The sequence below is a fragment of the Actinobacillus equuli genome (assembly GCF_900636745.1).
Classification (GTDB): Bacteria; Pseudomonadota; Gammaproteobacteria; order Enterobacterales; family Pasteurellaceae; genus Actinobacillus; species Actinobacillus equuli.
In genome coordinates this window covers 1,809,216-1,866,886 of sequence record NZ_LR134310.1, presented here as the reverse complement: position 1 = coordinate 1,866,886, position 57,671 = coordinate 1,809,216, and the positions used below count along the sequence as shown (strand labels likewise).

At 39.3% G+C, this 57,671-nt stretch carries 49 protein-coding genes (2 of these 49 cut by a window edge); 15 read left to right on the top strand and 34 right to left on the bottom strand.

The features are described 5' to 3' along the window. The 5 genes from argB to EL121_RS08760 all read right to left on the bottom strand — a co-directional run. Positions 1-226, bottom strand: partial view of an acetylglutamate kinase gene (argB, locus tag EL121_RS08780; RefSeq protein WP_039196210.1) — the start only. The gene continues 629 nt to the left of window position 1, outside the view; the window shows 226 of its 855 coding nt (coding positions 1-226); its start codon is at positions 224-226; its stop codon lies off the left edge, out of view. Between the two features lie 29 nt (positions 227-255). Further along, entirely contained in the window at positions 256-1,200 is a 945-nt protein-coding gene (gene argC, locus EL121_RS08775; RefSeq protein WP_039196208.1) for an N-acetyl-gamma-glutamyl-phosphate reductase, read from the bottom strand. A gap of 194 nt (positions 1,201-1,394) precedes the next feature. Continuing rightward, positions 1,395-2,114 (bottom strand): purine-nucleoside phosphorylase, encoded by a 720-nt coding sequence (gene deoD, locus EL121_RS08770; protein WP_039196206.1) that lies wholly within the window; start codon positions 2,112-2,114, stop codon positions 1,395-1,397. Between the two features lie 63 nt (positions 2,115-2,177). Beyond that, entirely contained in the window at positions 2,178-2,954 is a 777-nt protein-coding gene (gene deoC / locus EL121_RS08765; RefSeq protein WP_039196204.1) for a deoxyribose-phosphate aldolase, read from the bottom strand. 138 nt (positions 2,955-3,092) lie between these two features. Next, the gene (locus EL121_RS08760) at positions 3,093-4,361 is read right to left on the bottom strand and encodes a NupC/NupG family nucleoside CNT transporter (protein WP_039196202.1); all 1,269 of its coding nucleotides are present in this window, start codon (positions 4,359-4,361) and stop codon (positions 3,093-3,095) included. A 331-nt stretch (positions 4,362-4,692) separates the two neighbouring features. Between EL121_RS08760 and msrA the strand changes: the two genes are divergently transcribed. Further along, complete coding sequence (gene msrA, locus EL121_RS08755) at positions 4,693-5,199, top strand: peptide-methionine (S)-S-oxide reductase MsrA (RefSeq protein ID WP_039196200.1); 507 nt, start codon at positions 4,693-4,695, stop codon at positions 5,197-5,199. A gap of 34 nt (positions 5,200-5,233) precedes the next feature. Here the strand turns inward: msrA and EL121_RS08750 are convergent, their stop codons facing one another. Genes EL121_RS08750 through EL121_RS08705 form a run of 10 tightly spaced genes read right to left on the bottom strand, consistent with a single transcriptional unit; the run spans position 5,234 to position 15,241 of the window. Further along, a complete protein-coding gene (locus tag EL121_RS08750) occupies positions 5,234-6,034 on the bottom strand; it encodes a glycosyltransferase family 2 protein (protein WP_039196198.1) in 801 nt (266 codons plus the stop codon). Continuing rightward, positions 6,034-6,915 (bottom strand): glycosyltransferase family 2 protein, encoded by an 882-nt coding sequence (locus EL121_RS08745; protein ID WP_039198938.1) that lies wholly within the window; start codon positions 6,913-6,915, stop codon positions 6,034-6,036. The genes EL121_RS08750 and EL121_RS08745 overlap by 1 nt, the downstream gene beginning before the upstream one ends. Then, a complete protein-coding gene (locus EL121_RS08740) occupies positions 6,908-8,098 on the bottom strand; it encodes a hypothetical protein (protein ID WP_039196197.1) in 1,191 nt (396 codons plus the stop codon). Before EL121_RS08740 ends, EL121_RS08745 begins: the two co-directional genes overlap by 8 nt. 7 nt (positions 8,099-8,105) lie before the next feature. Then, complete coding sequence (locus EL121_RS08735) at positions 8,106-8,876, bottom strand: glycosyltransferase family 25 protein (RefSeq protein ID WP_039196195.1); 771 nt, start codon at positions 8,874-8,876, stop codon at positions 8,106-8,108. A gap of 3 nt (positions 8,877-8,879) precedes the next feature. Further along, positions 8,880-9,809, bottom strand: coding sequence for a glycosyltransferase family 52 (locus EL121_RS08730; protein ID WP_039196193.1), 930 nt, complete (start codon positions 9,807-9,809; stop codon positions 8,880-8,882). Continuing rightward, entirely contained in the window at positions 9,809-11,017 is a 1,209-nt protein-coding gene (locus tag EL121_RS08725) for an oligosaccharide flippase family protein (protein ID WP_039196191.1), read from the bottom strand. Before EL121_RS08725 ends, EL121_RS08730 begins: the two co-directional genes overlap by 1 nt. 58 nt (positions 11,018-11,075) lie before the next feature. After that, a complete protein-coding gene (neuC, locus tag EL121_RS08720; RefSeq protein WP_039196190.1) occupies positions 11,076-12,233 on the bottom strand; it encodes a UDP-N-acetylglucosamine 2-epimerase in 1,158 nt (385 codons plus the stop codon). Continuing rightward, positions 12,233-13,495, bottom strand: coding sequence for a cytidylyltransferase domain-containing protein (locus tag EL121_RS08715; protein WP_039196187.1), 1,263 nt, complete (start codon positions 13,493-13,495; stop codon positions 12,233-12,235). The genes neuC and EL121_RS08715 overlap by 1 nt, the downstream gene beginning before the upstream one ends. 48 nt (positions 13,496-13,543) lie before the next feature. After that, the gene (gene neuB / locus EL121_RS08710) at positions 13,544-14,581 is read right to left on the bottom strand and encodes an N-acetylneuraminate synthase (RefSeq protein ID WP_015674393.1); all 1,038 of its coding nucleotides are present in this window, start codon (positions 14,579-14,581) and stop codon (positions 13,544-13,546) included. A 27-nt stretch (positions 14,582-14,608) separates the two neighbouring features. Then, on the bottom strand, positions 14,609-15,241 hold the full coding sequence (locus EL121_RS08705) for an acetyltransferase (protein ID WP_039196184.1): 633 nt from the start codon (positions 15,239-15,241) through the stop codon (positions 14,609-14,611). An 88-nt stretch (positions 15,242-15,329) separates the two neighbouring features. On the opposite strand from EL121_RS08705, the gene EL121_RS08700 reads away from it, so the two are divergent. Next, a complete protein-coding gene (locus tag EL121_RS08700) occupies positions 15,330-16,073 on the top strand; it encodes a YdcF family protein (RefSeq protein WP_039196182.1) in 744 nt (247 codons plus the stop codon). Between the two features lie 82 nt (positions 16,074-16,155). On the opposite strand, the gene priA is transcribed toward EL121_RS08700, so the two are convergent. The 4 genes from priA to EL121_RS08680 form a co-directional block, all read right to left on the bottom strand. Beyond that, on the bottom strand, positions 16,156-18,372 hold the full coding sequence (gene priA, locus EL121_RS08695; protein ID WP_414843481.1) for a primosomal protein N': 2,217 nt from the start codon (positions 18,370-18,372) through the stop codon (positions 16,156-16,158). Between the two features lie 101 nt (positions 18,373-18,473). Continuing rightward, positions 18,474-19,340 carry an EamA family transporter RarD gene (rarD, locus tag EL121_RS08690; protein ID WP_081978348.1) on the bottom strand — a complete coding sequence of 289 codons (867 nt, stop codon included), beginning with the start codon at positions 19,338-19,340 and terminating at the stop codon, positions 18,474-18,476. Next, positions 19,341-20,234, bottom strand: coding sequence for an EamA family transporter RarD (gene rarD, locus EL121_RS08685; RefSeq protein WP_039196178.1), 894 nt, complete (start codon positions 20,232-20,234; stop codon positions 19,341-19,343). A 47-nt stretch (positions 20,235-20,281) separates the two neighbouring features. Continuing rightward, positions 20,282-21,499 carry a pyridoxal phosphate-dependent aminotransferase gene (locus EL121_RS08680; protein ID WP_039196177.1) on the bottom strand — a complete coding sequence of 406 codons (1,218 nt, stop codon included), beginning with the start codon at positions 21,497-21,499 and terminating at the stop codon, positions 20,282-20,284. A 163-nt stretch (positions 21,500-21,662) separates the two neighbouring features. On the opposite strand from EL121_RS08680, the gene EL121_RS08675 reads away from it, so the two are divergent. After that, positions 21,663-22,943, top strand: a complete 1,281-nt coding sequence (locus EL121_RS08675) for an isochorismate synthase (protein ID WP_039196176.1) — start codon at positions 21,663-21,665, stop codon at positions 22,941-22,943. Between the two features lie 40 nt (positions 22,944-22,983). Here the strand turns inward: EL121_RS08675 and EL121_RS08670 are convergent, their stop codons facing one another. After that, positions 22,984-23,892 (bottom strand): lysine exporter LysO family protein, encoded by a 909-nt coding sequence (locus EL121_RS08670; RefSeq protein ID WP_039196175.1) that lies wholly within the window; start codon positions 23,890-23,892, stop codon positions 22,984-22,986. 106 nt (positions 23,893-23,998) lie between these two features. Between EL121_RS08670 and dinB the strand changes: the two genes are divergently transcribed. Then, positions 23,999-25,069: a DNA polymerase IV gene (dinB, locus tag EL121_RS08665; RefSeq protein ID WP_039196174.1), complete on the top strand. Its 1,071-nt coding sequence runs from the start codon at positions 23,999-24,001 to the stop codon at positions 25,067-25,069. An 85-nt stretch (positions 25,070-25,154) separates the two neighbouring features. Further along, positions 25,155-26,024 (top strand): protease HtpX, encoded by an 870-nt coding sequence (gene htpX / locus EL121_RS08660; RefSeq protein WP_039196171.1) that lies wholly within the window; start codon positions 25,155-25,157, stop codon positions 26,022-26,024. Between the two features lie 59 nt (positions 26,025-26,083). Here htpX and EL121_RS08655 read toward each other — a convergent pair whose 3' ends face one another. Further along, on the bottom strand, positions 26,084-26,569 hold the full coding sequence (locus EL121_RS08655) for a YqaA family protein (protein ID WP_039196170.1): 486 nt from the start codon (positions 26,567-26,569) through the stop codon (positions 26,084-26,086). Positions 26,570-26,770: 201 nt separating this feature from the next. On the opposite strand from EL121_RS08655, the gene focA reads away from it, so the two are divergent. The 3 genes from focA to pflA all read left to right on the top strand — a co-directional run bounded on the left by focA (position 26,771) and on the right by pflA (position 30,866). After that, the gene (focA, locus tag EL121_RS08650; protein ID WP_039196168.1) at positions 26,771-27,595 is read left to right on the top strand and encodes a formate transporter FocA; all 825 of its coding nucleotides are present in this window, start codon (positions 26,771-26,773) and stop codon (positions 27,593-27,595) included. A 92-nt stretch (positions 27,596-27,687) separates the two neighbouring features. Then, positions 27,688-30,000: a formate C-acetyltransferase gene (gene pflB, locus EL121_RS08645; protein WP_039196166.1), complete on the top strand. Its 2,313-nt coding sequence runs from the start codon at positions 27,688-27,690 to the stop codon at positions 29,998-30,000. Positions 30,001-30,128: 128 nt separating this feature from the next. Continuing rightward, positions 30,129-30,866, top strand: coding sequence for a pyruvate formate lyase 1-activating protein (pflA, locus tag EL121_RS08640; protein ID WP_039196164.1), 738 nt, complete (start codon positions 30,129-30,131; stop codon positions 30,864-30,866). 76 nt (positions 30,867-30,942) lie between these two features. On the opposite strand, the gene EL121_RS08635 is transcribed toward pflA, so the two are convergent. Next, the gene (locus tag EL121_RS08635) at positions 30,943-33,162 is read right to left on the bottom strand and encodes a TonB-dependent receptor (RefSeq protein ID WP_231554682.1); all 2,220 of its coding nucleotides are present in this window, start codon (positions 33,160-33,162) and stop codon (positions 30,943-30,945) included. Positions 33,163-33,479: 317 nt separating this feature from the next. Between EL121_RS08635 and prlC the strand changes: the two genes are divergently transcribed. Together prlC and EL121_RS08625 are read left to right on the top strand one after the other, a co-directional pair. Then, positions 33,480-35,513: an oligopeptidase A gene (gene prlC, locus EL121_RS08630; protein WP_039196160.1), complete on the top strand. Its 2,034-nt coding sequence runs from the start codon at positions 33,480-33,482 to the stop codon at positions 35,511-35,513. A 122-nt stretch (positions 35,514-35,635) separates the two neighbouring features. Further along, complete coding sequence (locus tag EL121_RS08625) at positions 35,636-36,793, top strand: chorismate mutase (RefSeq protein WP_039196158.1); 1,158 nt, start codon at positions 35,636-35,638, stop codon at positions 36,791-36,793. Positions 36,794-36,863: 70 nt separating this feature from the next. Here the strand turns inward: EL121_RS08625 and EL121_RS08620 are convergent, their stop codons facing one another. After that, complete coding sequence (locus tag EL121_RS08620; RefSeq protein WP_039196156.1) at positions 36,864-39,707, bottom strand: TonB-dependent hemoglobin/transferrin/lactoferrin family receptor; 2,844 nt, start codon at positions 39,705-39,707, stop codon at positions 36,864-36,866. 68 nt (positions 39,708-39,775) lie between these two features. Further along, on the bottom strand, positions 39,776-40,297 hold the full coding sequence (gene hutZ, locus EL121_RS08615; protein WP_039196155.1) for a heme utilization protein HutZ: 522 nt from the start codon (positions 40,295-40,297) through the stop codon (positions 39,776-39,778). A gap of 340 nt (positions 40,298-40,637) precedes the next feature. Between hutZ and EL121_RS08610 the strand changes: the two genes are divergently transcribed. After that, on the top strand, positions 40,638-41,099 hold the full coding sequence (locus EL121_RS08610; protein WP_039196152.1) for a pyridoxamine 5'-phosphate oxidase family protein: 462 nt from the start codon (positions 40,638-40,640) through the stop codon (positions 41,097-41,099). A 74-nt stretch (positions 41,100-41,173) separates the two neighbouring features. Here EL121_RS08610 and EL121_RS08605 read toward each other — a convergent pair whose 3' ends face one another. The 6 genes from EL121_RS08605 to EL121_RS08580 form a co-directional block, all read right to left on the bottom strand. Next, entirely contained in the window at positions 41,174-41,914 is a 741-nt protein-coding gene (locus tag EL121_RS08605; RefSeq protein WP_039196150.1) for a TPR domain-containing protein, read from the bottom strand. Positions 41,915-41,952: 38 nt separating this feature from the next. Next, a complete protein-coding gene (nrfF, locus tag EL121_RS08600; RefSeq protein WP_039196149.1) occupies positions 41,953-42,345 on the bottom strand; it encodes a heme lyase NrfEFG subunit NrfF in 393 nt (130 codons plus the stop codon). After that, complete coding sequence (locus tag EL121_RS08595) at positions 42,345-42,878, bottom strand: redoxin family protein (protein ID WP_039196147.1); 534 nt, start codon at positions 42,876-42,878, stop codon at positions 42,345-42,347. The genes nrfF and EL121_RS08595 overlap by 1 nt, the downstream gene beginning before the upstream one ends. A 21-nt stretch (positions 42,879-42,899) precedes the next feature. Continuing rightward, positions 42,900-44,795 carry a heme lyase NrfEFG subunit NrfE gene (gene nrfE, locus EL121_RS08590; protein WP_039196145.1) on the bottom strand — a complete coding sequence of 632 codons (1,896 nt, stop codon included), beginning with the start codon at positions 44,793-44,795 and terminating at the stop codon, positions 42,900-42,902. A gap of 178 nt (positions 44,796-44,973) precedes the next feature. Beyond that, positions 44,974-46,836 carry a monovalent cation:proton antiporter-2 (CPA2) family protein gene (locus tag EL121_RS08585; RefSeq protein ID WP_039196143.1) on the bottom strand — a complete coding sequence of 621 codons (1,863 nt, stop codon included), beginning with the start codon at positions 46,834-46,836 and terminating at the stop codon, positions 44,974-44,976. A 49-nt stretch (positions 46,837-46,885) separates the two neighbouring features. Further along, complete coding sequence (locus EL121_RS08580; RefSeq protein ID WP_039196141.1) at positions 46,886-49,399, bottom strand: class I adenylate cyclase; 2,514 nt, start codon at positions 49,397-49,399, stop codon at positions 46,886-46,888. Positions 49,400-49,654: 255 nt separating this feature from the next. Between EL121_RS08580 and fabB the strand changes: the two genes are divergently transcribed. Then, the gene (fabB, locus tag EL121_RS08575) at positions 49,655-50,872 is read left to right on the top strand and encodes a beta-ketoacyl-ACP synthase I (protein WP_039196139.1); all 1,218 of its coding nucleotides are present in this window, start codon (positions 49,655-49,657) and stop codon (positions 50,870-50,872) included. Between the two features lie 67 nt (positions 50,873-50,939). On the opposite strand, the gene EL121_RS08570 is transcribed toward fabB, so the two are convergent. After that, the gene (locus EL121_RS08570) at positions 50,940-52,277 is read right to left on the bottom strand and encodes a GmrSD restriction endonuclease domain-containing protein (RefSeq protein WP_039196137.1); all 1,338 of its coding nucleotides are present in this window, start codon (positions 52,275-52,277) and stop codon (positions 50,940-50,942) included. A gap of 230 nt (positions 52,278-52,507) precedes the next feature. Further along, entirely contained in the window at positions 52,508-53,833 is a 1,326-nt protein-coding gene (locus tag EL121_RS08565) for an MFS transporter (RefSeq protein WP_039196135.1), read from the bottom strand. Between the two features lie 318 nt (positions 53,834-54,151). On the opposite strand from EL121_RS08565, the gene EL121_RS08560 reads away from it, so the two are divergent. Then, complete coding sequence (locus EL121_RS08560) at positions 54,152-55,429, top strand: NRAMP family divalent metal transporter (protein ID WP_039196133.1); 1,278 nt, start codon at positions 54,152-54,154, stop codon at positions 55,427-55,429. Positions 55,430-55,517: 88 nt separating this feature from the next. On the opposite strand, the gene rnt is transcribed toward EL121_RS08560, so the two are convergent. Both rnt and gloA read right to left on the bottom strand, forming a co-directional pair. After that, complete coding sequence (rnt, locus tag EL121_RS08555; RefSeq protein WP_039196131.1) at positions 55,518-56,174, bottom strand: ribonuclease T; 657 nt, start codon at positions 56,172-56,174, stop codon at positions 55,518-55,520. Positions 56,175-56,308: 134 nt separating this feature from the next. Then, a complete protein-coding gene (gene gloA, locus EL121_RS08550) occupies positions 56,309-56,716 on the bottom strand; it encodes a lactoylglutathione lyase (RefSeq protein WP_039196129.1) in 408 nt (135 codons plus the stop codon). Between the two features lie 97 nt (positions 56,717-56,813). On the opposite strand from gloA, the gene EL121_RS08545 reads away from it, so the two are divergent. Together EL121_RS08545 and EL121_RS08540 are read left to right on the top strand one after the other, a co-directional pair. Beyond that, a complete protein-coding gene (locus EL121_RS08545) occupies positions 56,814-57,638 on the top strand; it encodes a hypothetical protein (RefSeq protein ID WP_014991016.1) in 825 nt (274 codons plus the stop codon). Then, positions 57,638-57,671: the beginning of a YdbH family protein gene (locus EL121_RS08540; RefSeq protein WP_039196126.1), read on the top strand. 2,696 nt of this gene lie beyond the right edge of the window; only the first 34 of its 2,730 coding nucleotides appear in the window; its start codon is at positions 57,638-57,640; its stop codon lies beyond the right edge, outside the window. The genes EL121_RS08545 and EL121_RS08540 overlap by 1 nt, the downstream gene beginning before the upstream one ends.

The window sequence follows — 57,671 nt, the reverse complement described above, 5'->3', positions numbered from 1 at the left end:
ATTTAACCCCTTGTGAAATTTCCGGCCCACCACCATGCACCAATACCACTTTCACACCTAATTGGTTCAGCAATAAAATGTCCTGCATCACCAATTTTTTAAGATCTTCATTGATCATCGCATTACCGCCGTATTTCACCACAATAATTTTTTCTTGAAACGGAGCAAGATAAGCGGTCGCTTTTTCTAAAAGATTTGCAAAATTTTCAACTTCGTTTTGTAACATATTAAACCCCAAATAATTTCTCACGATGGCTAAACTTCTAATCCGGCAGTTTCTTCACGACCTAACATAATATTCATACATTGCACTGCAGCGCCGGATGCGCCTTTACCTAAATTATCAAAACGTGCGCACAATAACAGCTGTGTTTCATTGCCGTAAATAAAAATTTCAAGGCTATCTTTACCGCTAAATTCATTCGCCGCTAACATTCCGTCTTCGGGTAAAGTGCAGGCAGGATGAACCTTAATTAAGGTAGAGTTCCGGTAATAGTCACTGAATAAATTTGCAATTTTTTCGGCAGAATTGACCGCTTGTGAAAGGGCTGAAACAGGGAGCGGCACAGTCACCAACATTCCGCTGTAATAGTCGGCAACCACCGGTGTGAAAATAGGAGGATGGTTTGAACCGGTAAGCGCTTGCATTTCCGGTAAATGTTTATGTTTGAGAGCGAGTCCATAAACACGAGGGGCATTAAATTTTTGTTCACGATCTTGGTTTTGATATTCAGCTATCATCGATTTACCGCCGCCGGAATAGCCAGTGAGAGAATGGCAAGAAAGTGGATAATCGGCACTTAAAGCACCTTTTTCAATAAGAGGGCGAATTAACGCAATGTAACCTGTAGCATGGCAACCTGGTACGGCAACGCGATTCGCATTTTGAATTTTTTCAAACTGTCCAGAAAGCTCAGCAAAGCCATAAGTCCAATCTGGATTCACACGATGAGCGGTTGAAGTATCACAAATTCTTGCATTTGCCGGGGCGAGTGCCACTAATTCTTTAGAAGCTTCGTCTGGTAAACAAAGAAAAGTCAGATCCGCTTCCGCTACCTTTGCTACCCTTGCATTAAGATCTTTACGTAATTCTTCCGGCAGGCTTAATAGCTCGATATCTTCCGCACTAGCAAGACGATCAAAAATACGTAAACCGGTTGTACCGACTGCTCCGTCCACAAAAATTTTATATTTACTCATCATAAATCCTTATTACTGTCAAAACGTTGAGCATCTTACTCTTATTCAAGTAGAATTTCAAATACAAAACAGAATAAAAATTCATTAAAAATGAATAAACATTCAATTAATTTTAACATTGCCTATCACATATAAAAAATCCTCCGAGATTTTCACCTCGAAGGATTTGCAAAATAATTCGGAAAATTGACCGCTTATTCCGCTTGGTCACCGATTAATACAGATTCTAATGCAATCGTGATCATGTCATTAAAAGTTAATTGACGTTCTTCTGATGAAGTTTGTTCGCCGGTACGGATATGGTCTGAAACCGTACAAATTGCTAACGCTTTCGCACCGTATTCTGCCGCAACAGCATAAATACCAGCTGCTTCCATTTCTACACCTAAAATGCCGTATTTTTCCATAACGTCAAACATTTCCACATCCGGTGTATAGAATAAATCTGCTGAGAATAAGTTACCAACACGTACTGCAACACCTTTTTCTTTTGCTGCTTGTACTGCTGCTAGTGTCATATCAAAGTCAGAAATTGCCGCAAAATCGTTATCACGGAAACGAATACGATTTACTTTTGAGTCTGTACAAGCACCTGTACCGATAATTACATCACGAACTTTTACATCTTGACGTACTGCACCACATGAACCTACACGGATGATTTTTTTCACACCGTATTCTGTAATCAGTTCTTTTGCATAAATTGAGCAAGAAGGAATACCCATACCGTGACCCATCACCGAAATACGACGACCTTTATAAGTACCGGTATAACCGAACATATTACGAACGTCCGTTACTTGTTCCGCATTCTCTAAGAATGTTTCTGCGATGTATTTAGCACGAAGTGGATCGCCCGGCATAATTACTACATCTGCAAATGCACCTGCTGGCGCGTTAATATGTGGAGTCATTGTTAATTTCCTCTATTGTTGCTATTTTGTGTGTAAAAAATTAATAAATTTAAAGCGCTTATCTTAGTAGCCGCTTACTTCTTGATTTGCTTGTCCATTTAAAGCCGCTAACAAGTTTGTTAATAAACTTGAAGCACCGAAACGGAAGTGATCCGCATTCACCCAATCTTTTCCAAGAATGTCTTGTGCAAGCGCTAAATATTGCTCCGCTTCTTCCGCTGTTTTCACGCCGCCCGCCGCTTTAAAGCCGACTTTATCCGCTACGTTTAAATCACGAATGGTTTCTAACATAATGCGTGCTGATTCTAAAGTTGCGTTTACCGGTACTTTACCTGTTGAGGTTTTAATAAAATCCGCACCTGCTTTAATTGAAATCTCACTTGCTTTACGAATTAATTCAGTGGTTTTTAGTTCGCCGGTTTCAATGATCACTTTCAATAATACGTTTGATGCTTGGCAAACCGCCTTACATTGTTGAACCAGCTCAAAACCAATTTGCTCATTACCTGCCATTAATGCTTTGTAAGGGAACACCACATCCACTTCATCGGCACCATAAGCCACAGCAGCTTTGGTCTCCGCAACTGCGATTTCAATATCATCATTACCATGCGGGAAATTAGTTACCGTGGCAATTTTAACTTGCTCCGTACCTTGTGCTTTTAGCGCTTTACGAGCAACCGGCACAAAACGCGGATAAACACATACTGCTGCCGGTGTACCGAATTCCGTCTTACCTTGCTGACAAAGAGAAATTACTTTCTCATCCGTGTCATTGTCATTCAATGTAGTTAAATCCATTAAGGATAAAGCGATTTTTGCCGAATCTTTTAAACTCATACGAGCCTCCGTTTTACTTTTGTAAAAATATAGAAAAATTAGACCGCTTAGTCTTACAGACCATACGCAAACGTTTACCTAACCTTAAAACAACAACACCACTGTTTCCAGTGGTGTCATTTACTTAAGTGATAACGCTTACATTACCGCTCCGCCGATACCGATAAATAAACCGGCAATCGCTGCACTCATTAAGTTAGAGAGTGTACCTGCAATGACTGCTTTAACCCCCATACGAGCAACATCACCACGACGGCTTGGTGCCATACCACCTAAACCACCGATTAAGATTGCGATTGAGCTTAAGTTTGCAAAACCGCATAGTGAGAAGGTGATAATTGCAATCGTTTTCGGACTTAATGCAACAGCTGCTTCCGGTTTTAAGTAATTCACGAAATCAGCATAAGCTACGAATTCATTTAAAATTAATTTCTGACCGATTAATGAACCTGCAACTTGAGATTCTGCACCCCAAGGTACACCGATTAACCATGCTAAAGGTTGGAACACATAACCGAACAGTGATTGTAATGTCACGTTTTCATAACCGATAAGTGAAGAAACTCCACCGATAAAGCCGTTAAGCATTGCAATTAATGCGATAAATGCTAACAACATTGCACCTACGTTCATTGCTAATTGCATACCTGAGAATGCACCGACCGCAGCCGCTTCAATTACATTAGAAGGTTTTTCTTCAATATCATCATCACTTAATTCATCTTTAAATTGTTCTGATTGCGGATGAAGAATTTTAGCGAATAATAACCCGCCCGGAGCCGCCATAAATGATGCCGCAATTAAATACGGAAGTGGCACGCCCATACCTGCATAACCAATCATTACCGCACCGGCAACCGAAGCTAAACCACCACACATTACGGCAAATAACTCAGAGTTAGTCATTGATTTAATGTAAGGTTTTACTAAAAGAGGTGCTTCTGTTTGACCAACAAAGATATTTGCCGCCGCAGACATTGATTCTGATTTTGATGTACCTAATACTTTTTGTAACGCACCACCAAGGATACGAATAACAATCTGCATAATACCTAAATAGTAAAGTACAGAAATGAGAGATGAGAAGAAAATAATTGGAGGAAGAACTTTTAATGCGAAAACGAAACCGCCGCCGCCAAATACTTCAAACATTTTATCGCTTACTAAGCCACCAAATAAGAAGCTGATACCATCGTTACCATAACTAATAACTTTACTTACACCTTCCGCTGCCGCTAATAAGCCTTTACGACCCGTTTCCCAATAAAGGATTACCGCACCAATCCCAACTTGTAGAATTAATGCACCTAATACTGTACGAAAACTAATTGCCTTACGGTTATTTGATAATGCAAACGCAATAAGCAGGAGTACAACAATACCTAAGATACTATTTAACGCACCCATTTGAAAAAAACCTCAAAAAGTAAAAGGAATGAAAACATCATTTTAAAAGAAAATGACATGTAAAAAAGTTCCGCCACTATACCTTTTTTTACACAAAAAATCTCTAAAATTTTATTGTTAAACACACGAGATTTTAAATTTGAGAAGTAAATCACGTTACGTTTCCTGACTAAGAAGTATTTAGGTTCTTTATAAATACGTTTTTTCTCATTGAAAAGACCTTTGACTCAATAGAAATTCACACCTTGTACTCCCCAATAAATCACTATATGCTATGAATACTTAATACAAGCGGTTAAATTCCGTGAAAATTTTACAAGCAGGAGAAAATATGGCGAACATTCGAGAAATTTATTTGGCGGGCGGGTGCTTTTGGGGCACGGAAGCATTTATGCAACGCATTAATGGCGTGATTGATGCACAATCAGGTTATGCAAACGGCAATACTGAAAATCCGACTTATCAAGAAGTTTGTGCCGGTAGCGGTCACGCTGAAGTGGTTAAAGTGACTTACGATGCGGATAAAATCAGCTTGGCAAAATTACTAGATTACTATTTTAAAGTAATTGATCCGGTAAGTGTGAATCAACAAGGTGAAGATAAAGGGATTCAATATCGTACCGGGATTTATTATGTTGATCCGCAAGATATTCCGGTTATCAATCAAGCACTTGCCGATTTACAAGCACAATATGCAGAGCCACTTGCGGTAGAAAATACCAAACTTGAACATTATTTCCCAGCGGAAGAATATCATCAAGATTATTTAGATAAGAACCCGAACGGTTATTGCCATATTGATTTACAATTAATGAATGAGATTCTACGTAATCAATAAAAAATTAAGGCGTATCATTCGATACGCCTTTTACTTATTTACGAGTTAAGCTGTAAATTGCTTTTAATGCGCCAAGCGGTAAAATTCTCGGTAGACCTCGCATTAAGAAGATTGCGAATCCGGTTAACGGATCGTGAATTTTACATTCATTTTTTAGCTTCATTAAACGCCATTCACTTTTAAAATAATTCCAACCGTGTCGGCGGCTTACCATGCCGTTGCCTACTCGAGCATATACTAATAAATCGGCTAAGTTCGCCACGTTATTGCCGTTTGCCACCATTTTTACCCAAAGATTATAGTCTTCTTGTAAATCTTGATAGCCACCGCAGGCTTGTACTGCCGACTTTTTATAAGCAACTGTCATATGATTAAACGGGCAACGCAAGCGGGTAAATTTGACGATTTCTTCCGCTTTGGTCGGTACATTTCGATAAGCAACAATATCCTGAATATTCTCACCAAATTCGGCAATTTGCCCGCCAAAGATAATCGTACCCGGATTTTGTTTGATAAAAGCCACTTGTTTTTCAAAACGTTCCGGTAAGCAAATATCATCGGTATCCATACGGAAAACCCATTCGTGCGAACAATAATTCAAACCGTCATTAAGCGTTTTACCTAAGCCACGATTTTGCTCAAAACGCACCGCTTTGATCGGCAATTGTTGCTCATACTCCACCACAATTGCATCCAGTTCCGGTGTAACTTTACCGTCAAATAACACCACGATTTCATCTGCCGGTCGAGTTTGCGCTTTTAAGCTTTCAAAACATTCTCTTAAAAACTGCGGACTTTCTTTGAAATACAAAGACATTAAAACAGAGAACTTCATTAAATAAACCTTTTCATATTAATTGCCAATTTTGGCGAGATAAACGTAACTATTGCGATAATTAAATGTTTCAAGCTGTAACTACGTGTGAACATTTGCCAATAATAACTTGCCGCTTGGCGGGAAAGATTCATCGCACAAGGGTAAGATAAAATATACAGCGAATTCATATCAAAATTTGCTGCTTGCGCATCCGTTTTCACATATTTTTGGCGAATTGCAACTAATGCCAATTCGGTATTCGTCGTATTAGTCGAAACACTGGAACGCTTAGTGTGGAAACCACAAATACTGAGAGGTTGCTCCACAAAGACCGGCGCAAAGTTTGAGCTAGAGACTAATTTCAGCACAAACTCATAATCTTCCAACGACTTTAAATCCGTTGCTAAACCGCCCAATTCAAAAAAGAACGATTTTTTGATACCAAACATCGGCATTCCACCAATTTTATTGGCAAGCAACATTGCATCTAAATTCAACTTTTCCGGAGGAAACGGTTTGGTTACATAACTGAATCCCTCATTTACCATCACACACTCGGCCGGATGATAGACAAAATTCGCTTGAGGGTGTTGTGCCAGAACTTGAGCAAGTACTTCACATTTTTGCGAAGCAAAACGATCATCATCGTCAAGGAATAGCAACCATTCATAATTGGCTTGTTCCGCCCCAACATTACGGCTACCGGCCGCCCCTTTATTCGTCTCATTACGAATTACTGTGACCGGAAATGCAAAATTTTGCTCAATAACGACCGCTTGTGTAGAGCAATCGTCCACGATAATCACTTCAAAATTCTTTTTCGTCTGCTGCTCAAGACTAGCTAGCAATGCCGGAATTTCATTCGCACGATTATAAGACGGCACAATAATACTAAACATTTTTTCCATCTTTTCTTTTTAACAATACAATCTGTTTACCTTTATCGCCAAAGAGCGATAAAAACATAAGTAGCACTAACATAATGCCCGGATAAGCATAAGTGTCAGCTTTAATATTTAAAACACTCAGAATAAACAGTGTAGAAAGCGTAAATTTCCAGCTTCCATCAAACCAGTTATCCGCAATACGTTTTACAAAATAAGCGGTAAAGGCAAAACAAACCAATACATAGCCGAGTCCACCATATAATGTTTGGCGAATAAAACCTGAATCCGAGCCGCCATAATAATGTAACTCTGGCGTATAGTAATAGCCGTCCCCCATTAAAATCTGCTTAATTTCCGGTAAAAATAAATGTTTATTCATCAAAGTATCGGTCGAAGAACTTACTCGATCCGCGCCTGATAAAATATTAATCACCGGTTCTAAGGCGTGTGCAACATAAGGATGTTCAGGCAAATAAATCGCTAATCCCAATACAATTGCAACAAAGAGCAACAGGTAAGGGACGTAACGCCATTTAAAATAGAGCAATATACTTAGCACGGAAAATGTAAAAAATGTCCGTCCGGAGATCACCCCGATAAATAAGATCAATAACACGAAAACACCGTGCATATTATTGTGTTTCGCATTGTATGCCAACATAAAATTAAGCAGCATCAAATAAAAAGCGCTTAATTGGAAAAAGGCAGCGGAAGTAATGTTATACAGACGATATTCTTGCTCTGAGCCTCTAAATTTAGGTAAAAATAAACTCATATTTGTACCCAAGGCAATGTCCGAAAAAATAGCGATTCCGGTTAAGCCCAAAATACCAATAAGCGCTTGTGTACCAATCCCCCATTTTAGATCGTTAACCAGTTGATTCTGCTTATCGGCACGGCTATAAAACAGATTATAAATCACAATCCCGAAACCAAATAAAATCAAGGTTTTCGAATACATAATCAATACGGAAAAATCTTTCGTGCCGTTAATCAGAAGAGGCACTGCCGATAATGCTATTAATGCAAAAATCACCGCAACACTATCAACCGGTACTCGAATACCGTCAATTCGTTTTTGGTACCAACGATAAGCAAGTAATACACAAGAAAATGCCCCAGCCACGAATGCCATTCGAATAAAGTGCATTACCCATGGGTCATAGATATAAAACAAATTAATTAATGCGCTCATATTTTCTCTAGTTAAAAGCGTTACGTTTAATTGCTAATAATTTTTTCAGCGGATATTTTAAAATTTTCTTAAAAGTAGCTTGCTGTTGCGAAGCTCTTGCGCCTTCCAAATTACTGGTTAAGACCGGATTTTCAATTGCCATTAAAGGGCGAACCACTAAGATATCCAATCCCCATTGCTGCTCAAATAAAATAAAATCATCCGCTAACCAAAACGGTAATGCTCCCGTTGTTAAAAATTTTCTAGCACTGGATTTTTTGATTAAATAAGCAACCGTACCCGCATAATAATTTCTATAAGGATACGCCACACGATAAGCCGTATTATCAATTGGCTTCATTTGTTGCTTAAAGGTAGTTGGAAATTCAATTTCCAACAATGGATCTTCAAAACTTAAAATTTTAGATTGCCCAATTAATACGATATCCGCCGTTAAATCCTGTCGAACCAAATTATCTAGCGTGGATTGGAAATCTTGATTAAAAAGTGCATCATCTTCACATACCAAACAATATTCTTGTTCGGCAATGCTTTCATCATTAATGATTTGTTGGTACACGCCCAAGTGACTAAATGTACAGCCCACTTCACCCTTTGTTGCTTTACGCTGATAGCGTTGCTCAAATTTGGTTAAATCATATTTTTGTGCAAGTTCTTGCCATTCGACCGACATCGTATTGATAGCATCAAATACTTGAAAATCCACCGTATCCGGTTGAGAGAAAAACAGTTCACGGCGTGCGCTATCTTTTGCTAAAGAAATTAAATATTTTTTCATTTTTTAAATATCAACAATATTAATGCCAACTTGTTCAAACAAATTATAACAAGCCAAATACACCGGATTATTTAATTGAGGTCGAATTGAAACCACTTCAATATTCGGATGATTCATTACGTTCAATACCGCACCGCTAAAATAAGTATATATAATATATTTTTGTTCGTTCGCTGCTTGGTAAATATAATCTTCAAAAATTAAATCCGTATTAATATATTCAACCTCAGTCAAACGATAGCGTTCTCGAGGATGGGGTAAATACGCCGTAATTCCAAATTGTTGAATAACTCGCTCTGCCAACGCAATATTTTCCTTGGCATCATCAAAAAGCGGCTGGCCAAGTAATAACTTAATTGGTTCGTGCTGACAAGCGGTCTGATTTGGCGTTAATTTTGCAAAAGAAACCGCTTCAACATTCTCAATAATGTTCGGTAAATTCGGATATATCGTATAATGTTTACTCGATAATGCTCTTAAGGTTTGAGTGCTATAGCGATTTCCTAATAAACAATTCACCATTTTACGCTTTAATGTTTTCGGCGAATCTTGATAATAAATACTATTCGGTACGATATTTGCCGTACCGTCATCAAATGTATGTAGCTGCTTAAAACTCACCGTACTGCAAATCAATTGAACGAATTGATCATCAATACTTGCTACAAATAATTTTTCAACATTGAAATGTTTTACTTTTCGCTTGGCACGTAATAACGCCATTAATAAGCTCAATTTGCCGGACTTTGGATAGCTAAATAAGAAGGCTTCTTTGCAAAGCTTGCTAAATCGCTCCCAATAATTCTGAAACTTATGATTATTATAAGATTCAAATGTAAACATGATGCCGAAAAATTCCTGTTCCGGGTATTTCTGCATAATTTTTTCCGCCACAAGCACTTGTAAAGGTGTATGGCAAATAATTAAATTCATTAAGTTTCCGTTCTCACTCTTTTAGTCATGCTATATAAAATTGGCAGTAAACTTGCTCCGCCAATAATACTCGCATAAGGCACATACTCAATTTTGGTCTTCGCTAACAATAATAAACTGATGACATACACTACGGTAGATAATACCGAAGAAAATGAAATAATCTTATTTTTTCCGTAATAAAACAAATAATTTACCAAAATAAAATAGGGAATAGTTAACGAAGTTGATAATAAAAATAAGATAATAAAATACTTCGTGCCAATAAATTGATTCCCTAACAGCCAAACTACCACTGATTCAGGGATCATCCACATAACTAATGAAGGAATCGGCACAAATAATAACGAATAAGCCGCCCATTTATGCACTTTATTCAGCGTAATTGTTTTTTGTTTTAATCCCTCATAAAAATAAGGAAGAGTCGCTTTATTTAATGCCTGCAATAAAATCATTAAAATTGCGGCAATTTGCGCCCCCATTGCATAAAGCCCTAAATCAATTTGGCTAAATTGATGGAAAATAAAAATTCTGTCCAACTGCCCTTTTAAATAAAAGCTTGCTTGATGTAACAACAGCGGCACACCAAACCCTAATAAATACATTAACCCAAGCTTATGCTGATGCAAACTGAAGCGTCTGTTGCGGGTAATTTTTCTGGAATACAGAAAGTACGCTAAACAGAATACAATCAAATTACCAAACAAAATCGCTAAAATGCGTTTTTCCACCAGGTCCGTTTGATAAAACTCCAACATCGCCACTGTCAGAATTACAGAAACAAAACTCGTCAGTGATTGAATAACCATATACGGAATCGCTTGTTTTTGGCATTGGCGGACACTCAACTGCACCGCTAAAAACGATTGAAACACCGCAGAGATCGCCAAATAAGCAATGATTTCGGCCTTAAAGTACCAACAAACTGCCAAAATAATCGAGCCGACCAATATAGTATAGGCGTATCCGGTTGAGACAACCAAATTCAGCGAACGTTTTCCATAAAAATAAAAATAACGCGCTACCGCACCTTCTTGGCTTAACCCAACTAAAATCAGGAAAAGAACAAGGTAGGTCTGATAATACGACAATTCGCCATAACCCTGAACCCCTAGCTTACGAGATAAATAAGGCAATAGCAAAAAAGGAACGGCTTTTGAAATCAACTCACCGCCAAGGTAAATAACACTATCTTTTACAGCTTTCATAGTTTGCAAAAAAATAAAGAAAATTAACCGCTTGTAAGGCAAACAAGCGGTTCAATTTTTAAGGAAGATCGTAAAAAGCTTTCGGTCGATCTTTTTCAACGTCATTCAAAAAGTGTTTAATCACTTTATAAGCTTTTTCCATCGCATTTTCTTGATAATACGGATTTGTCATCTGCGGTAAACGCTGCTGAAAATCCGCTGAGATTAATTGCTCAATACCTGCTTTAATCGCTTCGGTGGTCGTTTCCACGTCAATCACCGTTTCGCCACGTACACGTCCTTGCTGACGGTTGCCGATATTCACCGTGCCAACACCACAACTTGGTGCTTCCAATAAACCAGACGAGCTATTACCAATTAAGCCTTTCGAATATTTAATCAATGCTAAATATTCTTCCGGTTTCACCGAAGTGAAGAAACAATAACCGTTCTGAGCAGTATAAGCTTGGAAACGGTTAAAGATTTGATCCGCACTGGTGTCCGAATTTGAGCCGATAAACACAAATTGATAACGGTCTTTAAACTGATCTAACGCAGCTAACAATTGATCCACTTGTTCTAACACCGGTTGCTCGGTGAGCGTTTCCGGATGAAATACAACCATAAAATAATCACTGTCTGGAATCTGGCGGGTTTCAATTAATTGCGCTCGGCTTGGTAAGCTGAGCAATAAGCTGTTTTCTGCGCCTAATGAACCTACGTTATGTACATATTTCGGATCTTCACCCAGCTGAATCACACGCTTTTTATATTCTTCGGTCGCAGTTAAATGCAGCTTTGACATTTTGGTAATGCAATGACGAATAAATTCATCATAATTACCAAGTGTCTGTTCACCGCCGTGTAAATGAATCAACGGAATATTGTGCATTGCCGCCGCCGTTGCCACCGCAAGCATTTCATAACGATCACCTAATACCATCACTGCATCATATTTGTGTTGCTGAAAATGCGCCCCGAAATGATCTAAACATTCCGCCATCGAATGAATGATGGTTTGGTTATTTTCTGCATTCAGTGTAAGTGGAATACGTGCGGCGATTTCAAAGCCATCTTGTTCAATAACCGTCACCGTATTGCCGTACTGGGCATCTAGGTGCATTGCAGTCACCACCAATGAAAAATCCAATGCCGGATCTTCATTTAATTTTTTTAGTAGGCGTTTTACGATGCCGTACTCGGCTCTCGAACCTGTTATATACGCAATTCGTTTCATTACTTAATCTCTTGTTCCAAAATAGCGGTCAATTTTTCATAGCCTTTTGCGTTTAAGTGTAGACCGTCTGTGGTAAATGCCATCGCAAGTTTGCCGTATTGGTCACAAAATGCTTGGTATAAATCTACCCAAATCACATCGGTTAATGACGCTTTTAGTAATTGATTCAGTGCGATAATTTTCTCGTTATTACGTTCCGCTCTAAAAGCAACCGGAGTAATTTCTAAAAAGTAAAGATTGATATCCGAACGAATCGCTTTGAGTTTAGCAATCAAATCTTGAATGGCACGACAAATAGACTCATTCGTCTCACCATGGCGAGTCAAATCATTTGTGCCTAACATCACGATAACATCGTTACCTAATGTTTTAATTAAGCCTTTATCAATAATTTCAGCCAAATATTCTTTCGCAGAGATACCGGAAAACCCGAGGTTACACACGCTTTTGCTATTTAGCGATTGAAGCTGCCACTGATCTAAAATCGAATGTCCGACTAAAGTAATGTCTGTATTTTGTGTAAAGAGTTCTTTTTTACTTAGAATACGAATACGGATGCGCTCCAACTGCAATTTTTCTTGCTGGCGTTGTTGCATAATGAAGTAGAAATATTCGAAGTCTTTACGATCGTCAATATCAATAGAAACATCCTTATCCATAAAATAAGCCAATGATTTCGCACCATAGAAATGTTTCTGCTCAAGATAAGCGGTCGGTTTTGCAATAAAAATTGCACCGTTCGGCGAATATTCCGGATGATATTGCTGACGAGCGTAATTGGAATAATCCAATTGGAAATGTTTCAGACTTTCGTCTTCTTCAATCGGGCGAGTTAATGTGGTCGGCTTGTGCGCATCAGAGACCGACACACAAAAATCGAAATGTTCAAACTGCGCTTCAAACTTGGCACACGCTTCTTGAATATGCTGTGCGGTACGAAGCGGCGAGGTCGGTTGCAATAACACGAAATAATCAAACACGGTCGATTGATATTGTTGTAGCACGTCTTCGATAACCACAAATGAGCTGGCTTTATCGCCGGCTAAATGCGGCGCACGTTTGATAAATTCAATCGGATAATGTGCAAGCAAATCAATATATTCTTGCGAGTCTGTACTCACAATAATTTTTTCAAATTCGCCAGACTCAATCGCCGCTTCAATCGAATACGCCATTAACGGTTTACCTTCGACCAATAACACATTTTTATTCGGCAACCCTTTTGAACCGGAACGTGCTGTGATAATTGCAATTTTTTTCATAAATTTGACCGCTTATAAGCTAAAAATGCCCCCAAATGGGGGCGAGAATTACATTTGGTTTTCAAAACGACTGTCGGCAATCAGCTGATCTTCTTCAAAATCCTGTTCCGCTTCTTTACCTAATACCTCATACCAGAACATTGGGCTAATACCGTTGCCCGGGCGTTTGGTGGTAATGTTATCGGTGGTAAAAATTTCACCTTTTTTGATTGGGCGAGCGGCAATAATTGATTTACGCGCCACGATTTTGTTTTTCGCTTCCGAATTGGTCACGATTTTTTCTGAAGAGCCGAGCGATTTTTCTACCGCACGAATGCCTTCACATAATAATTTTAATTCTTCCGGCGTGACCGAAGCTTTATGGTCCGGGCCTTCAAAGTTTTTATCTAACGTAAAATGTTTCTCAATGAAAGTAATACCGTAAGGCACTGCCGCAAGACCGGCAAAGTAGCCTGCAGAATGGTCTGAGAAACCTAAACTGTATTCGCCGAATTCCTGTTTTAATTGATGGAATGCATTTAAGTTCACATCTTCGTAAGGGGTCGGATATTCGGTATTGCAGTGTAAAATGGTGATGTCTTTTTTCGCCATCCCATTATCTTCCAAGACTTTAAGCGATTGTTTAGTCTCTTCAATCGTTGCCATACCGGTTGAAATCACAATAGTTTTACCTTCAATCGGTAAACGTGCAATTTTTTCTAAATACGGCAAGTTGGTTAATTCACCTGATGGAATTTTCCACACTTTTTGCTGCTGGCCGGCTAAGAAATCAATCGATTCAAAATCGAACGGTGTTGAAAACACTTCTAAACCTAATGAACGTGCGTAAGCTTCTAATTTCACAAATTCATCATAAGGTAATTCCAGTTTACGGGTCATCTCTAATTGAGAATCCGCTGTACCGGTCGTGACTTTTTGATATTCCGCTTTTGGCGCATATTTTGAAATTAATTTATCCGCTTTGAAGGTTTGGAATTTTACCGCATCCACGCCACATTCTTTCGCCACATCCACCATTTTTTTCGCTAACGCTGGGTCACCATTATGGTTACAACCGATTTCCGCCACGATAAATACTTTACTCATTTAATTTGCTTCCTATAGAGACTTTTCTTAATGATTATGTTCTTTAATAAATTTAGCTGGTACGCCCGCCACCACAGTACGAGGTTCGACATTACGAATCACCACCGCACCGGAAGCTACCATCGCTTTTTCACCGATACGTAGCTGACCATTCACCACGGACGAGCTGCCGACAAAAGCGAAATCTTCGACAATCACATCACCGTTTAGTGTCGTATTGGTGGAAATATTGCAGTGATTGCCGATAAAACAACCATGTTCAACTAAAGCTTTGGTGTTGATCACCACGTTATCACCGACCGTTACCCCCGCATTCACGATTGCCATCTTACCGACAAATACACCTTTCCCCAGTTGAGAACGGTTGGACACAATTGCGGTTTTATCAATCACATTGACAATTTCACAACCTAACTGAGTTAACGCTAAAAATTTTTCAAATCGATGCTCGTTATTGCCAATACTAACGAAATAGCAATATTGATCTCGCTGTTCAAACTCTTGAATCGTGTGCGCCAGAATCGGATAGCCCAAGTGCGAACAACCGGTCGGTTTGAAATTATCAATAAACCCACAGAATTCGAGCTGTTGCTCATCTAACGAGTCCAAAACAGACTTGGCATAACCGCCGGCACCTATTAGTACAATTTTTTTTCTCATCGTATCTTTCACTTAAAGAGAAATAGAATGTGCATTTTAGCAATAAATCGTAGAAAATACGCAAAATATTTATCTATCGGGAGCAACAATGTTTTTTCTAACCAAACTGCTGACATCAATTATCTTACCGCCGTTTAGCATTGCGCTACTTTGGATCCTTTCTCTGATACTCGCACGTTTTCACTACAAAAAATTAAGCCGTTTCCTAGCCGCATTCGGCATTATCGTCTTGTATCTGATCAGCACTCCTCTTGTTGCAACCAAGCTCAGTGATTCATTAGTGACAAATGATAATTTAACCCTTGATGATTACCGAACTGCGCAAGCAATCGTGGTATTAAGCGGCGGTATGCGAGACAGCCAAGAATTATTCGGCAACATTGCTACCGGCGATTCCACCCTTGATCGTATGCGTTATGGGGCTTTTTTAACTAAAGAAACATCACTACCGATTTTAGTGACCGGAAGCAGTCCGAACGGCAATTCCGAAGCAGCAATGATGGCAAAAGAATTTGAACAATTCTTCCAAGTAAAAGCAAAATGGTTGGAAGAAAAAGCGAAAACCACCAAAGAAAATGCGCAATTTTCTCGTGAAATGTTAGCTAAAGAAGGCATCAATAAAATTGTCTTGGTCACCAATCAATGGCATATGAAACGCGCCAAAATGTTGTTTGAAAAACAAGGTTTTGAAGTGCTGCCGGCGAGTACCGGCGCAGGAGTCACACCGGAAGATTACTACAATTATTTCTATTATCTTCCGCAAGCCGGAGCATTGAGCAGTGTGATGATTTCACTAAAAGAATGGATGGGCTATCTAAAAGAATCCCTTTAGCCTTACATCACAAGCGGTCTGATTTTCGTTATTTTTTGCAAAAAACGAGGAAAATCAGACCGCTTATCGTATGAATCCGCTGTTAGCCGATTTCTTGCGGATCGATATCTAAGGTTAAACGAATATTATTTTGTAAGCCTAAATTGGCTTTATCCAAATCAAATTGATCGATCAACTGTTGTAATACGCCTCTTGAGCGATGCTGAATTAATAACAGCCAGCGATAATGCCCTGCTTTTTTTGCCATCGGTGCGGAAAAAGGCGGTAGAAGCTGGATATCCTGCAAACCGAGTTCCGTACATTTTTGCTGAAAATAAGCGGTCAAATTTTGCAAAAGATTTACCACTTGTTGATTGTCTTTACCGGTTGCCCGTAACAACACTTGCGCAGCAAACGGCGGCAAGCCCATCACTTTACGCATTTTTAACGCTTCTTGTGCAAACGCCAAATACCCTTGTTCTAACAAAGTCTTGAGCAACGGATGTTCCGGATAATGCGTTTGTAACACCACTTCGCCCTGCTTTTCCGCCCGTCCGGCACGTCCTGCTACTTGCACATAAAGCTGTGCCAAACGTTCTTCCGCACGGAAGTCGGTCGAAAACAGTGCCGAATCTACATTCACAATCGCTACCAATGTAACATTTGGAAAATGATGTCCTTTCGCTAACATTTGCGTACCAATCAAAATTTGGCTTTTGCCTTCTCGGATATCGTTTAAGTGATTTTCCAACGCCCCTTTACGAGCAGTGGAATCTCGGTCGATACGGCTAATTTGGTAAGTTGGGAACTGCTCACTTAGTACTTGCTCCAACTGCTCCGTCCCCACTCCGGTCGTAATCAGATTGGTTGAGCCACAATGTCCACACTGGCGAGGAATCACTCGCTGCGAAGAACAATGATGACAACGCAAGATTTTTTGTTTCTGATGATAAGTGTAAGGCTTTTCACAAGCGTTACATTCACACATCCAGCCACACTCATGGCAGAGCAAAACCGGCGCAAAGCCACGACGATTTAAAAACAACATTACCTGATTGCCTTGCTCCAAATGCTGTTTCATCATCGCTAATAAGCGGTCGGAAAGTCCGGCGGTAATACGCTGTGTTTTTAAATCAATCAGTTGCTGTTTCGCCTGTTGAGCATTACCAGCACGGGCAGTTAAAGATAGTTCGATAAACTTGCCGTTTTGAGCATTCTGCACGCTTTCTAAGCTTGGGGTTGCAGATCCTAAAATGATCGGAATATGTAAATTTTTTGCCCGTAAAATTGCCAAATCTCTTGCGTGATAACGCCAGCCGTCTTGTTGTTTGAAAGAACTATCGTGTTCTTCATCAATAATGATTAAACCCAATTTCTCAAACTGGCTGAACAATGCCGAACGCGTGCCAATCACAATCGCACTTTCACCGTTTTTTGCTCGCAACCAAGCATTCAAGCGTTCGGTTTCATTCATATTCGAATGTAGTACATCAATTTCAACATTAAAACGCGCTTTAAATCGTTGTACCGTTTGCGGGGTCAGTCCGATTTCCGGCACTAACACCAACACTTGTTCGCCTCGCTTTAACACCTCTTCAATCACTTGCAGATACACTTCAGTTTTACCCGAGCCGGTCACACCGTTTAATAAAAAGGTTTCAAAGCCGTTTTGTACCGTTAAACGGCTAACGACCAAGGTTTGCTGTTTATTTAATACCAGTCGATTCTGCAAGTTTACAAGCGGTCGATTTTGCAATTTTTTTTGCCAATGTTGCGGCTCAAACGGCACATTAACCGGTTCGATATAGTTTTTTTCCAATAGCCCTTTCCAAGCCGATTGGCTACAAGCGGTCGGTTTTTCAAAAAAATTTGCAGTTTCTGCCAGTTCCGCCAGTAAATCTTGTTGTTTTTTTGCCCGTTTATTCTCACCCGAGAGCAATGCCGCACGTCCGGCTTCGGTAACCGCAAAGTAATCTGGCTGCGATCTCTCGGTGCTATCACCATTGCGCAATTTCACCGGCAAAGCATTGATCGCCACTTCACCGATAGGGGCGTGATAATAACGAGCCGCCCAACGGATCAATGCCCAAATTTCCTCGTCAAAAATCGGTTCTAAATCTAATACCGCTTTAATCGGTTTGATCTTATCTTCGGAAACATCGCTTGTTTTAGGGAAATCCACCACCACGCCGATTTTCGTTTGATTACCGAAAGGCACTTCAACACGCACGCCTTTAACTGCCGACAAAAACGGCGGCAGCAAATAATCAAAATAACGATGTAACGGCACAGGCAATGCCACTCTAACTAGCTTCGACATAATCTATAAAAATGAAAGGACAATAGCTTATTATCTATTGTCCTATGAGGTTTTGCAAAAAATCATACAAATTTGACCGCTTGTCATAAAAGCGCATTCAATCACTTGCGTGCCAATCTAAAATTATCAATGGTTAATAAAGTAATCGCTAACGCTAAGCAAATCATTAACAGATAGGATTTGGAATCCAATACTTCACCGATCATAAACGAAACGCAAAGCATCACCAGCGGTTCCACATAACCGAGTAAACCAAGCACATTGACCGGTAATAAATTACTGGAAGCAATATATAAAATAAACGCCGCACCGTTGACTAAGCCGAACAGTGCCAAGAAATAATAGATATGCTGATTGTCAGCAAGAATCGGCTGCATATCGGTTTGAGCAATAAAATAACCGGCAAACGGCATCACTAACAGCAATTCAACGAAAAAGGTGGCGAGCGTATTAATACCGAAATAGCGGCGTAGCGTAATGTACAGCGGATAACCAACACCGGCAACAATGGTCGCCCACGAAAACGAACCGGTCAGCCAAATATTGGAAACCACACCGATCACCGCAAAGCCAAGTGACAGCCATTTTAACAGGGTAAAATGTTCTTTAAACACAATTTTACCCAATGCTACCGCTACAATCGGCAGTAATAAATAACCGATCGAAACTTCAATCGCTTGTCCGTTATTCGGCGCCCATAAAAACAACCAAAGCTGAATGCCGGTATTCAAGGCAAGCAATAACAGCACTAAGACAAGCGGTGGATTTTGCTTGATTTTTTGCCAAAGCTGCTGAAATTTCGCCGTTTGTTTAAACAGTAAAATCGCCAATAAAATAAAGGGCGCTAGCACCACAATACGGAAGCCAAACATACTTTCGCCATTGAGCGGACGTAATAAGATCGCAAAGTAATAGCCCAAGCCAAATAAGAAGTTGGCGCTCATACAGCATAAGATGCCCTTTAACATTTAATTCTCCGCGATCACTTTTTTACGCTGTTTTCGGATACTGAAAAGACCGTCTAAAATTAAGAAAAATACTGCGATCACCAAACAAGTCATCAAAAAATAGGAATTAGGATCCAATCGCTCACCGATTAAAAATGAAATAATCATCATAAATGTCGGCTCTAAGTAACCTAATAAGCCAAGTACATTAAACGGCAATATGGTGCTGGCTAATGTGTAAGAAAGCAGCGCTGTGCCGCTTACTACGCTTAAAATCGCAATAAAGTAGTAAATATTCGGATTTTGCGCATAAATAAAATCCATATCGGTATTCCAAATAAAATACAGCGAAATTGGAATCAGGAACATAATTTCGAAGATAAAACTATAAATATTACTTAGCTGGAATTTCCGACGGATATGGAAATAAATAGGATAACCAACAAAAACAAAAACGCCTTCCCAAGAAATACCACCGGCAAAAATGACGCTATTTAACACACCTAATGTTGCAAAAATAATCGCCAGCCATTTAACACGGGATAAACTTTCTTTATAAACCAAACGTCCGAAAGCCACCATGACGATCGGCATCAGCAAATAACCCATTGAAACTTCTAAGGCTTTACCACTGTTTGGTGCCCACAAGAAAAGCCACATTTGTGAGCCGACAATCGCTGAAGTGATTAAGATAATGAAAATTAAATGAGGTTGTTGTTTCAAACGCTTTGCAAAAGCAAAAAATTCATGTTGTTTCTTTAATACAAAAATTGCTAAAAACAAAAACGGCAAGGTAACAACCATACGAATGCCGAATAAGCTCTCGCCGGAAAGCGGGCATAATAAAGTGGCAAGATAATACATTCCGCCGAATAATGCGGAAGCAGAAAGTGAATAAATAATACCGAGTTGCATATAGATAGATAAAAGTAATCTGCCCCGTGGATGAGGCAGAGAAAAGATTAAGATTGTTTATAATTTTTTAAGAAGTTAGCGAGGCGTCCCAATGCTTCTTCAATTTGATGCGCATAAGGCAAAGTTACGACACGGAAGTGATCCGGTTTATGCCAGTTAAAGCCAGAGCCTTGTACCAGCAATACTTTTTCCGCTTGTAATAAGTCGTAAATAAATTTCGCATCGTCTTTAATACCATACATTTCCGTGTCAATTTTCGGGAACATATAAAGCGCACCTTTTGCTTTCACACAAGAAATCCCCGGAATTTGTACCAACAACTCATACATTTTGTCTCGTTGTTCTAACAAGCGTCCGCCCGGTAACACGAACTCATCAATACTTTGGTAACCACCTAATGCCGTTTGAATTGCGTGTTGCATTGGGGTGTTGGCGCATAAACGCATTGAAGACAACATATCCAAGCCTTCAATAAATCCTTTCGCATGATTTTTCGGACCGCTTAATACCATCCAACCTTGACGGAAACCGGCAACACGATAGGCTTTCGATAAGCCGTTATAAGTTACACATAATAAATCCGGCGCAAGTGCTGCGATATGGTGATGCACCGCACCGTCATAAATGATCTTTTCATAGATCTCATCAGCAAAAATAATGAGATTGTGCTGACGAGCAATTTCGGCAATCTCTAATAAAACAGAACGGCTATAAACCGCACCGGTCGGGTTATTCGGGTTAATCACCAAAATGGCTTTGGTGCGAGGTGTGATTTTCGCTTTAATATCTTCAATATCCGGAAACCATTCGTTTTCTTCATCACACAGATAATGCACCGCTTTACCGCCCGCAAGGGTTGATGCTGCCGTCCAAAGCGGATAATCCGGCATCGGAATTAAAATTTCATCACCATCATTCAACAATGCTTGCATCGACATTGTGATCAATTCCGATACACCGTTACCGATATAAACGTCATTCACATCTACGCCACGAATCCCTTTTGATTGATAATATTGAACAACCGCTTTACGTGCCGAATATAAACCTTTTGAATCACAATAACCTTGCGCTTTCGGTAAATTGCGAATCACATCAACTAAAATTTCATCCGGTGCTTCAAAACCGAATGGCGCTGGGTTACCAATATTCAATTTTAAAATTTTATGCCCTTCTTCCTCAAGGCGAATCGCCTCTTTATGAATCGGCCCACGGATATCATATCGAACTTGTGCTAATTTATCTGATTTAGGGAAACGTTCCATTGTGTTTGTCCTGTTATGTTTTAGGTAAATTGGTTGTTTATTGTAGAAAATTGTTCAACTTTACTCTGATTTGGTAGGAATTTAAAGAGGAAATAAGCTAAAATAATCACCTTTTTTTACAATAGCTAAAAACTAGCGGTTAAATTCTTTAGAAATTTTGCAAATGTCTATTTTTAATCAATTAAAACAACAACTTAGCGAACAACCTACAGAAAACAAAACACACTTCGGTTTGATTGAATATCAAGCCTCCGTGCCATTTCCTGAAGAAAATGTTGCTTTATTGAACTGGTTAAAGGCGCAGGAAAATTATCCGCATTTTTTTTGGCAAGCTCGCGACACTGATCAGACCATTGCCAGTATCGGAACCGCTAAATCGTTTTCCAGCCTTGAAGAAGCGCAGCAATTTGTAACACAAACGCAGCTTGGTTTAGTCGGCGGCATTCAATTTGAAGGCAACTGCCAATTTATTCTGCCTCGCTTGCAATTAGTAAAAAATCAGCAAAATCTGACCGCTTATTTCTACTTGAGTGAAACTGAATTAGCTCAACAAGCGGTCATTTTTGAACAATTTTTTGCAAATTTCACCCAAACCTTACCGCTTGAATTAACGGAAAACAATCTCCTTTCGCTGACTTCCGTTTACGATTTTGATAGTTGGCAACAAAATATTGAGCGAGCAATTAATCATATTCAACAACACAAATTTAACAAAGTGGTACTGGCCAATGCGAAAACATTGCAATTTGAACATGAGCTATCTGCTTATGATCTACTTGCAGCGAGTCAAACCACTAATTTAGGTTGTTATCACTTTATTTGGGCGGAAAATGCGAAATCCGCCTTTGTCGGCTCAAGTCCGGAACGTTTATACCATCGAAAAGGTCATCAATTTAATACGGAAGCACTAGCAGGTACCGCCCCGGTAACGGAAAGTGCAATACAAACCGAATTAAATGCGGAATGGTTACTCACTGATCCTAAAAATATTTATGAAAATCAATTGGTTGTGGATGACATTCAGATGAATCTGGAAGATTGCATAACGGAAATCGTCGTCAGCCAAGCGGAAATTAAGCGTCTGCATAATGTGCAACATTTACGCCGTAAAATCGCTGCCCAATTAAAACCAAATATGAGTGATGCCGATTGTCTTGCTCGTATTCATCCGACCGCTGCGGTTGCAGGCTTGCCTCGTCAAGCAGCGAAAAAATTTATTGCCGAATATGAGCAATTCACTCGTTGTTGGTATGCCGGTACATTCGGCTATTTACAACCGAACGAGGCAGAATTTTGCGTTGCTTTGCGTTCCGCGCAAATTGAACAAAATTGCATTACACTCTATGCTGGCGCAGGTATCGTTGAAGAATCGGAGCCGCAATCGGAATGGCAAGAAATTGAACGGAAGTCGTTGGCATTAGCCAAATTACTAAAAGTGGATTAAGCCAAACAAAAAATGGCAGGTATAACCCTGCCATTTTGTTTTATCCGGCTAAGCCGATAAATAACGCCAATAATAATGGTGCAACCAAATTCACAATAAAGCCGAAACTGATTGCCAGCGGCACAACTTGCGTACCGCCCGATTTTTGAATCACCGGTAACATACAATCTAATGACGTCGCCCCACCTAATCCGACTGCGGTAGAAGGGAATGCTCGCATAAAAAACGGAATGGTAAATAAACAGAAGATTTCACGGGAAAGGTCATTAAAGAAGGCAATACTGCCGTATATCGGCCCCCAAGCGTCATTGACTAATACGCTAGATAATGAATACCAACCGAATGCCGAAGCAAAAGTGAGTCCTTGTACAATGCTTAAGTCTAATGCCAAAGCGGCAATAACCCCACCAACAAGGCTACTAACAATCATTACTAAAGAAGTATAAATGCCTCGTTTATTAAAAAAAACTTCTCGTAACGGAATCCCGCTATTACGCAGCTGAATACCGACACCGAAGATCATCACTTCTAACACATAAGTACTAGCGTGTAATGGAAAATCTAATATCCCCTTCGTCACAAAACCGACTACCCCACCTGCAATGGTAGTGCCGATTAATTTAAACGAATCCATTAGCATTACCCAACGAGAAGGGATTTCTTGCGGATTTACTTCTTCACGAACCATCGGTTGCCATTTATCGTAAATCGCTAAACCGATAATATTCGAAAATTGAATAATTAAGCTCAAACCGAGTGCAATCCCACCGATTTGTGGTAATTTGCTGCCAATATCATCTAATTGCCCTAGCGAGATACCCATCACAAATAAAATCAAATATAAACAAATATTTACGACCTGATTAACAACCTGTAATTTGCCTTTACCGACTTTAAATAAATAGCCTAAAAACAAGGGAATCAGCACTATCGCCAAACCGTATAACATTTCATCTTCCTTATCATTATGTATTTTTTGAGTTGAAATTTTAACGGTACTCCCATAAAATAAAACTGTTTTTATATACAGCTAAATTATAAGTAATCGAAATCATATGGCAATGCAACGCAAAATCATTCACATCGATATGGACTGTTTTTATGCTGCGATTGAAATGCGAGAAAATCCGGCGTTAATCGGCAAGCCTGTTGCCGTTGGTGGTTCCATTGAAGGTCGAGGCGTATTGACCACTTGTAATTATGAAGCCAGAAAATTCGGTTTACACAGTGCAATGCCAACCGCACAAGCGTTAAAACGCTGCCCGAATCTGATTCTAGTGCCGGTAAATATGTCGTTATACAAAGCAGTTTCTGAGCAGATTCATCAAATATTTCGCCGTTATACCGATATCATCGAGCCGCTTTCATTAGATGAGGCTTATTTAGATGTGACGGATTGCCAACAATGCTCCGGCTCTGCCACTTGGATTGCTCAAGAAATTCGAGAGGCAATTTGGAACGAGTTACATTTAACTGCCTCCGCCGGCATTGCCCCGCTCAAATTTTTGGCAAAAATCGCTTCGGATCAAAACAAGCCTAACGGGCAATTTGTCATTTCTCCGGAAAATATGACCGCTTTTATTTATGATTTGCCGCTAAAAAAGATCCCGGGTGTCGGTAAGGTAACCAATGAAAAATTAGCACAACTGGGATTACACACTTGCGGCGATATTCAACACCGCGATAAAGCCTTTATTTACAAGACATTTGGCAAATTCGGGCAACGACTTTGGGACTTCAGCCACGCAATTGATAACCGAAAAATCGAAGTAAATCGTCCTCGAAAATCCTTAGCAGTCGAAAATACGTTACCGACCGATATTTGGCATTTAGCGGAAGCGGAGCAAATTGTTGATGAGCTGTTTAAAAAACTGGTTTTTCGGCTACAACGAAATTGGGGCGAACGTTCATTACAAGAGTTTAAAAAATTAGGTATCAAACTAAAGTTTGGCGACTTTACGCAAACCACCTTGGAACGTACCACTGACGGACTCTCACTCGAGCGTTTTATCGAATTACTTCAACAAGTTTGGCAACGGACGAATCATCGTTCGGTACGCTTAATCGGGCTTTCGGTACATTACCCGACGGAAAAAGTTAAAAAACAGTTAAATTTATGGGAATAATTGTTGCTAAAGGCTTGAATTCTTATAAAATTGCCCCATTTAATGACCAGTTTTTCCTCACTCTTTTTTGGAGATTTATCTATCTATGGCAAAAAGAATTGTCTTATTTTTATTAACTAACTTAGCGATTACCTTTGTACTTGGTATTGTATTAAACATCATTTTCCAAGTAACCGGCATTCAAGGCGGTAGCACCGCGGGTATTTTAGTGATGTCGCTTTTATTTGGTTTCGCGGGTTCTTTAATCTCATTATTTATGTCAAAAAGCATGGCATTACGTTCCGTTGGCGCAGAGGTTATTCAACAACCTCGTAATCATGCGGAACAATGGTTATTTGATACAGTACAACGTCAATCACAGCAAGCGGGCATTCCAATGCCGGATATTGCGATTTATCACTCTGCCGATGTCAACGCATTTGCAACCGGAGCAACAAAAAATAATTCATTAGTCGCAGTAAGTACCGGTTTATTGGACAACATGACGGAAGACGAAGCTGAAGCAGTTGTCGCACACGAAATCGCACATATTGCAAACGGTGATATGGTAACGATGACGTTACTACAAGGCGTGTTGAATACCTTTGTTATCTTCTTATCTCGAATGATTTCAACCGCTGTTGCAAGCGGTAAAGATGAAAACGGTAATAACACACAAAACACCTTAGTTTTCTGGATTGTGGATATCGCTTTACAAATGATCTTCGGTGTAATCGCAACCATGATTGCGATGTGGTTCTCACGTTACCGTGAATACCGTGCGGACGCTGGTTCGGCACAATTAGTCGGCAAAGAGAAAATGATTGCGGCATTACAGCGTTTACAACACGTACACGAGCCACAAGAAATGGAAGGTTCTCTCGCGGCATTCATGATTAACGGCGTACGTTCTAAAGAATTATTTATGAGCCACCCGCCACTTGAAAAACGTATCGAAGCGTTAAGAAACTTATAATCGACAAGCGGTCTGATTTTGCAAAAAAATTGCAAGAACAGACCGCTTTTTTATTACGATTAAAATATAAAAGGATAAAGCATAAAAAGTAGTAACAAATAACGCACTAACTTTCCTAATGTAATGAAAAATACCGTTTGCCAAATATTCAATCTGAGCCAACCCGCCATACCACATAATACATCGCCAATAACCGGTAAGCTCGTCAGAAGAAGCGCAAACACACCATATTTTTCACATAAAGACAGCGCTAATCTTGCGGAACGATGTTGCAAATTAACCGGCTTAGGAATTAATAATCCCATCGCATAAGTGATGATACTACCGAGGCTATTGCCTAATGTGGCAATCAAAACTAACCACAGCATACTTGTAGAAAATATCGTTTGTTCCGCCAATAAATTTTTTGATGCCAATGCACTAAAAATCAACTCGGAATTACCAGGCAGAACCGTCGCACTTAAAAAAGCGCTTAGGAACATTGAGATTAATTGGTTTTCTTCTGAGAAAAAGAAATTAAATACGGAACTAAAATAATCTATCATGCTAATTTGTAATATTTTTGTTAATAAAATGATCGGTGTATTTTAACTAAAATTTTCAATTAAGTTTCAATTTGATTTACATCAAAATTCGCTTTTGATTTACCTCAATATAATGGCAATTTTATTTTGAGTATTGCATTAACAGGTCTATAATTCTCAACAATTTCTGTAATTTTTCAAATTTATATTTAAGGATTATAAATGTTCTCACCTGCTGAAATGGCAAAAATCGCTGAAGACGGTGCAGTCTATAAGGCAACTAAACATCAATTATATTCTTTCATCTCGGCAATTTTAGCAGGCGGTTTCATCGCTCTTGCTTTTGTCTTTTACACCACAACACAAACCGGTGCTGCAGATGTGCCGTGGGGGATGGCAAAACTCGTCGGAGGTACCGTTTTCTCTTTAGGCGTTATCTTATGTGTCGTATTCGGTGCGGAATTATTTACTTCATCAACACTAACCGCTGTGGCTAAAGCGACACATCGTATCACTTGGTTCCAAATGTTTAGAAACTGGTTCATTGTGTATGGCGGTAACTTTATCGGTGGTTTGAGTATGGTTGTGCTTATTTGGCTTTCAGGTCAAATTATGGCGGCAAACGGTCAATGGGGATTAACCATTCTTAAAACGGCACAACACAAAATTCATCATACTTGGATGGAAGCTTTTACCTTAGGTATTTTATGTAACATTATGGTTTGTCTTGCGGTATGGATGGCAAATGCCGGTAAAAGTCTGACAGACAAAGCGTTTATTATGATTATGCCGATCGCATTATTTGTATCATCAGGCTTCGAGCACTGTGTTGCAAATATGTTTATGATCCCGATGGGTATGATGATTTCGCAATTTGCATCACCTGAATTCTGGACGGCTATTAATGTCGATCCGGCACAATACGCAGACTTAGATTTATATCATTTTATTGTTAAGAATCTTATTCCAGTAACATTAGGAAATATTGTCGGGGGAGTGTTCTTCATCGGCTTAGTACAATGGTTCTTATACATTCGTAAACACTAATAAAATTTCGATTTAAGCGGTTTAATTTGTGTAATTTTTTGCAAAAAAGACCGCTTGTAAAACTTAATTTACTAACAAACAGAGGACTTAAAATGACTCAACTAACTGAAGCTCAACAAAAAGCATGGGCAGGGTTTACTGGTGGCGACTGGCAAACTGAAGTAAACGTACGTGATTTTATCCAAAAAAACTATACTCCATATGAAGGCGATGAGTCTTTCTTAGCTGGCGCAACAGCTGCGACAACTAAGTTATGGGAAGAAGTGATGGAAAAAATCAAAGTTGAGAACAAAACTCACGAACCGTACGATATTGATTGCGAAACTCCATCAACAATTACTTCTCACAAAGCAGGTTATATTGATCAAGCTTTAGAAAAAATTGTAGGTCTTCAAACTGATGCGCCATTAAAACGTGCGATTATCCCGTTTGGCGGTATCAAAATGGTTAAAGGTTCTTGCGAAGTTTATCGTCGTACCTTAAACCCTGAAGTAGAAAAAATCTTTACTGAATATCGTAAAACACATAACCAAGGTGTGTTCGATGTTTATACTCCGGACATTTTACGTTGCCGTAAATCAGGTGTAATTACTGGTCTTCCGGATGCTTACGGTCGTGGTCGTATTATCGGTGACTACCGTCGTTTAGCAGTATACGGTGCGGATTTCTTAATGAAAGACAAGCAAAAACAATTTGCTTCATTACAACCTCGTTTAGAAGCGGGTGAAGATATCCAAGCAACAATCCAATTACGTGAAGAAATCGCAGAACAACACCGTGCATTAGGTCAAATCAAACAAATGGCTGCATCATACGGTTTTGACGTTTCTCGTCCGGCAGAAACTGCACAAGAAGCGGTTCAATGGACTTACTTCGCATACCTTGCTGCAGTTAAATCACAAAACGGTGCGGCAATGTCATTCGGTCGTGTATCTTCATTCTTAGATATCTATATCGAACGTGACTTAAAAGCAGGTAAAATCACAGAAGAAGAAGCGCAAGAGTTAATCGACCATTTAGTAATGAAATTACGTATGGTTCGTTTCTTACGTACACCTGAATACGATCAATTATTCTCAGGCGACCCAATGTGGGCAACTGAAACTTTAGCAGGTATGGGCTTAGACGGTCGTACACTAGTAACCAAAAACAGCTTCCGTATCTTAAATACCCTTTACACAATGGGTCCATCACCAGAGCCAAACTTAACTATCCTTTGGTCTGAACAATTACCGGACGGTTTCAAACGTTATTGTGCAAAAGTATCAATCGATACTTCATCAGTACAATATGAAAACGATGACTTAATGCGTCCTGACTTCGATAACGATGACTATGCAATCGCATGTTGCGTATCTCCGATGGTTGTTGGTAAACAAATGCAATTCTTCGGTGCGCGTGCAAACTTAGCGAAAACAATGTTATACGCAATCAACGGCGGTATCGATGAGAAATCTGGTGCACAAGTTGGTCCAAAAACAGCACCGATTACAGACGAATATTTAAACTTCGACGATGTAATGGCTCGTATGGATCACTTCATGGATTGGTTAGCAACACAATATGTGACTGCATTAAATATCATCCACTTCATGCACGATAAATACAGCTACGAAGCGGCATTAATGGCATTCCACGATCGTGATGTATTCCGTACAATGGCATGTGGTATCGCAGGTCTTTCTGTTGCGGCGGACTCATTATCTGCAATTAAATACGCAAAAGTTAAACCAATTCGCGGCGACATCAAAGATAAAGATGGTAACGTAGTGGCTTCAAATGTAGCGTTAGACTTCGAAATTGAAGGCGAATATCCGCAATTCGGTAACAATGACAACCGTGTAGACGAAATCGCTTGTGACTTAGTTGAACGTTTCATGAAGAAAATTCAAACGCACAAAACTTACCGCAATGCGACTCCAACACAGTCAGTTCTTACTATCACTTCTAACGTGGTTTACGGTAAGAAAACTGGTAATACGCCTGACGGTCGTCGTGCTGGTGCTCCGTTCGGTCCAGGTGCAAACCCAATGCACGGTCGTGACCAAAAAGGTGCGGTTGCATCATTAACTTCTGTTGCAAAACTTCCGTTTGCTTACGCGAAAGACGGTATTTCATACACTTTCTCAATCGTACCAAACGCATTAGGTAAAGATTACGAAGCTCAAAAACGTAACCTTGCAGGCTTAATGGATGGTTACTTCCACCACGAAGCAACCGTTGAAGGCGGTCAGCACTTAAACGTAAACGTATTAAACCGTGAAACATTATTAGATGCGGTTGAGCACCCAGAAAAATATCCACAATTAACAATTCGTGTATCTGGTTATGCGGTACGTTTCAACTCTTTAACTAAAGAGCAACAAATGGACGTAATTACTCGTACATTTACTGAATCAATGTAATCCCTCACATTGAGTTCTTCAAGCGGTCAGATTTTGCAAAATTTTTGCGGAATCTGACCGCTTCTTTATTGATATTCTGTTAAAATAACAAAAACGAATTTATATTTTATTAATTGAAGGAATCATATATGTCTATTGCTCGTTACCATTCATACGAATCTTGCGGTACTGTTGATGGTCCGGGAATTCGCTTCATTCTATTTTTACAAGGCTGCTTAATGCGTTGTAAATACTGTCATAACCGTGATACATGGGATCTTGATGGCGGTAAAGAAATCAGCGTCGAAGATCTGATGAAAGAAGTGGTAACCTATAAACACTTTATGAAAGCGACTGGTGGCGGTGTAACTGCATCCGGCGGCGAAGCTGTATTACAAATGGAATTTGTGCGAGATTGGTTTAGAGCGTGTAAAGCGGAAGGTATTGATACCTGTTTGGATACAAATGGCTTTGTGCGCCATTACAGCCCGGTAGTCGATGAAATGCTTGAAGTGACTGATTTAGTTATGCTCGACTTAAAACAGCTAAATGATGAAATCCACCAAGATTTAATCGGTGTATCGAATAAACGTACACTTGATTTTGCTCGCTACCTGCAAAAATTAAATAAACGCACTTGGATTCGTTATGTTGTTGTACCGGGTTATACCGATGATGATGATTCTGCACACCGCTTAGGGCAATTTATCCAAGGTATGCAAAATATTGAAAGAGTTGAACTGTTGCCATATCACCGCCTAGGCGCACATAAATGGGAAACGCTTGGCTATAAATATGAATTGGACGGTATATTGCCGCCGCCAAAAGAAGATCTTGAACGTATTCAAAAAATTATTGAAAGCTACGGACATACCGTGAAATTCTAACCCCATAACATAAGAATAAAAAATCCCCAAGATACGATTAAATATCTTGGGGATTTTATTTATTCTAAAAGTCTCATTAGAAAGTCACATTCATACCAAGCATTGCATTTCTACCCATTTGTGGAATATGAGGTAAGTAAGATACATGCTGATGGATTTTCTGATTTAGCAAGTTATCCATTTTTAGGAATACTTGATATTCCATCTGATTCAATACTTTATTGTAAGTTAAACCGACATTTACTTGATGATAACCCGATGTTGCTTTTTCATATTTCGACACTTTATTCTGAGCAAATACACGGTAATACTCTAACATTCCCGACCAATTTTGATTGAAATCCGCATTAAATCTAGCCCCTAAACGTAATGGCGGTACACGCGGCGCTGAGATATCCGGCTGGCTATCCCAAGCTGAAACCTGACCTCTTTTTGCACCAAAAATGTAATAACCTTTCGGAATATCAGGAAGATCTGTTAATTTACCACGAACATAATCACCAAATACGGCAAGACGATAATTCGGCGTAAAGAGATAGCCAATTTCACCTTCTACCCCACTAAAACGAGCTTTTCCTTGGTAATAGCGGTTTACTTTCAAATTATATTCATCAGTCAAGGATTTAGGACCACGGTTATCGTTTAACGTAAGCGGGTAAATATAATTACCGTAACGAGTGTGATAAATATTGAATTTATAGTCCCACTTCTCTCCCATATGGGCTAAAGCCAACTCAATATGATTTGAGCGTTCTTTATTCAAGTTTTTATTACCGGCTTCAAAAGCATTTAGCGCAATGTGTTTGCCATGTGCATATAGTTCTTGAGCATTTGGTAAACGTTCTTGATGTGCCGCATTTAATGTTAATTTATGCTCCGGAGCAAAATACCAATGTGTAGCAAAACCGTAAGAGTAGCCGGTTTCCTTATGCGGTTCCAAATTTGGCATTGGCGTATTAAAGCCTAACCATTGATCAATTAACTTAACATCATAATCCATTGATATTTTCTGACGCTCAATACGGCTACTTAATTCAAATGAAAAATCCCCAAGATTTAAGCGCTCAATACCAAATACACTAAATTGCTTGGTTTTCGGATTATTCAGTAATTGCTGCTTATTTACTACTCGAGCAGCTTCTAGCGATAATGCACTGGTAAGCGCTTGAGAATATTGTGCACCAATCGCACCTTTTAACCCGTTCCATTCAGAATGTACTAACTCAAGACGTAGATTTTTCCCTTTATTTTTAAAGTAGTTCTCAACTCTTTCACCATCTTTTTCATCATGAAAATAATCGACATAATTCGCAGTGACTTTGAGTGATTCGATGCCCTTTAACGGATTCTTTAATTCGCCGTCAATATCATAACGTTTAGAATGCATATTAATCCATGGCTTACCATGCGGATGATCTTGCATACCATAATGAGAACCACCGGGGATATGCGAGTGCTCTAAACGAAGTCCCGGATTGTTATAATCGATATCGCTTTCTTCCGCTAAATGAGGATAAAAGCGTAAATAGCCTTTCCTAAACATTACGCCTTGGCGAATAATACTAATCGTATAATGATCGTATTGATGCGTATGCCCAACTAAACCGTATTTATTACGTTGATCCGTATAAGCTACACCTAAATGCCCTTTCTCTCCAATCCAAGAAAGTCCGACCGTGCTTGATTGAGATTGAAGATCACTGTCCGGCACTCGATGATAAGGTTTACCCTCAATGGTAAATTTCGGTGCATAATATTCAGAGGCTTTGTTATATAATCCTTGTAAACGTAAGGCAAAATTATTACCTAATGCAAAAGTAGAGCCGACATAAGTTAAACGTTCTTTATTTGCAGAACTAAAACGTACACCGGCTTGTCCTTCATATCCTTTTTCCGGTAACACACTCGGAATTTTCTCATCAACCACATTAATTAGTCCGGCATTATTCCCCGCACTGTAAAGTAAGGTTGTAGGTCCACGTAAAATTTCAATACGCTTTGCAAGTAAAGCGTCTACGGTCACAGCATGATCGGGAGATAATTCCGACATATCAAAGGTTTCACCGTTATTTTGCAAAATTTTAGACCGTTTGCGTTCTTGACCGCGAATAATCGGCGTACTTGATCCTCCGCCAAACTGGCTGGAATGAATGCCTAATTCTCCGGAAAGTGCATTACCTAATGTTGTTCCCCTTTGCTTTAGCGTTTGACTATCTACCACTTTTTCATTGATATTTAAACCATCTCCTAACAAATTACCTTTCGTATCCGGCGTATTGCCTTCAACAGTAATCATATCTAGTGTCTCCTCCGACGCAGATAGTGTATTTGAAGAAATTAAAAGTAATAAACTCAACGCCAAACTATTTTTTTTCATTTTATTCAACCTAAAGCCATAAAAAAATTAAGGGTGTTAATTTACTTTAAAAAACACCTACTTTCAATAATAACCTTAAAAAAATTATATATACTTATTGAGTATGCTTTATCTTCATCAAACAAGTTATATATAAAAATAACTAAAAAACTCCTCGTGATTTCTGTTTCTATGAAACTTTGGTGTATGATGCTAAGACTAATAACTCATTTCGACTAAGAAAAAGGAAATAAACAATGTCCAATCCTCTTTTAAATTACACCGGTTTACCTGCATTTTCACAAATCAAACCGGAGCATATCCAACCTGCAGTAGAAGCAGTGATTAAAGAATGTCGCGATACTATTGAACAAGTTGCTCAAATCGAAAATCCGACTTGGGAAAATTTCTACATGCCGCAGGCAATTGCCGGAGATAAATTTGCGCGTGCATGGTCGCCTATCGGTCATCTAAACGGGGTAAAAAACTCGCCGGAACTACGTGAAGCTTATCAGGCTTGCTTACCGCTACTTTCCGAATACAGTACTTGGGCGGGACAACACCAAGGCTTATATCAAGGCTATGTAAAACTTAAAAACTCACCGGAGTTTGAGAGCTATTCGCTTGCACAGAAAAAAGCGATTGAAAACAGTCTACGTGATTTCGAACTTTCAGGGATTTCATTACCCGCAGATAAACAAAAACGTTATGGCGAAGTGTCTGTCCGTTTATCTGAACTCAGCTCGCAATTCAGTAATAATGTCCTTGATGCCACAATGGGCTGGGATATCGTGATCACAGACGAAGCACAGCTTCAAGGCTTGCCTGAATCCGCCTTAGAAGCGGCAAAACTTTCTGCGGAAAGCAAAGGTAAAAAAGGTTACCGCTTTACTTTAGAATTCCCAAGTTACTATCCGGTACTGACTTACTGCGAAAACCGTGAACTACGTGCGGCAATTTATAAAGAGTATGCAACCCGTGCTTCTGATCAAGGCTCAAATGCAGGCAAATGGGATAACTCGGCAAATATCGATGAGAAACTTAAATTACGCTTAGAAATGGCGCAATTATTAGGTTTTGAAACTTATGCTGATCTTTCTCTTGCTACCAAAATGGCGGAGAACCCGCAACAAGTTGTCGATTTCTTAGAAGATTTAGCCAAACGTTCAAAAGCACAAGGTGAAAAAGAATTAGCGGAATTACATGCTTTTGTGGAACAAGAATACGGCGTAACCGAACTTCAGCCGTGGGATATTGCATTCTATAGTGAAAAGCAAAAACAAGCGTTATATGCAATCAATGATGAAGAACTTCGCCCTTATTTCCCGGAAGATCGTGTACTTTCTGGCTTATTTGAATTAATGAAACGTATTTTCGGCTTACGTATCGAAGAAAAATTCGGTATTGATACTTGGCACGAAGACGTGCGTTTCTTCCAAATTTACGATGAGCAAAACGAAGAACGCGGTGCATTCTATTTAGATTTATACGCACGTGAAAATAAACGTGGCGGTGCGTGGATGGATGATTGTATCAACCAAAAACGTTTAGCGGACGGAGCATTACAAAAACCGGTAGCATACTTAACTTGTAACTTTAATAAACCGATTGGCGATAAGCCGGCACTCTTTACACATGACGAAGTCACTACGTTATTCCATGAGTTCGGTCACGGTATCCATCATATGCTAACCCAAATTGATGTCGGTGATGTTGCGGGGATCAACGGTGTGCCATGGGATGCGGTGGAATTACCGAGCCAATTCTTAGAAAACTGGTGTTGGGAAGCGGAAGCACTTGAATTTATTTCGGGGCATTATCAAACCGGCGAACCGTTACCGAAAGATAAATTAACCCAGTTACTCAAGGCGAAAAACTTCCAAGCGGCAATGTTTGTATTAAGACAATTAGAGTTCGGTTTATTCGATTTCCGTTTGCATTTGGCACAACCTCGTGAAGGCTTGGTGTTAGATACCTTAAAAGCAGTAAAAGCGGATGTTGCTGTGGTTCGCACACCTGAATGGGTGCGTACCCCACATAGCTTTAGCCATATTTTCGCAGGTGGCTATGCCGCAGGTTATTACAGTTACTTATGGGCGGAAGTATTATCAGCGGATGCCTTTGCAAAATTTGAAGAGGACGGTATTTTCAACCGAGCGACAGGTCAATCTTATTTAGATAATATTCTGACGCGTGGCGGTTCGGAAGAACCGATGGTATTGTTTGAACGTTTCCGTGGTCGTAAACCAACCTTAGACGCATTATTACGTCATAAGGGTATTGCTAACTAACCTCCCTCTATTCTTACAAGCGGTCAAATTTGCAAAAAATTTTGCAAATTTGACCGCTTATCTTTTTTTTATCAACTAAATCGCTATAATCTTGATAAATCAAATAATTAAGAGAAAACGCAATGTCTTTAGATCTATCCAATATCCGCCAACAAATCACCCAACTTGACCGCCATTTACTGAAATTACTTGCCGAACGTCATCGGCTTGCTTTTGATGTTGTTCGTAGCAAAGAAATCACACAAAAACCGCTACGTGATATCGAACGAGAAAAAGAGCTATTACAAGCACTAGTAAACCATGCCGAAGCGGAAAATTACCAATTAGATCCGCAATATGTCACACAAATTTTCCAACGTATTATCGAAGATTCCGTGTTGACTCAGCAAAATTATCTGCAAAATAAATTAAACGAGCAAAAAGAACAAAATGTATCGATTGCCTTTTTAGGTATGCGTGGTTCTTATTCCAATATGGCGTCTCGTCAATTTGCTAAAAAATATCAAGGTTCTTTAATTGAATTGAGCTGTGATTCGTTCCAACAAGTGTTTGATAAGGTGAGTGAAGGTGAAGCCGAATTTGGTGTGCTTCCGCTTGAAAACACCACTTCAGGTTCAATCAATGACGTATATGATTTATTACAACATACCGATTTAGCGGTAGTTGGTGAATTAGCTTACCCGATCAAGCACTGCGTACTGGCAAACGGTAATATAGATCTTGCTGAAATTGATACCTTGTACAGTCACCCACAAGTGATTCAACAATGCAGCCAATTTATTCAAAGCCTGAATAAAGTCCATATCAAGTATTGCGAAAGCAGCTCACACGCAATGCAGATGGTCGCTCGTTTAAATAAGCCGAATATCGTCGCATTAGGCAATGAGGACGGCGGTAAACTCTACGGTTTAACCAATATCAAAACCGATATTGCCAACCAACAAAACAATATCACACGTTTTATCGTGGTAGCGAAACAAGCGATTAACGTTTCGCCACAAGTACAAACAAAAACGTTATTACTGATGACCACTTCTCAACAAGCCGGTGCATTAGTGGATGCGTTAATGGTCTTTAAACAACATCAAATCCGAATGACCAAATTGGAATCTCGCCCGATTTACGGTAAACCTTGGGAAGAAATGTTCTATGTGGAACTAGAAGCAAATACGCATGCTGAAAATACCCAACAGGCGTTAAAAGCTTTAGAAGATGTAACAAGCTATGTCAAAGTATTAGGTTGTTACCCAAGTGAAATTATTGAGCCGGTAAAACTATAACAAGCGGTTAAATTTTAAGATTTTTTTGCAAAAAAATGCCCGATAAACAATGATTTATCGGGTATTTTACTTAGAAAGTTACCTCTGCGGTTAACTTAAAGTTTCTTCCGGGAGCAGTGAAACGATTTAATCCTTTACCTGTCGCTTGGTTAATCAAGTTACTCGTACCAAACGGACGAATTGAACGAACCGATTCCCAAGTCAGATATTTGCGATTCTGTAAATTATAAACACCTGCTTGCAAGGTAACGTTTTTCCACGGTTTAACATAAGCAATCATATCTAACAACGTATAAGCATCGCTACGCCATTTTAAGTAGCTATCTTTTGCTTTTTCTTCGCTGTGATACATATTGTAAGTATCTTCCGCCTTCTTCGCACTTACACGGGTAACATAAACATCTACACCGAATTTATCTTCCGGATGCTCATAGCCTAAACCAAACACGGAGGTTCTTGGTTGAATTGCGTTAAGTGGTAGATTCCCTTCCATCTTACCTTTTTGATAAGTGTATTTATAACTTACGTTAAAACCTTCTAAAGCTTGCCATAATTGGCCAAAATTCAGTTTAGAGTTAATTTCCAAACCATTCACCTTCGCATCTTGGCGGTTTACATTTTGGTAAATTTGATAGGGTCTTGCCGTTGCACTACCACCAAAAGCATTCACTAAATTTTTAGGACCAAGATATTTTAAATCAATAAAATTATCATAATCCGTTTTAAAGTAACTGGTCGTAATAAAGCCTAAATCACCATGTAAAGTTAACGCTGCTTCTTTGGTTTCTGCACGTTCAGCCTTAAGATCCACATTAGGCAATACGGAAAAATCCGGATGCTTAAAGGTAAAATAAAGCTCATCCGAAGTCGGCGCTCTAAATCCATTCGCGTATTTTACTTGCACACGTAAAAAACTAAACGGATCCGCTGTTGCCGCTAATGAATAAGAATGTTTTTGATATTTCACATTACGTGATAAATATTTAATGTTTTCTTCGGCATTTTGGCGAATCTGTTCTTTTGACGGTCGCTCCGGTAGCGGCACGAATAGCCCTTGTAACATATCGTCCGGAATCTTCGCCGTCTGTCCCGCAACATATTTGGGCTTATAGCTAATATCATCATAGCGGTAGCCGATATCAAAACTTAAATAGTTATTTGCTTTTAAATTATCAGCAAAATATAACGAGCCATTTTTCGCCTCAACCGGAATTAAGAATGAAAATGTATCTTCATTCGGACAAAGTAAACCGTTCCATTGATCGCTACCGGTTGCATTTTTACAATTGATAGGTTCTTCCGTTCCTTTAAAGAAATCTCGTTTCATCCCCAGAAAACGTTTCGCCCACCACTGGCTATTACTCGTTGCACCAAAACCACTGCGGTTAACCATCTTTTTCTCTGTATGAGCGTAACTACCACCATATTCCAACGAATGCTCTTTCTCAAATAAAGAAAATGATTTGGTTAAATCAAGATTAACTTGCTTCGTATTCGTATCTAAATCTCGTTCGGTATAAATATTTTCCGTATAGCCTTTGCTTTCCGGTAATAGGACATTATTGAATTGCTTATTAGTAATTGCCGCAAATTTTCGTCCTTTCTCATCCGTATAGGTTTTATCTAAAGCAACTTGTTCAGATGTAATCGTGCCATCGTAGCTTTTTTTATAGGCCGTTACAGACTTATTACAGTCAAAAACACTACAATCAAACCAATAATCTCTCACCAAATTTACACCTTCAGTGTAAGTACCTTTTGAATCGGTAATTGTGGTTAGCCCTAATTCGCCGACACCTAACTTCGGTTGATTACCGTCTCTATCTACTACTTTGCCGTCTTTTAACTGTAATCCAGCCGGATTACTCGTTTCCTTACAATGGGCCCCGTCACAATAATCATCCGTTCTTGCGCGATTCTTAATTTTTTGCGTTGAATAAGTGAGTTTTAACGTATCCCATAATGGATTCGCACTAAAATTCTCATACACAAACGCATAATTTTGGCGCTTACTCTTATCATTCGTATGACGTAACTCATATTCGTCAACGTTAATGTAAGTTGTCGGCTTTAAGTTGTAGGAGAAATCGTGACCTCTGTTTTTCTTCTCATACAAATCCGCAACTACGCTAATGCGGTGATTATCCGAAGGTGAATAACCAAATTTAATTAAGGTACTATCTTTCTTAATTGAATAAGGATCCGCTTTCTCTCGCTCTTTCCCCTGTACACTACCGTTAGCCGTTTTGTAGTCATAGTTTTCCAATTCATGACCGTCCCGCCAAGTTTTTAACGCTAAAATATCAAAATTTTTATAACGACCGGCAAAGGTCAAAGAATTAGCTTTTTGATTATCAGCACTTGAATAACCGGTTTTATAACCAAAGTGGTAATCTTTTTCCGTTAAAAAATCACGAGCATCTTTGGTTTCAAACATCACAGCACCGCCTAAAGCGCCGCTACCGACACGAACAGAATCCGCACCTTTACGAATCGTTGCTTGTTTCAGCGTTTCGATTTCTACCGAGTTACGAGTATTATTAAAATTGCCGTACCCTTCAAATAATTCTTTAAAACCTTGAGATGAAAGCGTTTCCGCTTGATGTAAGCCATCTACTGTAATTGCAACACGGTTCTCATCTACACCTCGCACCGCATAACCGCTACTGCCCATACGTCCGGTTTCAACCACCGTCACACCGGTTTCATAACGAACAAGATCTCTCGAATCTTGTACCTGTTGTTTTGCGAGTTGTTTCGCTGATTTTTTGATTTCAGAAATTTTCTGTTGCTGAATGCCATCTTTTACAATAACAGTGTCGAGCTGCACTTGTTCCTGTGCCAATGCAAAGTTATATTGCAAAACACAAAGTGCCGCAACAGACAGGTTAAAACGAAACTTAATCACAATCATTCTCCTTTATATAAAATAAAAAAACTGTGCTAGCAAACAACCAGCACAGTAAATATTTAATAATATAGTTATTCTGTTTTATGACCTTCATCTAAGTGAACGATATTCACAAGATCATCCGGGCTAACTTCAAACGCCTTACCAAAGCCTTTTACAAAAAGACCTTGTGTCGGTTTAAAACTAAATAATTTGAAATCTTTCATTTTCGAAAGCTCATCAATAAGATCGCCATGACGCGCTTTCAATGCTTTCAAACCACTTTCCCACTCTTCGCCTTCACGCTCGATTAAACGAGAAGTCGCATCAAAAGTTAAACGACGACGAGCAAAAATTTGACGGCTTTTAGATTCATCATCAATCAACATTAACGATACTTTCGGTACTTCAATTAAATTACGTGCATGACGAGCAATAGTCGAAATCAGTACTTGGTATTCACCATTATTAATCACAAAAGGCGCATAACTCACATTCGGGTTACCGTCTTTATCCACCGTTGAAAGCACAATCGTTAGAATATTTTCTTTTAATTCTTGAATTTCAGGTCCTAAGCGATTTTGTAAGACTTCTTGACGATTAGTCACAGTCATAAGTTCTCCTCTATAAAATTTATGTAAATTTCATTAACCAATATCGTTAATACAAATTATTTTTAATTATATTTATACTGTTTTTTTTCGCAATGTTAAAAATGTAAATTTTTACTTTTGATGAAAAAATAATTGTGAGTGGTTGTATCTCTTTAAATTTAAGTCACTCTAATGACTTTTACAGCGCTTTTTGCTTTACTAAACTTACATTTTTATGTCAAAATGACTCCGTTTACGCTTAAATATTTACTTCAAAAAAGGATTCTGCTTATTAAGCAGTATGTTATAACAATTTACAAATTGACATATTTTACAATTATTAATAAATATAGGGATCCATATGCAGAAACGCATAGCTAATTTTCTTAATAAAAAATACCTCTGTACTTTATCTGTAGCAGACGATAAGCAGCCTTGGGCTGTAGCATGCTTTTATAAATTTGATGAGGCGAATTGTCGCTTAATCTATATGAGTTCAGAACAGACAACCCACTCTAAAATTTTGCATAAAAATCCCCAAGTCGCCGGTACTATATTCTCCCCGACTCGCTTTCATTCTTCCATTCAAGGTATCCAATTTCTTGGCATAGTAAATCTCCTAAGTGGCGAAGAAGCGAAAATTGCAAGAGAGTTATATGAGGCAGAATTTAAACCATATGTCGATGATAGGTTAGCTATTTGGGAAGTAAAATTAGAGCAGGTTCGCCTAATTGATAATTCACTTGGTAAATTTGGCAAAATGGAATGGAAAAAAGGTGATCCAGAAGTAAGCGATGATTTTCAAACCATACAGCTCGCCTAGAAATAGTGAAGAAGAATAAAACAGCCCCTGAAAAAATAGACTTCAGAAGCCTACTTTTCAGGGGCTGTTAATTTTTATTTCAGGGATTGATGAGCCATTTCGATGCTCTGAATAATTGCTCGGCGATCGATTGATTCATTCTCTCCGTCAAGTACCTGACGCCAAAAATCAATCGCTTGTTGATACTGTTTATTCGCATAAGCATGAGAAGCAAGTAACAACAAACTGGTACTCTCTTTTTTATCTAAACTCAACGCTTTATCAAGCCACTGTTGGGTCTGAACCGAGATTGTTTTTCCTTCTTGATAATATTTGGCGGCTGCCATTGCACCAAAAATAGCGGCTTTCTCACCCAAAACTTTTTGCGCATTGCCATAACAAATTAAGGCGGAACCAAAATCATTATTTAAGGCGTAAGCTTGCCCCAGTTCATACCATAATTCCCCGTTATTCGGGTTTTCTCGTAAGCGATCTTGCAGGCTTAAAACATAACGATTATTTTTTTGTTCTTTATCTTCTTGCCCTGCTTGGATTTGAAAAGCTTGATGCAACTGCTCGCCTCGGTTCACTATCTGATAACGTTCCGTTTGCCAATAACAAATGGCGGCAATCGCAAAGCTCAATGCGAATAGAAGCCCTCCGACAAGCGGTCTGTTTTTAGAAAAGTTTTGCAAAGATTGGCTGGCTTGCTGCTCAAAATGATAACGTTGTTCCGCTTCATTGAGATACTCCGCTTTCAGCTCATCTGCAAAATTTTCGGCAAATTTAACCGCTTGCTGATAATTTTCGTGATTAATTTCTGCTCTTGTTTTCATCTTATCGCCATCAAATTCACTTCAATAAATATGACTTACTATTTCTTTTTCGTGCGCCAAACAATTAAGCTTAATAAAATTAAACATAATCCGAACGGCATTCCCCATAACACCCAAGTTTGAGCATTAACCGGCGGATCGTAATTCACAAAATGCCCGAAGCGATTGGTCATAATTTGAATAATTTCTTCATCGCTTTTACCTTGATTGACCATTTCATAAACTTCCAAACGTAGTTTATAAGCGGTAGTGGCATTTGATTCCACCAGGTTTTGATTTTGACATTGCGGGCAGCGCAGCGATTTTGCTAACGCCACCGCTCTTACTCGGTCTGACTCTCGCTGAAATTGAAAGGTATCAACCATTTCCGCTTGTGCAATACCACTCAATACAAGCGGTAAAAAAAGCCAAATTTTTTGCAAAAGTTTCATTAAGGTTCCTTACGTAATGCTTCTAAACGAGGAAGAAAATCTTTTTCGAAATCCGGGTTATAGCCTTTTTGCTGATAACGCACGATCCCATGCTTATCAATTAAATAACTTGAAGGCGCAGAAGAGACTTTTAGCGTTTGAATTAAAAAGCTACGTTCATAATCATCAATAATCAAATTAAACGGGTTTCCCCAACGATTTAATGCCGCTCTCGCCGCATTCGGTTCATCGGTGTAAGTTAAACCGACAATCGGAACACCCTGCTCTTTAAGCTTTAATAAAATCGGAAATTCTTTAATACACCAAGTACACCAGCTTGCCCACACATTCAGAATATAAGGCTCTTTCGGTAAGCTGTTATTATTTAAACGTGCGTGCGGATCTAACAAATTCTTGCCGACAAATTCAGGAAACGGTTTATCTCGCCAATCTTCGGTTGGCGCTAATGCGTCTTTATTCATTAACGGCACGGTAAGGAACGCCACTAAAGCAACCAATAATAATAAAGGCAAAAATAAAAAGGCTTTTTTCATCTTATTCATCCATCATAAAATTTATTTACGGCGATAACCAAACAGCGCTAAAATTGAGGCGATAACCATCATAATACCGCCAAGCCATAATGCTCTGACATAAGGCTTATAATGTAAGCGGAACGCATATTCTAAGTTACCGAATTTATCGCCCATTACGATATACACGTCATCTAAGCCATGATGATACAAACCGACTTCCGCCATTGTCATAGTTCTCACATCATAATAACGGCGCTCTGGCGCAACTAACGCTAATTCTTCTCCCGCTTTAGCAATACTAAAAATCGCTTGTTCCGCTGTATAGTTGGCTCCGATAACATCACGATAGCCTTCATATCGGAAAGTAAAACCAGCTAAATTCGCTTGTTGATCCGGCTTGAGGCGCACACCAATCTCATCGCCATAATAACTATTCATCATCGCGCCAATCACACAAATGGCAAAACCGATATGCGCTAAACGCATTGCAAGCGGTCGAATTTGCCACATATATTGCAAATAAGGAATATGGGTCAAAATGATCCACATAGCTAACGTCACAAACAATAAAGGTAATAGCTCGAATTGATATAGCTGCGTTTGCGCAATCGTATGTTGAATCAACCCGACCGCAAATCCTAATGCAATCGGCAACAAAGCCAGTTTTAATAAAATCGTTTTTAATGGAATCTGCTTCCAACGCAATATCACCGCCAGCCCCATCGCTAACATAAGAAACACGGCTAACGGCGCAAATATGCTATTGAAATAAGGCGCACCGACTGAAATTGAACCCCAGCTCATTGCAGTAAAAATCATCGGATAAAACGTACCGAGTACCACGGCGCAAGTGGCGATCGTCAACAATCCGTTCAATAACAGAAAGCCGGTTTCTTTTGAGAACAAGCGAAAACGCACTTCGCCTTGCCATAAATTTACGCGGAAAGCGAATAGCGCTAATGCAATAAAACTTAAACTGAAAAATAGAATCAGTAATGCCATCCCCCGATCCGGGTCAACTGCAAAAGCATGTACTGAGGTTAAGACGCCTGAACGAACAATAAAAGTCCCAAGCAGACTCAATGCGAAAGCAAAAATGGCCAATAAAATCGTCCAATAGCTAAAAATACCTCTTTGCTCGCTCACAATCAGAGAATGAATTAATGCCGTACCTAATAACCATGGCATTAATGAAGCGTTTTCGACCGGATCCCAGAACCACCAGCCGCCCCAGCCCAGCTCATAATAAGCCCACCAAGCACCTAAAATAATACCGGCGGTTAAAAATCCCCATGAAATCATTGCCCATGGGCGAATCCAACGTGTAGTTGCCGCATCTAATACACCAGAAAGTAAGCTCGCCACAATCATCGCAAAACTTACCGCAAAACCGACATAGCCTAAATAAAGTAACGGCGGATGAAAGATTAACCCGACATCTTGTAACATCGGGTTTAGATCTCGTCCTTCCGGTGGCGGTGGAAAACTACGTTCAAACGGATTGGAAACTAATAAGATAAACAGCATAAAGCCAAGGCTGATCAGCCCTAGCATCGCTTGGGTGCGGTAGTTAAACAAGCGGTCGGATTTATCGGAAAAAATGCAAAACACGCTGGTCCAAAGAGTTAATGCGGTGAGCCAAAATAGCATTGAGCCTTCATGTCCGCCCCAAGTCGCTGCAAATTTAAAGAAGTCCGGTAATTGACTATTGGAATGCTGTGCAACATAAATGACAGAAAAATCATCGCTCAGAAATGCGTGCGCCAAGGCCCCGAACGAGACTGTACAACATAGCGCCTGTACTCCGCTAAATAACGGATTCAAGCTCAGTAATTGCGGACGTTTAAATAGTTCGCCCCACAGCGACAAGCCCACTTGAAAAACGGCTACGACTGTAGCCAAAATCAATGCAAAATAACCCAACTCAGGGAGCATAAATAAACCTTATCTAACTCTATAAAGACAAACGAACGCTAACCGAAATACATGTTTTTCATAGCTATGTCATCATAAAGAGTTGTTAGCATGATGTAAACGAAAAGGGCGATAACTCGCCCTTTGTTGTAAAAAGATTTGATCTAATCCGAATTTTATCGCTTCGATAAATTAGCCGTTATTTATTTTCATTATTCGCAGTCTGCTCGCTCTCGTCCTCTGCCAAAATTTCTGCAGCAGATTCATTCAGTGCTTCCGCTTCTTGTTGCGGTTTCACAAACGGTTTCGGCGTAAAGTATTTGCGTACAATTTCAACCGAAGAACCATAAATCAGCTCTTCTTTAAAACGTTCCTTATCCAAGGATCTCACGCTCTCAATCACACTGTCGGCTTCAATATCATCAATGCCCAATTTCATCATTGCCGCTTTACTTAGCACTAAAGCCGATTCAAACGTCTCACGAATTTGGAAATCAACATGTCGCTTGGTTAATTCAATCGCACTATGACGATCATAGGTTCTAGCCAAAATCGGCGTTAATGGAAACTCTTGTTTAATTTGTTCAACAATTAATGCACTTCGTTCCGGATTATTAATGCCTAATACCACACAGTCCACTTTAGCCAAACCGCTGGCTCGTAATACATCTAAGCGAGTGCCGTCCCCATAATACACTTTAAAACCGAAACTTGCCGCCGCACGAATACGATCAGTGCTGGAATCAATCACCGTTACCGTAATGCCTCTCGCTAATAAAGTTTGACATACGATTTGGCTAAATCGTCCAAAGCCAATCACCAATACGTTATTTTCCAGATCTTCGGCAATCTCGATATCCGTCATATTCGGTGCTTCTTGGGCGGATTTTCGCATCATTACACGTTGTACAAACAGCACAACCAACGGAGAAATCAACATTGAAACAATCACTGCCGCCGTAAACGTTGCTTGCTGATCTTGATTAAATAAACCGATTGCTGCCGCTGCCGAAAATAATACGAATGCAAATTCACCACCGTGCGCCATAATCGACATTCGCATCATTGATTCTCTATGGCTTAAACGTGTTAAACGGGCGATCACATACACAACCAAAGCTTTACCCAACACACATATCGCCACAATACTTAGTAACCATACCAAATCATTAAAAACAAAATTTAAATCGAGAGACATGCCCACGCCCATAAAGAATAAACCGAGCAATAAGCCTCGAAACGGCTCAATATCCGCTTCTAATTGGTGGCGGAACGCCGATTCCGATAAAATTACACCGGCAACAAACGCGCCCATCGCCATCGAAAGCCCACTCGCTTCCATCAACCAAGCTGCGCCTAACACTACCAGCAATGCGGCTGCGGTCATCATCTCACGTACTTTAGCTTTCGAAATCATTCTAAACAGCGGATTCATCACCCATTTACTGCCCACCACCAAAATGATAATACCGACAATTGCAATCCCAATCGAAGTAAAATTAAATGTCGGTTCTGCCTCCGCTTCCGGTGAAAGGAAAGCAATCGAAGCCAGCAACGGCACAATTGCCAAGTCTTCGAACAATAGTGTAGAAACAATGCGCTGCCCTTTTAAGGTGCTGGCAATCCCTTTATCTTCTAACACTTGCATCACAATAGCAGTGGAAGACAGCGCAAAGCCTGCACCGGCAATAAATGCCACCTCTGGTTTAAGCCCCAGAATATGAATGCCGGCGAAAGTAAGTAACGTCCCACAAGTTGCGACCTGCAAAAAGCCTCGTCCAAAAATAGCTTTGCGCATACTCCACAGCAACTCCGGATGCATTTCCAAACCGATAATGAATAGGAACATGACCACACCAAGTTCGGCTAAATGTACAACTGCTTGAGGATCTTGGAATAAACCGAGTACGGACGGGCCAATAAGACAGCCGGCGACTAAATAACCTAATACGCTGCCTAAACCGATACGTTTAAATAATGGAACAATCGTAATACTGGTTGCCAATAAAACAACGATTTTCGCCAATTCGGGATTGGCAAGATGGGAAATACCTTCGGACATAATGATGTTGTGTATAAATTTAAAATTATAATGTAAAAAATGAGCCAATTTAGACCGCTTGTAACTGCGCTAAATAGTCTCTGTGTTGTTTGCTTTGGAACGGCACAATTTGCATTTCACCGTTAACCCGAATAAGTTGATAAAACTGAGGGAAATTAAAACTGCTGGTCTCTAATGCAGTATTGTCTTCCACGGAATGTAACCGATTAATTTCTTTCACTTTTTCTTCTTTCGAGCCAAAACAGTAGTAATAAGCTTCTAACATATTCTTTTCATCTAAAATATAAACGTTGAAGCTCTCGTCCGGATTGTCTTCAAAAAAGAACTGTAAGAACCCTTCACTCGCAAATTCATCAATTTCACGCGGGAACGTCAAACCATTACTTTCTGGATTTAATGCGCTATTTGCAAAATTTTGGGTAAAATCAACCGCTTGATCCTCTATCTGCTGGATCGCAACCTTTTGTTTTCCAAAAATAAATTGCCACGTTTTGCCTGCAACTTTCAACGTATTCAACGAGTGTCGATGTGAAATCGTGCCGGTTTGAATCGTAATACAACGGTGTACAAGATCAGCAATAAACTCACGCAACTCACTTCTAAAACGACGACTATAGCAAAATACATTAACCGATTGCGGTGGTGCCGAACCTCGATAGATCTTATTCGAAATCAGTTTTAACGCTTTTAAGATCGCATCATCCCCTTCAAAGTGCAACGTGCGAATTTCGTTCCACATATTACGATAAATAATACTGACGCTACCGACCAAATTCTCTTGCGAAGAACCGAAATTGAACAAATCGCTCGGCTGTACGCTACGGCGCATATCCGCCAGTTTTTGGGTCGGGTCATTCACCAAATTCACCGCCAAAATTAAGCTACGAATCTCATTCGGGTGCAGCATATCCTGCTCGCTGAGCATTGGCGCCGTCACCGGAAAAGAGAGTCTTAAATCCGTAATAAATTGGCGTAATTTCGGTAAATCTAAGCTACGACTAATTAAGTGTAGCTGAGTGCTTGAAGTAACCACCCCATTAAAATAGCCCCAAGCCACCACTTTGATCAGATTCTTCGCATGGTGCACATAACGTAATTCCGAATTGTACGGGCTTCTTGGTGCTTGATTAATTAAATACCAACCGGACTGCAATGTAGAACCTTCTCTCGCCTCAATAAAGGTTACGGCACTTTCCGATAAATTTTTGGCAATATGCGGATTAATCAGCTGTATTTTACCCGGCAAGACTTCAAACACCGAATACAGTTTACGCATTAAGGTGTCAATATCATTAGTTAAAATGCTCGGATCGATATGAAACTTGCGGGCAAAATGAATTAAATTACGATAACTCTGCAGCAACAAATCGACAATAATTTGTTGATGGCTAATCGCTTGTTTAATTTTCCAACTCTCTCGGTTATCAAGTAATTTAATTTCGTTCACATTCCATTGCCAGCCGTGTACCAGCTCCAACAACGCTTGCTTACGCCAAGAATCGGACTTATCTCCTTCATTCGCTTTCATATAAAAGCACATTCTGACATGCCCTAAACGCACGAATTCTTTACGATTGGTTAAATAAACCGTGACTTGCTCCAGCATGGCTAAATAAGGGTCAAAATGATATTTTTCCGGCGTTTGATTAAGCAACTTCTGCTTGAATACTTTTGAGATTAAAGCCGTTTCCGGATAAGTCTCGGCATAACTTTCCAATAGTAAAATTTTAAGTGCCGATTTATATGGGCAATCAATCCCTTTATATAATTGCCATAAACTCGCACCGAAAAATTCTGCGGTCGAAAGCGAAGAAAAATCGCCGAAATCAATCCATTCACTTTGATCAAAATCCGCTAATCCCATACATTTTTGGTATTGCTTATCGCTTAAGTGGAGCCATAACAAACGCTTACCGGATAAACGAATTGCCGAACGATAAAACTCATCCAACAAGAAGAAATGTTGTGCAGAACCACTATGCTCCGTATTTACATCATTACTGGTTAAATTCGCTTTAAAATGGTTAGGGTTCATTAAATAAAAATTGAGTTCCACCTCAAAGTGCTTTGCCCAATGTTTTATTTTAGTCAGTTTTTGTTCGATCAATTGGTATTCCACCGCGCTCAAGCGATCAGAATAACAAAGCCACAAGTCTAAATCAGATAGACTTGTTTGAGTAATGCTCCCAGTACTCCCCATTGAATATAAAGCATCAAATGCAGGATTCTGTGAAAAACATTCAATCGTCTCAGCACTCAGATTAACACTGGCTAAATACCGATTTTGAAAATCCGATAGCTGAAATTGCGCAATACCGCTCGGCGCATTTTTTACATAAGCGGGCAATTCAGGGCAATTGGCATGAATTAAGAGGGGTAATAAAGAAAAAACGTACTGAAACTGCGGGTTGTTCGCAGCTAAAGCACGTTTAATTCGAAAATCATTTAAGGCATCAATACGAGGAATAGACCAACTTAATTGGTTAGCGATTGAAGAAAAAGTATCCGACACACCAGACAATGGCTGATGTAAGTAAGCCGTCGATAGCTCCAACTCTTCCACGTTAAATCCCTTGTTATAAAAAATGTGATCAATTTAACATTTTGCTCAAAAAAGTAAAGTCAGTCGCCTTGTTACTTTTGACATCTCGCAAAAATTTGCAAAAAACAGCTCGGATCAGACCGCTATCTTTCGCGAAAAGAGTTCAGACCAGTCCTAAAATCATGTAAAATACATAAGTTTTAGTAGCTTACTTTAGCGAACAAGTGTAAGCTGAACCTAATATCTTACGAAATCAATTATGATGAAGGAAACAAAATGAAAAGAGTCGTTATCACTGGTTTAGGCGTTATTTCTAGTATCGGTAACAATAAAGAAGAAGTTTTAGCCTCATTAAAAGAAGGTAAATCCGGCATTGAATTCGTTCCTGAATTTGCTGAAGTAGGCATGCGTAGCCAAGTTGCCGGAACAATCAAATTAAACCCGGCAGAATTAATTGACCGTAAAATTTACCGTTTTATGGGTGATGCTGCTGCTTACGCTTATCTTTCAATGAAAGAAGCTATCGAAGATTCAGGTTTAACTGAAGATCAGGTATCAAACGATCGTACCGGTTTAGTAATCGGTGCGGGTACCGGCTCAGCGCATAGCCAATTAGTAGCTTGTGATGCGGTACGTGGCCCGCGTGGCGTGAAAGCGGTTGGTCCTTATGCGGTAACTAAAACGATGGCATCAAGCGTATCGGCATGTTTAGCAACACCATACAAAATCCGTGGTGTTAACTATTCAATCAGTTCTGCGTGTGCAACTTCAGCTCACTGTATCGGTCATGCAATGGAATTAATCCAATTAGGTAAACAAGACGTTGTGTTTGCCGGTGGTGCGGAAGAACTTTCTTGGGAATGTGCAACCGAATTCGATGCGATGGGTGCGGTGTCAACCAAATATAACGATAACCCGACTAAAGCAAGCCGTGCTTACGACGCAAACCGTGACGGTTTCGTTATCGCAGGTGGTGGTGCGGTTGTTGTCGTTGAAGAATTAGAACACGCACTTGCTCGTGGCGCAAAAATCTACGCTGAAATCGTAGGTTACGGTGCGACTTCTGACGGTTATGATATGGTTGCGCCAAGCGGTGAAGGTGCGGAACGTTGTATGAAACAAGCGTTAGCAACCGTAAACGGCGAAGTGGAATACATTAACGTACACGGTACTTCTACACCGGTTGGTGATGTGAAAGAGTTAGGTGCAATTAAAAACGTATTCGGTGATAAAAAACCTGCGATTTCATCAACAAAATCAATGACTGGTCACTCTTTAGGTGCAGCGGGCGCACACGAAGCAATCTACTCATTATTAATGTTAGATAACGGTTTTATCGCACCAAGTATTAACATCGAAACATTAGACGAACAAGCAGAAGGCTTAAATATCGTAACAGAGCGTCAAGACAAAGCGTTAACAACCGTAATGTCTAACAGCTTCGGTTTTGGTGGTACGAATGCTTGCTTAGTATTCCAAAAATACAACGGCTAAGTTAATATAACTAAAGTGTAATAGTATAAAAGCTGTCTGAAACTCAGACAGCTTTTTGTTGTACTTTTTACTCTTTACGCATCCGTGCATTATTACAATAACGATGAGTTAAACGAGCATTTTCAGGAATAGTCCTTCCTCCTTGCCAATATTGCTGAATATGATCAATGGCAGCATCATCAATATGGTGAATACGATTATTACAAATATTACATGTTGGATCTTTTTCCATCATTTCTTCTTTTAACGCTAAAGAGAAACAACGAGGTTCTTTCTCTTGACTATCAGATTCTACAATTTTACTTACTGTATCATGCCACACTTTGAAACGACGTCTAATTGCCTTCTTCGAACTAGTAGAAATAGTAATTGATTCTATAAACTCTCTATCACTTGCCATTAAATCAATCAATGCTTCACGAATCTCATCAGAATGGCGCATAACTTTATTTTTATCTAAGTCAGCAAATACCCACATAACAATATCGTAGAGCGATCTATTTAACGCTTGGCTATCCCAATCTCCTGAATATTTTTCTGTTGATATACCTCCAGTAAAACGTTTAAATGCTTTATCACTAAAAACTGATTTACTTAGCGAGCAAGCTTGTTTAAATTTATCTTTAAGCTCTTGAATCTCTTCATCTACTAAGTGAGTATTATTTCTCGCTGTTAAATTTAAGAAATTTTTCATCGATGGGGTATATTTCAAATAAGTCTGTTTGTAAAAAGCACAAAAACGAAGTACTAATTCAATATCTGCCATACGATTATGAGGCTGTTTAAATCCTGTAATATCTCTAAAATCAGGATAATCAGCCATTTCTTTTAGCGCCTGATTAAATTTCCCTCGATAAATACAATTACGCAACTCTTGATCATTTAACTGTACTGATCCTGTATTTAAGCGTTCAAAAATTTCAAACTTTAGATTTTCATCTGATTCTTTTTTAAATTTAATTACTCGAATTGAATAACTTTCAACTTTATCTTGCTGTTCTTCTGATAAATCAGCAAATGTTTTTCCATTTAACTCTGTTAAAACATTTAAACCTTTCAAAGTGAATTCATTTCCATTAGGAAAACTACCCGAAATGAACGAAAAGAAAGATGTTAAACGCTGTTGACCATCAATAACACATTCTTTTCCATCTTTGTCTTCAGATAAATAAATAACAGGTAACGGTACATCAAGTAAGGCTGATTCAATAAGTTTACTCGCTTGCTTCGCATCCCAGACATAATAACGTTGAAATTCTGGTTGCAGTAATAGTCTCCCTTTATCTTTCTTATCTTTTAAAGACTTAATTTCACGATCACTTAGGTCAGTAAAAATTTGTCGATTATTTAGTATAGGTAATGATTGTTCATCATCGATTTCCTCAACCCAATTTGTTTCATCCATAGATATCCCCTATTAAAAATATAGTTACATAACAAATACTTAACTTATTTTATAGTCAAAGATTCAGCTACTAGTAAGATAAACATCTAATGACTAAAGACTGATTGACTAATCCCTTCTGAGACTTTTATAGCATTTAAAAAATGCAGTATATTATAGAGTAGGATTAAAAATAAGGTCTATAACAAAAAAGGCTCCATATCGGAGCCTTTTTACCACCTTAAATCAATTTACGCTTTGGTTAAATCTAGGTCTTTGGTTTCTTTTGACATAAATAATGCAATTAAGGTTAAGACTGCGTTTGCCGCAAGGTAGATCCCTACCCCTAAAATTCCGTAGGCTGCGTTGATTTTAATGGCAAATGTCGCTGCGACGGTTGCGCCAACAATTGAAGCGAAGTTATAAGCGAGTGATGCACCTGAATAACGAACTTCGGTTGGGAACAGCTCCGGCAATAATGCCGCCATTGGGCCGAAAGTGAATCCCATCAACGCCATACCTACAACAAGGAAAGCAAATACGGAATACGGTGTACCGTTTGAAAGGAATAACGGCATTGCTAAACCGAAAATGCCCATCGCAAAAGTGACCCATAACAGAAACTTACGGCGGCCGACTTTATCGGCTAAAAGACCTGAAATACTGGTAAACGCACCAAAAACGATCGCACTTAATAGTAATAAACCAGTAAAGGTATTCGGCTCAATACCGAGTCCCATAGGATGGCCAGCATCAGAAAGTTTTGCTGGTGTTCTTGAATAAACTTGTGCAAAGGCGGTCATAATGTAGAACAACACATAAGTTGCCGTCATAATGAAAGTCCCTAACATTAGCGGTTTCATATGGTGTTTAAACACGGCGCTTACCGGCGCTTTTTGGGTTTTACCTTTTTCTTCCGCTTCACGAAATACGTGGCTTTCATGTAAGGTTAAACGCACCCATAATCCCACCATAACTAACACGACTGATGAAATAAACGGAATACGCCATGCCCATTCAACAAGCCCTTCTTTACCCCAAATATAACTGACAAGGAAGAACGCTCCGTTTGCTAAAAATAAACCGATTGGCGCACCTAATTGTGGGAAAGTACCGTACCAAGCACGTTTGCCGTCCGGCGCATTTTCGGTTGCTACTAATGCCGCCCCCCCCCATTCGCCGCCAAGACCTAAACCTTGTCCGACACGACATAAACAAAGTAACACGGTTGCCCAAATGCCGATATCTGCATACGTCGGTAATAGACCGATACAAACGGTTGAACCGCCCATTAATAGCAATGAAGCGACTAACGTCTTCTTACGACCGATTTTGTCACCAAAGTGGCCAAAAAGCGCCGAGCCGATAGGACGAGCGAAAAAAGCGAGTGCTAAAGTGGAAAGAGAAAGTAACTCATCCGAAACCGGATCGCCGCTTTTGAAAAATTGCGTATTAAAAACTAATACCGCAGCAGCGGCATAAATATAGTAGTCAAAGAATTCGATTGCCGTTCCCACCATAGAAGCAATCGCAACTTTTTTAGGATCATTCCTTAAATTTTGTGCTGTGTTAGACATAAATATAAATCTCATTTAATTGTTATAAAACGGCAAGAATCCTAACAGTTTCAATATACTAGAGCAATAACTCAGCAACCGATTAAAATTAACTAAAATTTATAAAAAACTAGTAAACCAATAAAATTCAGCATAATCCACTAATTCCATATCAAGCTTATATAATTATGCTTTAGCCAGCGCATTTCGGCTTACAAAATTTTTATCATTTTTTTTACAAAATTAATTAATCATAAAAAAGCGATTGTTTCTCTTAAGAATTTAGGCATACAATGCCTAAAAACGTATTAAATTTTTTACAATAAAAGGAAAGAAAACATGACACAAACACAACAACTAGAACCTGTTTCAAACTGGCAATCAAAACTAAAAGCAATAGGGCCGGGAATTTTAATGGCATCTGCAGCGGTAGGCGGTTCGCATATTGTTGCCTCAACCCAAGCCGGCGCAATTTACGGTTGGCAATTAGCATTAATTATTATTTTAGCGAATTTATTTAAATACCCGTTTTTCCGCTTTGGCGTGCAATATACGTTAAGTTCGAATAAAACCTTATTAGAAGGTTATCAAGAAAAAGGCAAAATCTACTTGTGGATTTTCTTTATCTTAAATGTGATTGCGGCAATGATTAATACGGCGGCAGTAGGTATCGTTACTGCAGCAATTTTAAAATTCTTATTCTCTGCCATTGGTGTACAGTTTGATCTGAGTATTCCGGTTGCCAGTACAATTATTATTGCGGTTACTTGGGGTATTTTATTATTAGGCAAATATCGCTTTTTAGACTCGCTATCTAAATGGATTATGATTGCATTGACCGTTTCCACGGTTACAGCGGTAATTGTGGCAGCCTCAAAAGGCGGTGTACAAGTCGCACCCGATTTTATTGAACCAAGCCCTTGGAATCTAGCTTCACTCGGTTTTATTGTGGCGTTAATGGGCTGGATGCCGGCACCGATTGAGATTTCAGCGATCAATTCAATGTGGGTAGTGGCGAAACGCCGTTTAAATAAAGTGAGCTATGAAGACGGTATTTTTGATTTCAATGTCGGTTTTATCGGTACTGCAATTCTTGCCTTAGTGTTCTTAGCGTTAGGCGCCTTAGTCCAATACGGTTCGGGCGAAACGGTTGAACAGGCGGGTGTGAAATATATTGCACAATTAATTAAAATGTACGCTTTCGCTATCGGTGATTGGTCTAAATTATTGATCGCATTAATTGCTTTTATGTGTATGTTTGGCACAACGATTACCGTAATTGACGGTTATTCACGAGCTAATAATGAAGCGTTACGTTTATTGCTAAACAAAAAAGAAAGTTCTGCAGCGAGTTTAAGCATTTGGATGACAATTACAGCGGCTATCGGGGTACTTATTATTTCGGTATTTATGAGCGATGTCGCTAAAATGCTTTCTTTTGCGATGATCTGTTCATTCGTTTCAACACCGATTTTTGCTGCACTGAATCTCTCGCTGGTATTAAAAGGAGAGCATAAAGTAAAAGGCGGATTATTTTGGTTATCCATTGCAGGTTTAATCTATCTTTCAGCATTCACCTTACTTTTTATCGCTTATGAGTTAGGTATGCTGTCTTAATTTTCAAAGAGAGAAATATACAAGCGGTCTATTTTCCTGACTTTTTTGCAAAAAAATAAGAAAAATAGACCGCTTATTTTTACTCGTATTATGCGTCTGATTCGCTATCACTCACGAGCGGAAAACCACCGAGATCTTTTAAACGATTCACCATTGCGCAGAATAATTCTGTAGTTTTTTCCGTATCATACAAGGCTGAATGCGCCTGTTTACCATCAAACGAAATTTTTGCCATTTGGCAAGCCTTTACTAATACGGTTTGTCCATACATAAAACCGGCAAGTGTTGCAGTATCAAACATTGCAAACGGATGAAACGGATCACGCTTCGCATTGATACGTTTAACCGCCGCTTGTACGAATGCCTGATCAAAGGTAGCGTTATGCGCCACTATCACTGCTCGCTGACACCCCTGCTCTTTCATTGCACGGCGTACCATTTTAAACATTTCGGGAATCGCAATATTTTCCGCTACTGCTCCACGCAATGGGTTATCAATATCAATACCATTAAATTTAAGCGAATCCGGATTGATATTCGCCCCTTCAAACGGCTGAATATGAAAATGGCATTTTTGATCCGGCACTAAATAGCCGTTCTCATCCATTTTTACCGTGATGGCTGCCAGTTCCAACAAAGCGTCTGTTTGTGCATTCAATCCGGCGGTTTCCACATCAATAATTACCGGTAAATAACCACGAAAACGATTTTTTAATAAATTATAGTCTGTTACTTGTTCTGTCATTGTCTATTCATTACAGGTGGTTTTACACCTATTTAAAGAAAAAGCGGTCGGATTTTAAAGAGAATTTGCAAATATCTCTTAAAATTTGACCGCTTGCACTACGAATAGCCGGAGGCTATTTATAGCAAATAAAATTAATTACCTAATGCAGCCTGTGCATTTTTATTTTCAATAAACTCAATTTTATAACCGTCCGGATCTTCGGCAAAAGCAATTACTGTTTTACCACCTAATACCGGGCCCGGCTCACGCGTAATTTTACCGCCTGCCGCACGCACGTTTTCAATCGTTGCATAAATATCGTCAACACCTAATGCAATATGACCGTACGCCGTACCTAATTCATAGCTTTCTACGCCCCAGTTATAAGTTAATTCAATAACCGCACTTTCGCTTTCGTCCGCATAGCCTAAAAATGCTAATGAATATTTATATTCAGGGTTTTCGCTAGTACGAAGTAAGCGCATACCTAATACTTCGGTATAGAATTTAATCGAACGCTCCAAATCGCCTACGCGTAACATGGTATGTAAAATTCGCATAGTTCATTCCTTATTTAAGTTAAAAAACTACATATATTATGGCATAATTTCACGCTAAAATCATTTTTCAATTTTACTTATCTATCAATTTTAAGTTATGTCGCACAATCACGATTCTGAAAAAAAATATGATATTGCCACACACGCACTACTACCAATGGTACTAATGCTGTTTGTACAAATGTTACTTAATCACTATTTTGCACCACAAAATGCGATTTTTATCTCGCCGTATTTACTCGCCTTTTTCGTTGCAAATCTCATTGCATTTTTTGTGTTATGGAAAGGAGAAATTTGCCCGGGGCAAACGGGTAGATTGTTATTCGTACTAAAATTCTTCATCGTATTTGCGCTTGGCAATTTCGTTTATTCAATCGGCTTCACACCAAAACATAATCCGATGGCTCTTGCCGGAGTGGCATCATTGATGCTCGGTATTTTTTATTGGTTATTTAACGCACATGAAAAACCGATGAACACCTTAATTTACTGCGCTTTCGGTATTCTTGCGGTGGGAATGATTCAGTATTTAGCGATTTATTGGGTTGAACTTCCATCTTTATTTAACGGTGTGCGCGCCAATAATTTTGCCCAACTGTTATTCGGTATTTTACTTGCCGGTTGGTATTTGATGTTGGCAAAAAGCCGTCTTGATGTTTTCTTTAAATTATTAGTACAGCTTGCGCTAATCGTTTTAGTACTAAATTATTTATGGAGTGCATTCGTACTGTACCAACAATTGCAAATTATGCCGGATATGTCGTTATTGCCCTATGTAGTTTATTTTCTCGTGCAATTTGTGATTTTCGCTTTACTCGCTTGGTTATTACTCGGCAAAGGCGAAAAACAAATTAAAAACCCACTCGGATGGACATTAGCTACCTTATTAGCGATGTTCTATCCATTTACCAATATGATCTAATGCTAAAACGTAGCTTACTTGTTATCGGTACTT

Coding starts and splice junctions, on each gene's coding strand:
- argC (WP_039196208.1), bottom strand. CDS start 1,200: ATGAGTAAATATAAAATTTTTGTGGACGGAGCAGTCGGTACAACCGGT.
- deoD (WP_039196206.1), bottom strand. CDS start 2,114: ATGACTCCACATATTAACGCGCCAGCAGGTGCATTTGCAGATGTAGTA.
- deoC (WP_039196204.1), bottom strand. CDS start 2,954: ATGAGTTTAAAAGATTCGGCAAAAATCGCTTTATCCTTAATGGATTTA.
- EL121_RS08760 (WP_039196202.1), bottom strand. CDS start 4,361: ATGGGTGCGTTAAATAGTATCTTAGGTATTGTTGTACTCCTGCTTATT.
- msrA (WP_039196200.1), top strand. CDS start 4,693: ATGGCGAACATTCGAGAAATTTATTTGGCGGGCGGGTGCTTTTGGGGC.
- EL121_RS08750 (WP_039196198.1), bottom strand. CDS start 6,034: ATGAAGTTCTCTGTTTTAATGTCTTTGTATTTCAAAGAAAGTCCGCAG.
- EL121_RS08745 (WP_039198938.1), bottom strand. CDS start 6,915: ATGTTTAGTATTATTGTGCCGTCTTATAATCGTGCGAATGAAATTCCG.
- EL121_RS08740 (WP_039196197.1), bottom strand. CDS start 8,098: ATGAGCGCATTAATTAATTTGTTTTATATCTATGACCCATGGGTAATG.
- EL121_RS08735 (WP_039196195.1), bottom strand. CDS start 8,876: ATGAAAAAATATTTAATTTCTTTAGCAAAAGATAGCGCACGCCGTGAA.
- EL121_RS08730 (WP_039196193.1), bottom strand. CDS start 9,809: ATGAATTTAATTATTTGCCATACACCTTTACAAGTGCTTGTGGCGGAA.
- EL121_RS08725 (WP_039196191.1), bottom strand. CDS start 11,017: ATGAAAGCTGTAAAAGATAGTGTTATTTACCTTGGCGGTGAGTTGATT.
- neuC (WP_039196190.1), bottom strand. CDS start 12,233: ATGAAACGAATTGCGTATATAACAGGTTCGAGAGCCGAGTACGGCATC.
- EL121_RS08715 (WP_039196187.1), bottom strand. CDS start 13,495: ATGAAAAAAATTGCAATTATCACAGCACGTTCCGGTTCAAAAGGGTTG.
- neuB (WP_015674393.1), bottom strand. CDS start 14,581: ATGAGTAAAGTATTTATCGTGGCGGAAATCGGTTGTAACCATAATGGT.
- EL121_RS08705 (WP_039196184.1), bottom strand. CDS start 15,241: ATGAGAAAAAAAATTGTACTAATAGGTGCCGGCGGTTATGCCAAGTCT.
- EL121_RS08700 (WP_039196182.1), top strand. CDS start 15,330: ATGTTTTTTCTAACCAAACTGCTGACATCAATTATCTTACCGCCGTTT.
- priA (WP_414843481.1), bottom strand. CDS start 18,372: ATGTCGAAGCTAGTTAGAGTGGCATTGCCTGTGCCGTTACATCGTTAT.
- rarD (WP_081978348.1), bottom strand. CDS start 19,340: ATGTTAAAGGGCATCTTATGCTGTATGAGCGCCAACTTCTTATTTGGC.
- rarD (WP_039196178.1), bottom strand. CDS start 20,234: ATGCAACTCGGTATTATTTATTCACTTTCTGCTTCCGCATTATTCGGC.
- EL121_RS08680 (WP_039196177.1), bottom strand. CDS start 21,499: ATGGAACGTTTCCCTAAATCAGATAAATTAGCACAAGTTCGATATGAT.
- EL121_RS08675 (WP_039196176.1), top strand. CDS start 21,663: ATGTCTATTTTTAATCAATTAAAACAACAACTTAGCGAACAACCTACA.
- EL121_RS08670 (WP_039196175.1), bottom strand. CDS start 23,892: ATGTTATACGGTTTGGCGATAGTGCTGATTCCCTTGTTTTTAGGCTAT.
- dinB (WP_039196174.1), top strand. CDS start 23,999: ATGGCAATGCAACGCAAAATCATTCACATCGATATGGACTGTTTTTAT.
- htpX (WP_039196171.1), top strand. CDS start 25,155: ATGGCAAAAAGAATTGTCTTATTTTTATTAACTAACTTAGCGATTACC.
- EL121_RS08655 (WP_039196170.1), bottom strand. CDS start 26,569: ATGATAGATTATTTTAGTTCCGTATTTAATTTCTTTTTCTCAGAAGAA.
- focA (WP_039196168.1), top strand. CDS start 26,771: ATGTTCTCACCTGCTGAAATGGCAAAAATCGCTGAAGACGGTGCAGTC.
- pflB (WP_039196166.1), top strand. CDS start 27,688: ATGACTCAACTAACTGAAGCTCAACAAAAAGCATGGGCAGGGTTTACT.
- pflA (WP_039196164.1), top strand. CDS start 30,129: ATGTCTATTGCTCGTTACCATTCATACGAATCTTGCGGTACTGTTGAT.
- EL121_RS08635 (WP_231554682.1), bottom strand. CDS start 33,162: ATGATTACTGTTGAAGGCAATACGCCGGATACGAAAGGTAATTTGTTA.
- prlC (WP_039196160.1), top strand. CDS start 33,480: ATGTCCAATCCTCTTTTAAATTACACCGGTTTACCTGCATTTTCACAA.
- EL121_RS08625 (WP_039196158.1), top strand. CDS start 35,636: ATGTCTTTAGATCTATCCAATATCCGCCAACAAATCACCCAACTTGAC.
- EL121_RS08620 (WP_039196156.1), bottom strand. CDS start 39,707: ATGATTGTGATTAAGTTTCGTTTTAACCTGTCTGTTGCGGCACTTTGT.
- hutZ (WP_039196155.1), bottom strand. CDS start 40,297: ATGACTGTGACTAATCGTCAAGAAGTCTTACAAAATCGCTTAGGACCT.
- EL121_RS08610 (WP_039196152.1), top strand. CDS start 40,638: ATGCAGAAACGCATAGCTAATTTTCTTAATAAAAAATACCTCTGTACT.
- EL121_RS08605 (WP_039196150.1), bottom strand. CDS start 41,914: ATGAAAACAAGAGCAGAAATTAATCACGAAAATTATCAGCAAGCGGTT.
- nrfF (WP_039196149.1), bottom strand. CDS start 42,345: ATGAAACTTTTGCAAAAAATTTGGCTTTTTTTACCGCTTGTATTGAGT.
- EL121_RS08595 (WP_039196147.1), bottom strand. CDS start 42,878: ATGAAAAAAGCCTTTTTATTTTTGCCTTTATTATTATTGGTTGCTTTA.
- nrfE (WP_039196145.1), bottom strand. CDS start 44,795: ATGCTCCCTGAGTTGGGTTATTTTGCATTGATTTTGGCTACAGTCGTA.
- EL121_RS08585 (WP_039196143.1), bottom strand. CDS start 46,836: ATGTCCGAAGGTATTTCCCATCTTGCCAATCCCGAATTGGCGAAAATC.
- fabB (WP_039196139.1), top strand. CDS start 49,655: ATGAAAAGAGTCGTTATCACTGGTTTAGGCGTTATTTCTAGTATCGGT.
- EL121_RS08570 (WP_039196137.1), bottom strand. CDS start 52,277: ATGGATGAAACAAATTGGGTTGAGGAAATCGATGATGAACAATCATTA.
- EL121_RS08565 (WP_039196135.1), bottom strand. CDS start 53,833: ATGTCTAACACAGCACAAAATTTAAGGAATGATCCTAAAAAAGTTGCG.
- EL121_RS08560 (WP_039196133.1), top strand. CDS start 54,152: ATGACACAAACACAACAACTAGAACCTGTTTCAAACTGGCAATCAAAA.
- rnt (WP_039196131.1), bottom strand. CDS start 56,174: ATGACAGAACAAGTAACAGACTATAATTTATTAAAAAATCGTTTTCGT.
- gloA (WP_039196129.1), bottom strand. CDS start 56,716: ATGCGAATTTTACATACCATGTTACGCGTAGGCGATTTGGAGCGTTCG.
- EL121_RS08545 (WP_014991016.1), top strand. CDS start 56,814: ATGTCGCACAATCACGATTCTGAAAAAAAATATGATATTGCCACACAC.